Origin of the sequence: Aeromicrobium sp. UBA7512 (assembly GCF_002476985.1) — a bacterium.
In the GTDB taxonomy this organism is placed as follows: Bacteria; Actinomycetota; Actinomycetes; order Propionibacteriales; family Nocardioidaceae; genus Aeromicrobium; species Aeromicrobium phoceense.
Genome location: NZ_DLNK01000005.1, coordinates 8,372 through 64,794 on the forward strand (window position 1 = coordinate 8,372; position 56,423 = coordinate 64,794).

The window sequence follows — 56,423 nt, forward strand, 5'->3', positions numbered from 1 at the left end:
CTTCGCCGTTGCTGCGTCAGCTCACTTCCAGCGCTCGCTGGCCGGAACGAAGTCCAACTGGCGTCCGCCGGTGTAGATCTGCTTGGGGCGGGCGATCTTCTGCTCCGGGTCGTCCACCAGCTCGAGCCACTGCGCCAGCCAGCCCGACGTGCGGGGGATGGCGAACAGGACCGTGAACATCTCCGGCGGGAACTGCAGGGCCTCGTAGATCAGGCCCGAGTAGAAGTCGACGTTCGGGTAGAGCTTGCGCTTGACGAAGTACTCGTCCTCGAGCGCGATCTTCTCCAGCTCCTGGGCGACCTCGAGCAGCGGGTTGACCCCGGTGACCTCGAAGACGTCGTCGCAGGCCTTCTTGATGATCGTGGCGCGCGGGTCGTAGTTCTTGTAGACGCGGTGACCGAAGCCCATGAGGCGCTCGTCGCCGTTCTTGACGCCCTCGATGAAGGCCGGGACGTTCTCCTTGGTCTTGATGCGCTTCAGCATCTTGAGGACGGCCTCGTTGGCGCCACCGTGCAGCGGGCCGTAGAGGGCCGCGATGCCGGCGGTGACCGCCGAGTACGGGTCGACCTGGCTGGAGCCGACCGAGCGCACCGCGTTGGTGGAGGCGTTCTGCTCGTGATCGGCGTGCAGGATGAACAGCACCTCGAGGGCCTTGGCCAGGCGCGGGTCCGGGTCGTACTTCGGCTCGCTCATGCGGAACAGCATCGAGAGGAAGTTCTCGGTGTACGACAGGTCGTTGTCGGGGTAGACGTACGGCTTGCCCTGCGCGTGGCGGAAGGACCAGGCGCCGAGGGTCGGCATCTTCGCGATCATGCGCACGATCTGCTCGTGGCGGATCTGCGGGTCCTTGATGTTGCGGGCCTCGGGGTAGAACGTCGACAGGGCGCCGACGCTCGACAGCAGCATGCCCATGGGGTGCGCGTCGTAGCGGAAGCCCTGCAGCTGGCTCTTGAGGTTCTCGTGCACGAAGGTGTGGAAGGTGATCTCGTGCACCCACTGGTCGTGCTGCTCCTTCGTGGGCAGCTCGCCGTGGATGAGCAGGTAGGCGACCTCCAGGTAGGTGGAGGACTCGGCGAGCTGCTCGATGGGGTAGCCCCGGTACTCGAGGATGCCCTTGTCGCCGTCGATGTAGGTGACGGCGCTGCGCGTGGAGGCGGTGTTGGTGAAGCCCGGGTCGTAGACGGCCAGGCCCGGGTCGTCGTCGGACTTGCCGATCTTGCCCAGGTCCGCGGCGCGGATGCTGCCGTCGGTGATCTCGACCTCGTACTCCTCGCCGGAGCGGTTGTCACGAATGGTCAGCGTCTGCTTGTCGGTCACGATTCGGGTCTCCTGTGACGTCAGAGAAGTAACGGCCGCGGGGGTGAGCGACCCACTCCAACCTAGTGTCCCCCGCACTCTCGCGCGAGAGCAGGGTCACGTTGTGGTGACCCGTTTTGACCCGCGTGGGTGCGGGCAGGTAATCTGGGCAGTCGTTGTGTTGCGGCATGTCATGTGGATCGTGCCCGACCGACGCGAGAGTCCCGACTTCACAGATTTCGATTTGCAGCGAGAAGGTCACGCCGTGCGTACGTACAGCCCGAAGCCTGCTGACATCACCCGTCAGTGGCACGTCATCGATGCCCAGGACATTGTCCTGGGCCGTCTCTCGGTTGCTGCGGCGACCCTCCTGCGAGGCAAGCACAAGCCCACCTATGCGCCCCATGTCGACGGTGGTGACTTCGTCATCATCATCAACGCCGACAAGGTCGCACTGTCGGGCAACAAGCGCTCCGACAAGAACGTCTACCGCCACAGCGGTTACCCGGGCGGCCTGAAGCAGATCGCCTACGGCGACCTGCTCGACAAGGACGCCCGCAAGGCGATCGAGAAGTCGGTGCGCGGCATGCTCCCCAAGAACCGTCTCGGCCGTCAGCTCATCACGAAGCTGAAGGTCTACGCCGGCCCGGATCACCCGCATGCCGCCCAGAAGCCCCAGCCGTTCGAGATCACGCAGATCTCCCAGTAAGCGAGAAGCAGGTTCATCGTGGCTGAGACCACCACCGAAGAGACCGAGTACACCACCAACTCCGAGGGTGTCGCCTACACGTCGGAGTCCTCCGGCGCTGCCGCGACCGGCGAGATCAAGTCGATCATCGCTCCCGGCTCGGCGACCGGCCGTCGCAAGGAGGCCGTGGCCCGGGTTCGCATCGTTCCCGGCACCGGCGTCTGGACCGTCAACGGCAAGCCGCTCGAGGAGCACCTGCCGAACAAGCTGCACCAGCAGATCGCCAAGGAGGCGCTGGCCGTCACCGGCCTGGTGGACTCCTTCGACGTGATCGCTCGCGTCAGCGGCGGCGGCATGACCGGTCAGGCCGGCGCGCTGCGCCTCGGTGTGGCCCGTTCGCTCAACGCGATCGACGTCGAGGTCAACCGACCCACCTTGAAGAAGGCCGGCCTCCTGACCCGCGACTCGCGGATCAAGGAGCGCAAGAAGGCTGGACTCAAGAAGGCCCGCAAGGCGCCGCAGTACAGCAAGCGCTGATCTGCCGGCGCGCATGGGCCGGATCTTCGGTACCGATGGTGTTCGGGGTCTGGCCAATCGGGACCTGACCGCCGAGCTCGCGGTCGACCTCTCGGTCGCCGCGGCCCACGTCCTCGGCGAGGCCGGTGCCTTCGCCGACCAGCGCCCCACGGCAGTCGTCGCCCGCGACACCCGCGCCTCCGGAGAATTCCTGGAGGCCGCGGTGGTCGCGGGTTTGGCGTCTGCGGGGGTCGACGTGCACCGCCTCGGCGTGGTGCCCACCCCCGGTGCGGCCTACCTGACGGCGTTCCTCGAGGCCGACATGGGCGTCATGATCTCCGCCAGCCACAATCCGATGCCCGACAACGGCATCAAGTTCCTGGCGCGCGGCGGGGTCAAGCTCGACGACGCGATCGAGGCTGCCATCGAGCAGCGCCTCGAGGAGCCATGGGACCGGCCCACGGGTGCCGACGTGGGTCGCGTCGGTGACAGCCACGCCGGACTCGGCGCCTACGTGCGCCACCTGCTCGACACCCTGCCCACCCGCCTCGACGGGATGCGTGTCGTCCTCGACTGCGCGAACGGCGCCACCCACGAGGCGGCCCCCGACGCCTTCGCCCGGGCGGGCGCCGAGGTCATCGCGATCCACGCCGAGCCCGACGGCCTCAACATCAACGAGCGCTGCGGCTCCACCCACCTGGACGACCTGCGCCGCGTGGTCGTCGAGCGTCGGGCCGACGTCGGCTTCGCGTTCGACGGCGACGCCGACCGCTGCCTGGCGGTCGACCAGTTCGGCGAGGTCGTCGACGGCGACCAGATCCTGGCCATCCTGGCCCTGCGCGACAAGCGCGAGGGCCTGCTGGTCGACGACACGGTCGTGGCCACGGTGATGAGCAACGTCGGCTTCTCCCGCGCGATGGACGCCGCGGGCATCACCGTCCTGCGCACGGCGGTCGGCGACCGCTACGTGCTCGAGGAGATGCGCGCCGGGGGCTACACGCTGGGCGGCGAGCAGTCCGGCCACGTCATCATGGGCCGCCACGCCACCACCGGCGACGGCACCCTCACGGCGCTCCAGCTGGCCGCCGAGATGGCCACCACGGGCCGCACGATGTCCGAGCTGGCCTCGGTGATGCAGCGGCTGCCACAGGTGCTCGTCAACGTCGGCGGCGTCGACCGCGCCGGTGCCGCCAGCCACGAGGTGCTGCTGGCCGAGGTCGCGGCCGCCGAGGAGAAGCTCGGCGACTCCGGTCGCGTGCTGCTGCGTCCCTCGGGCACCGAGCCGCTCGTGCGCGTGATGGTCGAGGCGCCCACCGCCGACCAGGCGCAGGAGATCGCCGACCACCTCGCCGGCGTCGTCCGCACGACCCTCGCGCTCTGACCGTGGTCACCGTGGAGCCCGGAGGGCTCGAACGTGACGACGTCCGCGCGCTGCTGTCCGAGCACCTCACCGAGATGTTCGCCACCAGCCCCGCCGAGAGCGTGCACGCGCTCGACTTCGACGCCCTGCGGCACGAGGCGATCAGCTTCTGGACGGCTCGCGAGGACGGCCGGCTGCTGGGCTGCGGAGCGCTCAAGGACCTCGGATCGGGGCACGGTGAGATCAAGTCGATGCGCACGACGGCGCTCGCCCGCGGCCGCGGTGTGGCCACCACGCTGCTCGAGCACCTCGTCCGGAACGCGCGCGAACGCGGCTTCACCCGGCTGAGCCTCGAGACCGGCACCGAGCCGTACTTCGCTCCCGCCCGGCGCCTCTACGTCCGTCACGGGTTCGAGCCGTGCGAGCCGTTCGCCGACTACGTGCCCGACCCCCACAGCGTCTTCCTCACCCGCGCGATCTGACCCTGTCGGCGCCCGTGCTTCGGTGCGAGAATGCCCGGGTGAGCTTGACCATCGACGTGCTCGATCCCACCGACCACGGCAGTTTCGTGGAGTTCCACGACGTCTACCTGCGGTCCAACGAGCGCTACATCGACCAGCCGTGGTCCGCCGACGAGCTGCGCGTGCTGCTCATCGGCGACGCCTACACCCGCTGCGACTCCCTGCTGCTGCGCGACGGCGAGACCGTCGTCGCGGTGGCGCTGGCCGAGCTGCCCGAGCGAGACAACGCCACCACCGCGTTCGCGGAGGTGTGGGTGCCGCCGGAGCTGCGCCGGCGCGGCCACGGCACCGCCCTGCTCGAGCGCCTGGAGCTGCGCGTGGCCGAGGACGGCCGCGACCAGGTCCTCACCGAGACGCTGCGCCCGATCGAGGACGAGACCGGGTCCGGGCGTGAGTTCATGCTGGCCCGCGGCTACCGCTTCGACACGCAGTTGGTCCAACGCGAGCTCGCCCTGCCGGCCGACGTGCCGCCCGCCGAGCCACGGGACGGGTACACCCTGGCCGCGTGGCGGGGCGCCCCGCCGCAGCAGTGGCTCGAGCAGTACGCGCACCTGCGCGCGCTGCTCAACCAGGAGGCGCCGTCCGGGGAGACGCAGCTGGAGAACGAGTACTGGGACCCCGACCGGCTGCTGCACGAGGTCGACCAGTGGAAGCGCCAGCGCCGGGTAGCCCAGACCGTGGTGGCGGTCGCGCCCGACGGCACGCTCGCCGGCCACACGCAGCTGCTGTTCCCGCACGGGACGCCCGAGGTCTACCAGTGGGACACCCTCGTGCTGCCCGAACACCGCGGCCACGGGCTCGGCTTCTCGCTCAAGCAGCAGGCCATGCGCGAGTCCAGCGACCTGATGCCCGGCCGTCGCCGCGTCGTCACGTGGAACGACGCCCAGAACGACCACATGATCGCCGTCAACGAGGACCTCGGCTACCGCGCCAGCGCGTGGGCCGACCAGTGGGTCAAGCACCTCGCCTGACGGTGCCAGCGGTCAGAGCTTGCGCAGCCGGACCCACTCGACCGTGTGGTCGGCCGACTTGCGCAGCACGAGGTCGGCGCGGCCGCGGGTGGTGGCCACGTTCTCGCGCAGGTTCGGCCAGTTGATCGTGTCCCAGAGCTCCTCGGCGCGCATGACGGCCTCGGCGTCGGTCAGGGTGCTGTAGCGGTGGAAGTACGACGCGGGATCGGCGAAGGCGGTCTCGCGCAGCCGCAGGAACCGGCTGATGTACCAGCGGCGGATGTCGCGGCTGTTCGCGTCGACGTAGACCGAGAAGTCGAAGAAGTCGCTGATCGCCAGGCCCGGTGAGCCGTCGCCACGGGTGCGCGGGGGAGCGAGCACGTTGAGGCCCTCGACGATGAGGATGTCGGGACGCTTCAGCGAGACGGTCTCGTCGGTGCGGTCGTAGGTGAGGTGGTCGTAGACCGGGGCCTCGATGTGCTCGGCTCCGCTCTTGGCCTGCATGACGAAGCGCAGCAGCGCCTTGCGGTCGTACGACTCGGGGAACCCCTTGCGGTGCATGATGCCGCGCCGCTCGAGCTCGGCGTTCGGCAGCAGGAAGCCGTCGGTGGTCACCAGGGCGACGTGGGCGTGGTCGTCGTGCTGCGCCAGCAGGTCGCGCAGCAGGCGCGCGGTGGTGGACTTGCCCACCGCGACCGATCCGGCCAGGCCGATGATGAACGGCACACGGTCGGGCTGGGGGTCGCCGAGGAACCGCTCGGTGGCTCGGTAGAGCGCCTCGGCGAGCCGGACGCGCAGGCTGATGAGCTGCGTGAGGGGCACGTAGACCTGCTGCACCTCCTCGAGATCGAGCTCCTCTCCGAGGCCTCGGACGCGCTCGATCTCCTCGCCGGACATCGGTTGGACGGCATCGCGTGCGAGCTCGGCCCACGCGGAGCGCTCGAGCTCCACGTAGGGGGACGGGTCCCGTGACATACCGACCATTGTTGCCAGCGACCTCGCCCACCGCTCAGTCGGTACCCTGAACCCATGTGTGGAATCGTCGGATACGTGGGCCATCGCCAGGCGCTGGACGTCGTGATGGGCGGTCTGCGACGGCTGGAATACCGCGGCTACGACTCCACCGGAGTCGGCGTCGTCGACGGCGACCGGATCGCCTGGGCGAAGAAGGCCGGGAAGCTCGCGAACCTCGACGCCGAGCTGTCCGAGCACCCTCTGCCCGCGTCCACCACCGGCATCGGCCACACGCGCTGGGCCACCCACGGCGGCCCCACCGACGCGAACGCCCACCCCCACCTCGACCCGGGTGAGCGGGTCGCCGTCGTGCACAACGGCATCATCGAGAACTTCATGGTGCTGCGCGACGAGCTCGAGGCCGCGGGTTACGAGTTCGCTTCCGAGACCGACACCGAGGTCGTCGCCCACCTCCTGCACCGCGAGCTGCAGCAGACCGCCGACCTCCCCGACGCCGTGCGCGCGGTGTGCCGGCAGCTCCAAGGGGCGTTCACCCTCGTGTTCGCCGACGCCCTGAACCCCGGCGTCGTCGTGGGCGCCCGGCGCAACTCCCCGCTCGTGGTGGGACGGGGCGACGGCGAGAACTTCCTCGGCTCCGACGTGGCGGCGTTCATCGACTACACGGCCGAGGCCATCGAGCTGGGCCAGGACCAGGTCGTCACGATCACCGCCGACTCGATCGAGGTCACCGACTTCGACGGCCGCGAGGCGCCCACCACCGCCTACACGGTCGACTGGGACGTCACCGCCGCCGAGAAGGGCGGCTACGAGTGGTTCATGGCCAAGGAGATCGACGAGCAGCCCAAGGCCGTCGCCGACACCCTGCTCGGCCGCGTCGGGGCCGACGGCCGGCTCCAGCTCGACGAGATGCGCCTGTCCGACGACGAGCTGCGCGAGATCGACAAGATCATCGTCATCGCGTGCGGCACCGCCTCCTACGCCGGCCTCGTGGCCAAGTACGCGATCGAGCACTGGACCCGCATCCCCTGCGAGGTCGAGCTCGCGTCGGAGTTCCGCTACCGCGACCCGATCATCGACCGCTCCACGCTGGTCGTGGCGATCAGCCAGTCGGGCGAGACCATGGACACCCTCATGGCCATCCGCTACGCGCGCCAGCAGCGCGCCCGGGTGCTGTCGATCTGCAACACCAACGGCTCCACGATTCCGCGCGAGTCCGACGCGGTGATCTACACGCACGCCGGTCCCGAGATCGCGGTCGCGTCCACCAAGGGCTTCCTCTCGCAGATGGTCGCCTGCTACCTGCTCGGTCTCTACCTGGCCCAGGTCAAGGGCGCGAAGTACGGCGACGAGATCAGCCACGTCATCGACGAGCTGCACGCCATTCCCGCGAAGGTCCAGCGGATGCTCGACGAGGGTGACCAGGTGCGCAAGCTCGCGGCCGACCTCGTCGACCGGCGCTCGTTCCTCTTCCTGGGCCGCCACGTCGGCTTCCCCGTGGCGCTCGAGGGCGCGCTGAAGCTCAAGGAGCTGGCCTACGTCCACGCCGAGGGGTTCGCGGCCGGTGAGCTCAAGCACGGGCCCATCGCGCTGGTCGAGAAGGGCCTGCCGATGTTCGTCGTCGTGCCGCCCCGGGCGCGCGACCAGCTGCAGGAGAAGATCGTCAGCAACATCCAGGAGGTGCGGGCCCGCGGTGCCTACACGATCGTCCTGGTCGAGGACGGCGACGACTCGGTCGTGCCCTTCGCCGACGTCGTGATCCGGCTGCCGAGGACGCCCACCCTGCTGCAGCCCCTCGTGGCCACCGTGCCGCTGCAGATCTTCGCGGGCGAGCTGGCCGAGCTGCTGGGTCACGACGTCGACCAGCCGCGCAACTTGGCCAAGTCCGTCACGGTCGAGTGATCCGATGCTGACCGCCCACACCGTCGCGCAGGTGCGCGCGGCGGAGGAGGTCGCCGCCGCCGAGCGGGGCTGGGACGCCCTCATGCAGAGCGCCGCCACGGCGCTGGCGGACCGGGTCTCGCGGGTCGTGCCCGCCCACGAGGCGCTCGTGGTCCTCGTTGGTCCGGGCAACAACGGAGGCGACGCGCTGTTCGCCGCCGCGCACTGGTGCCGCGAGGGCCGTCGGGTCAACCTGTGCCTGCTCGACCCGTCGGCGGTGCACCCCGCCGGGCTGGAGGCCGCGCGCGAGGCCGGTGCCCGCGTGGTCGGGGGACCCGAGGGCCACCGCTTCGTCGTGGACGCGATCTTCGGCATCGGGGCGCGCCCCGGGCTCGAGGGCACGGCGGCCGCGTGGGCGCGGTGGATCGAGCGTGAGCGGCCCTTCGTGGTGGCCGTTGACGTGCCATCGGGCATCGGCGTCGACGACGGCCGGCTCGACGGGCCCGCGGTCCGAGCAGACCTGACCGTCACCTTCGCCACCGCCAAGTACGGCCTGCTGGCCGGTCCGGCGGCCGAGCTGGCCGGCGAGGTGGACGTCGTCGACATCGGACTCGACCTGGCCGCCGAGCCCGCCCTGGAGGCACTCGGACCGGGCGACGGGCCACGGTTCCGCGACGCGATCGTGCCGGGCCGTGACGCCCACAAGTACACGCGCGGCGTGCTGGGTGTCCGAGCCGGCTCCCCGCAGTACGCCGGTGCCGCCCACCTCTGCGTCGCGGGGGCCCAGGCCGGTCCGGCGGGCATGATCCGCTTCGTCGGCGCGCAGGAGCTGGCGCGCCGGGTCGTCGACCGCGCGCCCGAGATCGTCGCCCGCCGCGGGCGGGTCCAGGCGTGGGTCGTCGGGTCGGGCGGCGAGGACACGCCCGCGCCGCTCGCCGCCGCGCTCCGCGACGACGTGCCGGTGGTCGTGGACGCGACGGCGCTGCACCACCTGCCCGACACCTTCGAGGTCGACGCCCTCCTGACGCCGCACGCCGGCGAGCTCGCCGCGGTGCTGGACACCGACCGCGAAGCCGTCGAGGCCGACCCGCTGCGCCACGCCCGCGAGGCCGCCGCGCGGTGGGGCGCCACGGTGCTGCTCAAGGGACCGCGCACCGTCATCGCCGCCCCGGACGGCCGCCTGCGGGTGAACCTCACCGGTACCCCGTGGCTCGGCACGGCCGGCTCCGGTGACGTGCTGGCCGGCTTCATCGGCTCCCTGCTGGCCGCCGGCCTCGAATCCTTCGACGCCGGCTCGGTGGGCGCCCTGCTGCACGGGCTCGCCGCCGAGCGCCTCGGCGGCCCTCTCGTCGCCTCCGACGTCGCGCGCGAGCTGCGCCCCGTCCTCCACGACTTCTGTGACGACGTTCCCCGGGGTGGCCGTCCGTGAGCGCCAACGCGGAGCTCGTCATCGACCTCGACCAGTACCGCGCCAACCTCGCGGCGCTGCGGGCCCACGCGCCCGGAGCCCTGCAGATGGCCGTGGTGAAGGCGAACGCGTACGGGCACGGGATGGTCCCCGTCGCGCGCGCCGCCCGGCAGGCCTCGGTGGACTGGCTCGGGGTCGCCACGCCGGCCGAGGCGCTCGAGCTGCGCGCCGCCGGCGACCACGGGCCGCTGCTGTGCTGGCTCGCGGTGCCCGGCGCTCCCTTCACCGAGCTGATCGGCGCGGACGTCGAGGTGACCGCCTCCGGCGTCGATCAGCTCGAGGCCATCGCCGCCGCCGGCGACCGCCCGCGCGTCCAGCTCAAGGTCGACACGGGGCTGTCGCGCAACGGTGCCTTCGGGCCGCAGTGGGACGATCTCGTGGCGGCCGCCGCTCGCATGCAGGCCGCCGGCCGGATCGAGGTCACGGGCGTCTGGTCGCACTTCGCCAGCGCCGACGAGCCCGAGCACCCGGCGAACGACCACCAGGAGGCCGTGTTCCGGGCCGCGGTCGACCAGCTGGCCGCCGCGGGCGTCCACCCGGCGCTGCGCCACCTCGCGAACTCCGCCGCGGCGGTCACACGCCCGTCCTCGCACTTCGACCTGGTCCGCCTCGGCATCGCCACCTACGGCATCGCCCCCGACCCGGCGGTTCCCGTACCTGACGTGCGTCCGATCCTCACCGCGCGCACCGTGCTGGCGAACGTCAAACGGGTCCCGGCGGGCAGCTCCGTGTCCTACGGCTGGCGCTGGAGCGCCGACCGTGAGACCACCCTCGGCCTCGTCCCGGTGGGCTACGGCGAGGGCATCCACCGCACCGCCTCGAACCGGGCGCAGGTGGGGTTCGCGGGCGGCCGCGCGCCCGTCCGTGGGACGATCTGCATGGACCAGCTGGTCGTCGACCTGGGCGACCGGCCCGCCCGGATCGGCGATCCGGTCACGGTGTTCGGGCCCGGCGACGACGGCGAGCCCACCGCCCAGGACTGGGCGGACGCCGCCGGCACGATCGCCTACGAGATCGTCACGCGCCTCGCCGGACGGTGGTCCCGGACCTACCGAGGAGAGCGATGACATCGGTCGCAGGACGTGTCGCAGCCACCGCAGGCGCCTTCGCGGCGGCGGGGGTGGCCGGTGCCGCCGCGACGATCCTCAACAAGCGCAAGACCGAGCAGCGCCGCCTCCAGCGCGGCGAGGAGATCGCGTTCGGCACGGTCCGCGGCGACTCGTACTACGTCTCCGCCGCCGACGACGTCCCGATCCACGTCGAGGTCGACGAGGGCCCGGCGCCGACCGTCGTCTTCGTGCACGGCTGGATGTGCGACCTCGACACGTGGCACTTCCAGCGCCTCGCGCTGCGCGACCAGGCCCGTCTCGTGTTCATGGAGCAGCGATCGCACGGACGCTCCGGACGCAGCGGTCCGCGCAACTCCTCGCTCCACGACATGGCCGACGACCTGCGCCGCGTGCTGGACGCGCACGCCGCCGAGGGGCCCGTGGTCATCGTCGGGCACTCGATGGGCGGCATGGCCGTCATGCAGCTGGCCCAGCTCGATCCCGAGCTGTTCGACGACCGCGTGAAGGGCGTCGTGCTCATCAGCACGAGCGCCGGCCAGCTGATGCGACGCAGCCCCGGCCTGCGCTTCGTCGTGCCGCTGGTGAAGGCCGCCAGCCCGCTGCTCGACTGGGGCCGCGAGTTCAACAGCTACTCGATCATCCGTCGCTGGGCGTTCGGGGCGCACGCGCAGCCTGCGATCGTCGACATGGCCGACGAGATGATCCTGCGCGCCCCCACCGCGGTGGTGCTGAACTTCTACGACAACTTCGTCGAGCTCGACCTCGGGGCGGGACTGGGCGCCATCTCGCGCTGCCGCACCTCGGTGGTGTGCGGGACGAAGGACGTGATGACGCCGTTCAGCCACAGCCGCTGGCTCGCGCGCCACATCGCCGGAGCCGAGCTCGTGCCGGTCAACGACGCCGGCCACATGGTGATGCTGGAGGAGCACGAGCAGGTGACGGAGGCGATCGAGCGGGTCCTGAAGGACATCGCATGAGCGAGCGCCAGCGAGTGATCGAGAGTCCCCTCATGCCGGTGCCGACGTACTGTGCTTCTCCCACGGAGGTGGCGGCATGAGCAGTGAGCTCGACGTCACGCTGGTCGGCCCGGATCGCGCGGCCGAGGTCGTCGGAGTCATCCACCGTGCCTTCGCCGCGCGGCCGCGCCTCGATCCGCCCGCCACGGCCGGCGACGAGACCGTCGAGACGGTGGCCGCCTCGCTCGAGCGCGACGGCGGCCTGCTGGCCACCCGCCGCGGCCACCCGATGGGCGCGATCCTGTTCGACCGCTCCCGCCCGGGGATGCTGGGCCTGAAGCGCGTCAGCGTCGACCCGCTCGGCCGCGACCGCGGGGTCGCGTCCGTCATGGTCGGCGTCGCCGAGGACGTCGCCGAGGAGCAGGGCATGGACGGCATCTGGCTGACCGTGCGCGAGGAGCTTCCGGCCAACTACCGGTTCTGGAACCACCGGCTGTACCTGCCGGTGCGCCAGGACGGTCCCACGATCGAGATGGGCAAGACGCTGTGGCTGGCGCGCGAGGTGCCCGACGCCGACGCGATGCGCGACCTCGCCGCACGCGTCGCCGGGCTGCTGCGCCCCGGTGACCTGCTCGTGCTGACCGGTGGTCTCGGTGCCGGGAAGACCACGTTCACGCAGGGCCTCGGCGAGGCGCTCGGCGTCCGCGGGCCCGTGACGTCCCCGACCTTCGTGATCGCGCGCACCCACCCCAGCGAGGTGGGCGGCCCGCCGCTCGTGCACGTGGACGCCTACCGCCTCGGCGACGCGGCCGAGATCGACGACATCGACCTCGACGCCACGACGGACGAGTCCGTGACGGTCGTGGAATGGGGCGAGGGGATGGCCGAGCAGCTGTCCGACAGCTGGCTGTCGATCTCGATCGAGACCCGCGCGGCCAGTCCGGGCGATCCGCTCGGCACGGCCTGCGGCATCCCGTCGGACGAGATGCGCGTGGTCTCGATCCGGCCCCACGGCCGGCGCTGGCTCGAGGTCCCGCTGCGCACCGCCCTGCTCGGCTGAGCCCGGCACGCCGAGCGCGTTCGGACCCTGCGATGCCCCGCAACTAGGCTGGGCCCGTGCTGCTGCTCGCGTTCGACACCGCCACCCCGGCGATCTCCGTCGCCCTCCACGACGGCTCGTCCGTCGTCGCCGAGGCGACGGGGGAGGGCGCCATGGCTCACGGCGAGCTGCTGGCGCCCGCGATCCGCACGGCGCTCGCGCGGGCTGGGGCCACCGCCGCCGACCTCACCGACGTCGCGGTCGGCGTCGGTCCGGGCCCGTTCACCGGGCTGCGTGTCGGTGTCGTCACGGCACTCACGCTGGGCCAGACCCTCGGCCTGGCCATGCACGGCGTGTGCTCGCTGGACATCCTCGCCGCCGAGGCCGCGGGCCTGCTCGACACCGACTTCGTCGTGGCCACGGACGCGCGTCGCAAGGAGGTCTACTGGGGCCGCTTCCGCGCCGACGGGTCGCGCGTCACCGGCCCCGACGTTGACTACCCCGACACCGTCGCCGCGCTCGGACTGCCGGTGGTGGGCCGCGGGGGAGTGCTGTACGCCGACCGGCTCACGGCGGTCGAGGGCGCGCCGCTCGACCCGTCCGCCGCCGCCCTGGCCGGCCTCGTCGCCGCCGGGAGGGCCGCCGAGCTCCCGCTCGAGCCGCTGTACCTGCGCCGACCCGACGCGATGCCCCAGGTCGCGCCCAAGCTGGCATGATCCGGTCCGCGGGCCTGCGCGACCTCGACACGCTGGAGTCGATCGAGAACGCGAGCTTCGGCCGCGACGCGTGGTCGTCCGGCCAGGTCCGCGACGAGCTCGTGGGCGACCGGATCGTCCTGGCGCTCGTCGACGAGTTCGGCGTCCGCGGCTACGCCTCGCTGCGGATGTTCGCCCCCGACGCCGAGCTGATGCGCATCGCCGTGGGTCTGGGGTCGCGGCGCCAGGGTGTGGGCTCGGAGCTGCTCGAGGCTGTGCAGGACGCGGCCCGCGCTCGCGGCGCCGAGCGGCTCCTGCTCGAGGTCGCCGACGACAACGAGGCTGCGCTCGCGCTCTACCGCCGTGCCGGGTACCGCGAGACCGGCCGCCGCCGCGGCTACTACCGCTCGGGCTCGGACGCCGTGCTCATGGAGCTGGGCTTGGCATGACCGAGCTGCTCGACTCCATCCGCGCGTGGCCGTGGTTCTGGGCGTGGCTGACGTTCTTCGTCATCGTGCTCCTGCGCGCCGGCGCCACCTACGGGATCGGGCGCGCGATCGCCGCCGGCCTGCTGCGCGAGCGCGAGCCCGGTCCGCGCGTCCGGGCCGCCATGCGACAGGTCGACCGGTGGGGTCCTCCGGCCGTCACCGTGAGCTTCTTCACGGTCGGTGCGCAGACCGCGGTGAACCTGGGCGCGGGCCTCGCGCGCATGTCGTTCCCGCGCTACCTGACCGGTCTCGTGCCGGGCGCGGTGATCTGGGCGACCATCTGGTCCACCATCGGGATGAGTGCGTTCCTGGCCGTCTTCACGGGCGGATCCGAGCGTCTCGCCTGGCTCTTCGTGCTGATGGTCGTGGTCGTCGTGGCGGTCCTGCTGAAGCGCTCGGCCAGCCAGGCCGACCCCGCGCGCGAGCCCGGCCCGGACTGATCCGCACGACCGGCGCCTGCTCCGGGTGCGTGGCAAGGTGGAGGCATGACTGATCCGCGCAACCAGCCCCCGGCCCCTTCCCAGTACCTGAGCCAGGACCAGGACCAGGACACGCTGCTCGGTCGCGAGACCCATGACCCGCTCGACGAGGGGCTGACCGCTCCCGAGCGCTGGTCGGCCGGCGAGGGATTCGGCACGACGGTCGACGAGCAGATCCAGGGCGAGTCGTTCGAGCAGCGCCTCTCGCAGGAGGAGCCTGACGTCGACCCCGACTCCGAGTGGAGCGAGGAGGACCTCGACGACGGTGAGGTCGGAGGTCGTCGCTCGGGCCGCCTCGTCGACCCCGAGGGCGGCAACGGCGTCGACCACGTGTCCGAGCTCGTCGGCGACGATGTCGGCATCGACGGTGCCGGTGCGAGTGCCGAGGAGGCCGCGGTCCACGTCGTCGAGGACGAGTGACGAGAAGCCTCATCGGTGAACGCGCGTGCACTAGGGTTCACGCATGCGCGACGTGACGTACCCGCCGATCATCGGCACGGCCAAGACGCTGTTCCGGGTGCTGGGCATCAGCTTCCAGACGTCCGGCACCGAGCACATCCCGCGTGAGGGCGGGGCCATCCTGGCCTCCAACCACGTCAGTTACGTCGACTTCATCTTCAACGGTCTCGCGGCCCAGCCCGCCGGTCGGCTCGTGCGCTTCATGGCGAAGAAGGAGGCGTTCGAGCACAAGGTCTCCGGACCGATCATGCGCTCGATGCACCACATCCCGGTCGACCGGGCCCAGGGCGAGGCGTCGCTGCACGAGGCCGCCGAGTACGCCCGTCGCGGCGAGATCGTCGGCATCTTCCCCGAGGCCACCATCAGCCGGTCGATGGAGGTCAAGGAGATCAAGACCGGTGCCGTGCGCGCCGCGGCCGAGGGCGGCGTGCCGCTGATCCCGATGGTCGTCTGGGGCACGCAGCTGCTCAAGACCAAGGACCACGACGCCGACCTGTGGGGCCGGGGCAAGACGATCGCGCTCCACGTCGGCGAGCCGATCCCCGTGACGGGTGAGGACCCGGTGGCCGAGACGGCGCTGCTGCACGACTCGCTGACGGCCCTGCTCGACAAGGCGATCCACGAGTACCCCGTCTCGCCCGAGGGCCAGTGGTGGGCCCCGGCCCGCTACGGCGGCACGGCTCCCACGCCCGAGGAGGCCCGACGCCTCGACCTCGAGGAGAAGGCGGCCCGCGACGCCAGGCGCGCCGAGCGGGGCTGAGCCTGCGCACCGACGGCACGGCGCTTCCTGCTCCACGGCACAATGGACCGGTGAGCGAACCGCTGGTGCTGGGCATCGAGTCCTCCTGCGACGAGACCGGTGTCGGCATCGTGCGAGGCACCACCCTGCTGGCGCACGCGGTCGCGTCCAGCGTCGAGGAGCACGTGCGCTTCGGTGGCGTCGTCCCCGAGGTCGCGAGCCGGGCGCACCTCGAGGCGATGGTCCCCACGCTCGAGCAGGCCTACGAGCAGGCCGGCGTCGACGTGCGTGACGTCGACGCGATCGCGGTCACGAGCGGCCCGGGCCTCACCGGCGCCCTGCTCGTCGGGGTCGCCGCGGCGAAGGCCCTCGCCCTGGCCCACGACAAGCCGCTCTACGGGGTCAACCACCTGGCGGCGCACGTCGCGGTCGACCAGCTGGAGCACGGCCGGTACACCGAGCCCTCGATCGCGCTGCTGGTCAGCGGCGGGCACACCGAGCTGCTGCTCGTCAACGACATCGCCACCGACATCACGTTGCTCGGCGGCACGATCGACGACGCCGCCGGCGAGGCCTTCGACAAGGTCGCCCGGCTGCTGGGCCTGCCGTACCCCGGCGGCCCGGAGATCGACAAGGTGGCGCGTGACGGCGATCCCACCGCGATCGCCTTCCCGCGCGGCCTCACCACGGGGCGCGACCTCGAGCGGTACCGCTGGGACTTCTCCTTCTCCGGGCTCAAGAGCGCGGTGGCCCGCCACGTGCAGCACGAGCAGCGGATGCAGCGCCCGGTCGCCGTGGCCGACGTCGCGGCCTCGTTCCAGGACGCGGTCTGCGACGTGCTGAGCCGCAAGGCGATCAAGGCGTGCCTCGAGCACGACGTCCCCCGGCTGATCCTGGGCGGGGGCGTGGCCGCGAACGGCCGCCTGCGCCACCTCGTCCTCGAGCGCGCCGAGAAGGCCGGCGTCGAGGTCCGCATCCCGCAGATCTCGCTGTGCACCGACAACGGCGCGATGGTCGCGGCGCTCGGCGCCGAGGTCGTCCGCCGCGGCATCGCCCCGTCGTCGCTCGATCTCGCCGTCGACTCCAGCCTGCCCGTCACGCGCATCGTCGCCGCCTGACCCAGCCCGCCCCGCCACTCGCGACCCCGGTTTGCGCCACTCGGCGTTTGTGGGTCGGAGCGGGCGATCCCGCGTCAGGCGCGGTGGCGGCGGAACCGCAGCGTGTCGCCGGGCCGCAGCTGGGCGAGCACGTCGGTGTCGGCGTCGAGGACCACGCCGATCACGGGGTAGCCGCCGGTGACGGGATGGTCCGGACCCAGCACCACCGGACGACCCGAGGTCGTCACCTGGATGCTGCCGCGCACCACGGGCTCGCTCTCCAGCTCACCCTCGCGTGCCCGGTCGAGCGCTGGTCCGTCCAGCCTGACGCCGATGCGGTCCGAGACGGGGTCGACGCCCCAGCCGGTCGAGAGCAGCGTCGCGACGGCCGCCGGGGTGAACCAGTCGTCGCGCGGGCCCAGCACGACCCGGACCGCCACCTCGCCCGTGGGAAGCAGGGGCGGCAGTCCTTCGAGCGAGACCGGTCCGACGGGAGGACCCACCGCGAGCTCGTCGCCGGCCGCCAGGGCATCGGGGCCGAGGGAGGCGAGCGTGTCGCGGGAGCGGCTGCCCAGGACCGGGGGCACCGCGATCCCGCCCGCGACGGCGACCGTCCAGCGCAGCCCGGCGACCGGCGCCCCGAGCCGCAGCACGTCGCCACGCCGCAGCGCGAGGGGGCGGCCGGAGTCGACCGGCCGGCCATCGACGGTCAGCGGCCCCGCCGCCCCCGTGACGGCCACGACGTGCGGCAGGGTCGCCACCAGCGCGAGACCGCCGCCGAGCGCCTCCACGACGGCCGCGTCGCCCGGATTGCCGACGAGGTGGTTCGCGGTGCGCAGGGCGCGGCGGTCGAACGCGCCCGACGGCCCTACGCCAAGATCGCCCAGCCCGGGACGCCCGAGGTCCTGCACCAGGCTCAGGGCGCCTGCCTCCAGCACGCGCAGGGTCATCGCGTCACCTCGACGAACCGGACGGTGTCACCCGGGTGCAGTAGTGCAGGGTCGTCGCGATCGAGGTCCCAGAGCGGCGCGTCGGTACGGCCGATGAGCCGCCAGCCGCCGGGGGAGGCGCGGGGGTAGACGCCGCTGAACCGGCCGGCGAGTCCGACCGAGCCCGGCTCCACGCGTGGCCGCGGACGGTCGAGCCGCGGGACCTCGAGGCGGGGATCGCCCCCGGACAGGTAGGCGAAGCCGGGCGCGAAGCCGGCGAACGCCACCGTCCACGGCGTCGCCCCGTGGAGGCGCACGACCTCGTCCGGGTCGAGTCCGCAGTGTCGCGCCACGGCCTCGAGATCAGGTCCGTCGTACACGACCGGGATCTCCACCTCGGCCCCGGCGACGGCAGCCAGATCAGCAGGGGTGGTCGCGCCCACCAGCGAGCGCAGCTCCTCGGGCCGCCCGCGCAGCAGCACGGTGGTCGCCCCGAGCGTTGCACCGCGATCGCGCAGCGCGGCATGCCAGCGACGGGCCTCGTCGGCGTCCGCGCAGTCGAGCAGCACGGCGCGATCGCCGCAGGGCAGGATCCTCATCTCAGTGGAATGGCTCGATCTCGACGCGGTGCTCCACGAGGACGCCGCGCACGTGGCGAAGCAGGCGCTCGGCGCCAGGGCTGTCGCCGTGCACGCACAGCGAGTCCACCGATCCCACCAGCTCGAGGGCCTGGGCGGCGGCCTCGGCCGGATCGGTCAGCACGGCACCCGGCTGGTCGCGGGGCACGAGGCCACCCTCGGAGGTGTACGCGCGGTCGGCGAAGCCCTCGAGCACGACACGGATCCCGGAGTCCTGCGCCATCTCGAGCGCGACAGAACCGGGCATGCCCACGAGGGGCAGCGGCGTCCCGTCGGCCAGCAGCGCCTCGACGACGGCCTCCGCCTGGTGGGGATCGTGGCCGATGCGGTGGTAGAGCGCACCGTGAGGCTTGAGGTAGGTGACCAGGCCGCCGACGCGGTCCGCGAGCTCGCGCAGGTGGTCGAGCTGGCGCCGCACCTCGTCCACGAGGTCACGGGGCGGCAGGTCCACGAACCGGCGGCCGAATCCCTCGCGGTCGCGGTAGCCCACCTGCGCCCCGATCGCGACGCCGTGCTCGACCGCGGCCTCGCACGTCGCGCGGATCAGGTCGTCGTCGCCGGCGTACGCGCCGCAGCAGACGTTCGCACTGGTCACGAGGGGGAGCAGGCGCTCGTCCTCGCCGGACGCCCACCGCTCGGGCGACTCGCCGAGATCGACGTTGAGGTCCACGCGGCCGGCCATGGACCGACGCTACCGCGCGCCAGGTCATCGCTGGCGGTGACGTTCCGGGGGTCCGCACCGGCGTGTCGACCCCGCGAACGTCACGCTCAGCGCTCCCGTTCCACCAGGAAGGCGCGCGCCTCGTCGGCCACGCGGGTCAGCACGACCGTCGCGGTGCGGGTCCCGGTGAGCTTGAGGCGAGCGACGAGCCGTTCGGGTACGACGTCGACGCCGCGCTTCTTGATCGTGAGGGTGCCGATGTCGCGTTCGCGCAGGGCGGCGCGGAGCTGCTTCTCCCGGAAGGGCAGCTCCTCGACCACCCGGAACGCCCGTCCGAACGGCTCGGCCCCGGGGGAGTCCGTGGTGATCCAGGCGATGCGGGGGTCGAGGAGGTGGCCGCCGAGGTCCTCGGCGAGCTCGGCCACGAGCCCCGCCCGGATCACGGCGTCGTCCGGCTCGACGAGGTGCGACAGGGCGTCCCCGACGTGGGCCCGGGCGCCGCGACCCACGAGCGTGGCGCCGCTCGGCAGCACGGTGGCGCGACGGGCCGGGTCCTGGCCGAAACCGGCCCCCCAGAGGCTCGCCTCGACGAGGTCGCCGCCGTGCGAGACCCACTCGGCCTGCACGCCCGGCGGGACGGCGTCGTGGGCGATGCCTGGCATCAGCTTGGCCACGGCGCGGCCCTCGAGCAGGCCTGTGACGAAGTCCCACGAGGGCACGAGCGCGTCGAGACGGAACGTGCGGCCGGCGCCGTCGCGGCGCGCAGGGTCGACGAAGGCGACCTCGTCGGCGCCGATCGCGGTCGTCGTGGCGTCACCGACCTCGACCGTCCCGGCGAGGCCGAGGGCGGCGAGGTTGGCTCGCGCGATCGCGGCGCGCACGGGGTCGAGCTCGACGCCGCGCACCTCGAGGCCCGCCCGGGCGGCGGCGATCAGGTCGCCGCCGATGCCGCAGCCGAGGTCGACCAGGCGCGTGGCGCCGAGCGCTGCCAGCCGGCTCGCTCGGTGCGCCGCGACCGGGGCCCGCGTGGACTGCTCGAGGGCGTCGGGGGTGAAGTAGAGGAGCTCGGCGTCGGCCCCGAACTTCGTGACCGCGCGCCGCCGCAGGTGGTGCTGGGTGACCGCCGCCGCGACGAGCTCGGCGGGGTGGTCGCGTCGCAGTCGCGTGCCCAGTGCGAGGTCGGACTCGCTCCCCGCGCCGCGGGCCACCTCGGCCAGCAGAGCCTGCCCCGCGGGGGCCGTGAGCTCGGCGAAGGTGTGCGCATCCACGCGCCAGAGTCTGCCACCGGGCGCCGTCCCGCCCTCGGCTCTGGCACTCCGTTTGGTCGAGTGCCAGCCGGTGCTAGGCTGACTTCTGGCACTCCCACCGAGTGAGTGCCAACCGAACGTTACTCATCCGAAAGGGGAGGTCGACCAGTGTCGGTCACCATCAAGCCGCTCGAAGATCGCATCGTCATCAAGGCCGGAGAGGCCGAGCAGACCACCGCGTCGGGTCTCGTCATCCCCGACACCGCCAAGGAGAAGCCGCAGGAGGGCGAGGTCGTGGCCGTCGGCCCCGGTCGCGTCAGCGACAGCGGCGAGCGCATCCCCGTCGACGTGGCCGTCGGCGACAAGGTGCTCTTCAGCAAGTACGGCGGCACCGAGGTCAAGCACGGCGGCGAGGAGTTCCTCATCCTCAACGCCCGCGACGTCCTCGCCGTCATCGCCTGAGTCCACCCAGCCAACCGTTAGGGAGCACTCGTGCCCAAGATTCTGGAATTCGACGAGGACGCACGCCGCGCCCTCGAACGCGGTGTCGACAAGCTCGCCGACACCGTCAAGGTCACCCTCGGCCCCAAGGGCCGTTACGTCGTCCTGGACAAGAAGTGGGGCGCCCCCACGATCACGAACGACGGCGTGTCCGTCGCGCGTGAGATCGAGCTGGACGACCCGTTCGAGAACCTCGGCGCCCAGCTGGCCAAGGAAGTCGCCACCAAGACGAACGACGTCGCCGGTGACGGCACGACGACGGCCACGGTGCTGGCCCAGGCCATGGTCCACGAGGGCCTGCGCGCCGTCGCGGCCGGCGCCAACCCGGTCGGCCTGAAGAAGGGCATCGAGGCTGCCGTCGAGGCGGTCACGAACGAGCTGCACTCGCGCGCCCGCGCCGTCGACTCGGTCAAGGACATGTCGGCCGTCGCCACGGTCTCCAGCCGTGACTCGGTCATCGGCGAGCTCATCGCCGAGGCGTTCGACAAGGTCGGCAAGGACGGTGTCATCACGGTCGAGGAGTCCAACACCATGGGCACCGACCTCGAGTTCACCGAGGGCATGCAGTTCGACAAGGGCTACCTGTCGCCGTACATGGTCACCGACACCGAGCGCATGGAGGCCGTCCTCGACGATCCCTACATCCTCGTCAACCAGGGCAAGATCTCGGCCGTGTCCGACCTCCTGCCGCTGCTGGAGAAGGTCGTCCAGTCGGGCAAGAGCCTGTTCATCATCGCCGAGGACATCGAGGGCGAGGCCCTGTCCACGATCGTGGTGAACAAGATCCGCGGCACGTTCACGTCCGTCGCGGTCAAGGCGCCGGCCTTCGGCGATCGCCGCAAGGCGATGCTGCAGGACATCGCGACCCTCACGGGCGCGACGGTCGTCACCCCCGACGTCGGCCTCAAGCTGGACCAGGTCGGCCTCGAGGTGCTCGGCACCGCGCGTCGCGTCGTCATCACGAAGGACGACACGACGATCATCGACGGTGGCGGCGACCAGGCCGAGGTCGAGGGCCGCGTGGCCCAGATCAAGGCCGAGTTCGAGCAGACCGACTCCGAGTGGGACCGCGAGAAGCTGCAGGAGCGGCTGGCCAAGCTGGCCGGTGGCGTCTGCGTCATCCGCGTCGGCGCGGCCACCGAGGTCGAGCTCAAGGAGAAGAAGCACCGCATCGAGGACGCCGTCTCGGCGACCCGCGCGGCCATCGAGGAGGGCATCGTCCCCGGCGGTGGCTCGGCGCTGGTCCACGCGGTTGGCGTGCTGGACCAGGACCTGAACCTGTCCGGCGACGAGGCCCTCGGCGTGCGCATCGTCCGCAAGGGCGCCGACGCCCCGCTGGAGTGGATCGCCCGCAACGGCGGCGTCTCCGGCGAGGTCGTGGTGGCCAAGGTCCGCGAGTCCGGTGAGGGCTACAACGCGGCCTCGAACGAGTACGGCGACCTGCTCGCGCAGGGCATCCTCGACCCGGTCAAGGTCACGCGTTCGGCGCTCGCCAACGCCGCCTCGATCGCGGCCATGCTGCTCACCACCGAGACCCTCGTGGTGGACAAGCCGGCCGACGAGGCCGACGATCACGCTGGTCACAACCACTGATCGGTCCCTGCTGACGATCTCGTCACGTACGAAGGCCCCGGGCACCCGCCCGGGGCCTTCGTCGTGTCCGGAGACGCCGCGACGCGTGGGTGAGACACCGGGACGACAAGGCGCGCCGGGCCCAATAACCTAGGGGTCGACCCGGTGTCCGCACCCGTTGATAGGACTGCCCCATGACGACGCCATCGACCACCTGCCCGTGGTGGTGCACCGACCACCGCTCCGGCGAGACGGCTGAGGACGAACAGCACGCGCGCGTGTTCCCGGTGCCCGGGGGCGCTTGGGTGGCGATCCTGCACGGCACCCTGCCCGGCGACCGGATCGAGCTGGCCTACGGCGCCGAGGCCTACGCCGCGTCCGCGGGCGAGGGCCGGGCCTTCGCGGCCGCCCTGCAGCACGCGGCCGACGTGTTCGACCGGATCGTCGCCGACGTCGAACGGGCCGCCGGGCTGGCCGGCGACCGCAGGAGGGTCAGCGCCCGGCGGAGTCCATGAACTCGCGGACCTCGACCAGCAGGTCGCCCAGCGACAGCCCGAAGGCCGCCTCGAGGGCCAGCAGGGTGTCCAGGCTCGGGTTGGCCGACGACCGTCCGGTGGCGTTGTTGTTGCGGTTGTTCTCCAGGTTCTGCACCTGGTTGCGGCTCAGGCCCGCGCGGTGCGCGAGGTCCTCCTGGGTCATGCCCGCGCCCTCGCGCCGTTGGCGCAACCAGGAGGCGAAGGCGCTGGCGACCTCGGCGGTGTGGGCCGTCGGTGTGCGTTTGGGCATGCACAACAGCATGGGCCCAATGGGCAGTCGGTGCAGCCCAATACGGTAGGGCTGAAGTCCGGTGCCCGGAAGTCTGGTGACACGCCTCACATCTATGTTACATTCACAATGTCACATACCGCTGACCGAGGAGATCGCATGACCGTCACCGACGATCGCGCCGCCGTCGAGTTCCGCCAGTCCATCGACATGGACACCGAGCTGGAGCGACTGCTGGAGTCCGCTGCCGTCCTGTCGTACGACCCCGACCAGGAGATCGACTGGGCCAAGCCCCTCGACCCCACCAAGTACGGCCTCAACCCCGAGTGGTCCACGCTCTACGGCACGCCGCTGTGGGACTCCATGACCGAGCAGCAGCGGATCGACCTCACGCGCCACGAGGTCGGCTCCATCATGAGCACGGGCATCTGGTTCGAGACGATGCTGCAGTCGATGGTGCTGCGCTCGCAGTACTCCGCCGACTACGGCGACCCGGAGTTCCGCTTCGCCCTCACCGAGATCGCCGACGAGTGCCGGCACTCGCTCATGTTCAGCAAGACGTGCAGCAAGATGGGCGTCCCGCACTACCGCCCGCGCCGGCTCTTTCACGAGCTCGCCCGCGTCTTCCGCAGCACCGCCAACGGCGAGCAGTCCTACGCGTCGATCCTGGTCGCCGAGGAGGTCCTCGACGTCATGCAGCGCGACTGGATGCGCGGCGAGAACGTGCTCGAGGAGGTGCGCACCACGAGCAAGATCCACGTGGTCGAGGAGGCGCGCCACATGAAGTTCGCGCGCATGGAGGTCAAGGAGTACCTCGAGGGGGTCTCCAAGCCTCGGCGTCACCTCGCGGCCTTCGTCATCTCGGTCGTCGCGGCGATCATCGTGGACTCCCTGGTCAACGACGACGTCTATGCCAACGTGGGTCTGGACCCCGAGGTGGCCAAGGCGGCCGTGAAGGCCAACACCCACCACCAGAACCTCATGCGGATGAGCTGCGTGCACCTCATGGACTTCCTGTCCGAGGTCGGCCTGCTCACCCCGGCCGCGATGCGGATGTACCGCACCGTCCACATGCTCTGACCCGGCCCGGCCGACCCTCGAACCCGAAAGCACCCGCCGTGGCCTACGCGATCACCCAGTCCTGCTGCAAGGACGCCTCGTGCGTCTCGGTCTGCCCCGTGGACTGCATCCACCCCACTCCCGACGAGCCCGACTTCGGCACCACCGACATCCTCTACGTCGACCCGAAGGCCTGCATCGACTGCGGGGCCTGCGCCGACGCGTGCCCCGTGGCGGCGCCCAAGGCGATCGATCTGCTGCGCGGTGCCGAGGCGGTGTTCGCCGACCTCAACGCCGAGTTCTTCGAGCGGCGCCCGCCGCGGGAGAAGCCCAAGACCCACACGTGGGACGAGATGGGCGGCGACCTCGAGCGCTCGCTGTCGATCGCGATCGTGGGCACCGGCCCGGCGGCCGCGTACACGGCGCGGCAGCTGCTGCTGTCCACCGATGCGAAGATCACGATGATCGACAAGCTGCCCGTGCCGGGCGGCCTGGTGCGCGGCGGGGTGGCGCCCGACCACACGGACACGAAGAAGTTCGCCGACCTCTTCCACTGGGCCTACCGCCACCCCCGCACGAAGATGGTGATGAACGTCGAGGTGGGCCGAGACATCTCCCACGCGGAGGTGCTGCAGCACCACGACGTCGTGATCTACGGCGTCGGCGCCCGCCGCGACCGCGAGCTGGGGGTGCCGGGGGAGGACCTGCCCGGCGTGTACCCGGCGCCCGAGGTGGTCGGCTGGTACAACGGCGCGCTCGACGTGGCTCCCGACGGCGTCGTGCTGTCCGGCGACCGCGTGGTCGTGGTGGGCAACGGCAACGTGGCCCTCGACCTCGCCCGCCTGCTGCTGCACGACCCCGAGGTGCTGGCCCGCACCGACATGCCCGATCACGCCGTCGCCGCCTTCCGCGGTCTCGACGTGCGCGAGGTCGTCCTGCTCGGTCGCCGGGGTCCTTCGGCCGCGGCGTTCACCCGTCCCGAGCTGCTGATGATGCCCCCGGGCATCGACGTGGTCGTGGCACGCGACGAGTTCACCGAGGCCGAGCTGGCCGACGCCGAGCCCGAGTCGAACGCCGCCGTCCTGGCGGCGCTGCCCCTGGTCGACGTCGACCTCACCGCACCGCCCGGCGACCGTCGCCGGCTGGTGTTCTCGTTCGGCCGTCAGGTCGTCTCGGTGGAGGGTGACGAGCGCGTCGAGGCCGTGCAGGTGGCCCCGTCCGGAGTGCCCGAGCAGGCCCAGAAGGTCCCGTGCGGCACCCTGATCCGCGCCACGGGTCACCGCGGCACTCCCGTCGCGGGCCTGCCCTTCGACGAGGCCACCGCCACCGTGCCCAACGAGCACGGGCGCGTGGTCGACCCGGCCACGGGCGAGGCGGTCCCCGGCACCTACGTCGTCGGCTGGATCAAGCGCGGCGCCACCGGCGGCATCGGCACCAACCGCACCTGCGCCCACGAGACGATCGCCACGATGGTCGCCGATGCGAACGCCGGTCTCATCCCGCCGGCACCGAAGCGCAGGCTCACGTTCGGGCCGTTCGTGCGCACCCGGGTCGACCGCGTCGTCGGCCGCCGCCGGATGCTCGCGATCGAGAAGGCCGAGGAGACGCGGGGCCACCGCGAGGGACGCCCGCGCGTGAAGTTCGAGTCGGTCGACGAGATGCTCCGGGTCAGTCCCGCCACGAGCCTGCACTGACGGCTCAGATCACATCCCGCGCGTGTGGGAGCGCGGTCGCGCGCGGGTAGACTCGGCCCATGGTGGGCATCCCCGACAAGTTCTCCTCCCTCGGCCTCACGTACGACGACGTCCTGCTGCTTCCCGGCGAGACCGACGTCATCCCCAGTGAGGTCGACACCACGACCCGGCTGACGCGCGAGATCTCGTTGCGGATCCCGCTGCTGTCCAGTGCGATGGACACGGTCACCGAGTCGCGCATGGCCATCGCGATGGCGCGCGAGGGTGGCATCGGCATCCTGCACCGCAACCTCTCGATCGACGACCAGGCGTACCAGGTCGACCTCGTGAAGCGCACGCAGACGGGCATGATCCCCAACCCCGTCACGATCGGCCCGAAGGCCACGCTCGAGGAGCTCGACGAGCGCTGCGGCGAGTACCGCGTCTCCGGCCTCCCGGTCGTCGACGAGGACAACACGCTGCTGGGCATCGTCACCAACCGCGACCTGCGCTTCACGCCCGTCGCCGAGTGGGCCACCACGCTCGTCCACGACGTCATGACCCACATGCCGCTCATCACCGGCCCGGTCGGCATCAGCCGTGAGGACGCCTCCGCCCTGCTGCGCCAGCACAAGCGCGAGCGCCTGCCGATCGTCGACGACCAGGGCAAGCTCGCCGGCCTCATCACCGTCAAGGACTTCGTGAAGTCCGAGCAGTTCCCGATGGCCAGCAAGGACGCCGAGGGCCGCCTGCTCGTCGGTGCGGCCGTCGGCTTCTTCGGCGACTCCTACGAGCGCGCCACGCGCCTCATGGAGGCCGGCGTCGACGTGCTCGTGGTCGACACGGCCCACGGCCACGCCCGCGCCCTGCTCGACATGGTGCGCAAGCTCAAGGCCGACTCCGCGTTCGACGGCGTGCAGATCATCGGCGGCAACGTCGCCACGCGTGAGGGCGCCCAGGCGCTGGTCGACGCAGGCGTCGACGCCGTGAAGGTCGGCGTCGGGCCGGGCTCCATCTGCACCACGCGCGTCGTCGCGGGTGTCGGCGTGCCCCAGATCTCCGCGGTCTACGAGGCGTCGCTGGCGGCCGAGCCCGCGGGCATCCCCGTGATCGCCGACGGCGGCCTGCAGTACTCCGGCGACATCGCCAAGGCGCTCGTCGCCGGCGCCGAGAGCGTCATGGTGGGCTCGCTGCTGGCCGGCTGCGAGGAGAGTCCCGGCGAGCTGATCTTCGTCGCGGGCAAGCAGTACAAGACCTACCGCGGCATGGGCTCGGTGGGCGCGATGGCCTCCCGCGGCAAGAAGTCCTACTCCAAGGACCGCTACTTCCAGGCCGACGTCACGAACGACGAGAAGATCGTCCCCGAGGGCATCGAGGGCAGGGTCGCCTACCGGGGTCCGCTCTCCTCGGTCGCGCACCAGTTGGTCGGCGGCCTGCACCAGTCGATGTTCTACGTGGGCTCGCGGTCGATCCCCGAGCTGCGTGAGCGCGGACGCTTCGTGCGGATCACGTCGGCGGGGCTCAAGGAGAGCCACCCGCACGACATCCAGATGACCGTCGAGGCGCCGAACTACACGATCCTCTGACGCGATCGGCGCCCGATAGGCTGGGCGGGTGAGCATCGACATCGGACTGGCCAAGCGAGGCCGGCAGGGTTACCACTTCGACGACATCGCCATCGTGCCCAGCCGTCGCACGCGCGACCCGCAGGAGGTGTCGACGCACTGGCAGATCGACGCCTACCGCTTCGACCTGCCGGTGATCGCCGCGCCGATGGACTCGGTGATGAGCCCCGAGACCGCGATCGCGCTCGGCAAGTTCGGCGGCCTCGGCGTGCTCAACCTCGAGGGCCTGTGGACCCGGTACGAGGATCCCCGCCCGCAGCTGGAGGAGATCGCCCGGATCGAGCCCGCGCAGGTCACCCGGCGCCTGCAGCAGATCTACAGCGAGCCGATCAAGGCCGAGCTGATCACCGCCCGCCTGCAGGAGATCCGCGACGCCGGCGTCACGGTCGCCGGCTCCCTGTCCCCGGGCCACACCAAGCAGTTCGCCGACGCGGTCGTGAAGGCCGGCGTCGACCTGTTCGTCATCCGCGGCACCACGGTCTCGGCCGAGCACGTCTCGGGCAACGCCGAGCCGCTGAACCTCAAGGAGTTCATCTACGAGCTCGACGTGCCGGTGATCGTGGGCGGCTGCGCCACGCACCAGGCCGCGCTGCACCTGATGCGCACGGGCGCCGCGGGCGTGCTGGTCGGCTTCGGCGGCGGCGCCACCCACACCACGCGCAGCGTGCTGGGCGTCGCGGTGCCGATGGCCTCCGCCGTCTCCGACGTCGCCGCGGCACGCCGCGACTACCTCGACGAGTCCGGCGGTCGCTACGTGCACGTCATCGCCGACGGCTCGATCGGCCGCAGCGGTGACCTCGCCAAGGCGTTCGCCTGCGGTGCCGACGCCGTCATGATCGGCTCGCCGTTCGCGCGCGCCACCGATGCGCCGGGCCAGGGCTTCCACTGGGGTGCCGAGGCCTGGCACGACGACCTGCCGCGCGGCGAGCGCGTGGAGATCGGCACGGTCGGCTCGCTCGAGCAGGTGCTGTTCGGCCCGTCGCACGTGCCCGACGGCACGATGAACCTCGTCGGGGCGCTGCGCCGCGCGATGGCCACCACCGGCTACACCGACCTCAAGGAGTTCCAGCGCATCGAGGTCGTCCTCGGGTGACGCTGCGCGTCGCAGCCGGCCAGTACGCCTCGGCCGGCGACGTCGAGGCCGACATCGCCACGGTGGTCCGGGCGATCGAAACGGCGCGCGCCGACCTGCTGGTGATGCCCGAACTCTTCCTGGGCGGCTACCGGATGCCCCCGATCGTCGTGGGGGAGACCGACCCGCGGCTCCAGCCGATCGCCGACGCGGCCGCGGCGGCCGGCACGGTGGCGCTCGTCGGCGCCTGCCTCGACGGCCCCGACGGCTTCACGATCTCCACGCTGGCGTTCGGCCTGGGCGACGACCCGGCCGGCCGGCGGATCTACGACAAGCAGAACCCCTGCGGCGACGAGAATGACCACGTCGCGCCAGGTGCCCACAGCGTCGTCATCGACGTGAAGGGCTGGGCCGTGGGCCTCTCGATCTGCTACGACGGCTGCTTCCCCGAGCACGCCCGCGCCGTGGCGCTCGCCGGCGCCGAGGTCTACGCAGCCTCGGTGGCCTACTTCGCCGGCAGTGCCCATCGCCGCGAGGTCTACTACCGGGCCCGTGCGGTCGAGAACGGGATGTTCGTGGTGGTCAGCGGACTCAGCGGCTCGGTGGCCGGTGCGGAGTTCGACGGCGGCAGCGCCGTGTACGACCCCGAGGGACGCGTCCTCGCCGAGGTCAGTGAGGTCGAGGGGCTCGCCGTGGCCACACTCGACCGGCCGCTGCTGAAGGCGACCCGCGCCACCCACACGATGCTGGCCGACGTCCGCGACCCCGGTCCGGTGGTCCGGCGGTGACTGCGGAGATCGTCGAGGTCGACTTCCTCGACCCGCGGGCCGCTGCGCTGCGCAGCCGCATGGCGACGGAGATGGCCGAGCTCTACGGCGAGGCCCGCCACGGCACGGGCGCCGAGGGGATCGACCCCGACTCGGTGCTGGCCTGCCTGCTCGTCCTCGATGGCGACGAGCCCGTGGGCACCGTGAGCCTGCGCCGGCTGCGCGACCTCGTCGAGATCAAGCGGATGTACCTCCTGCCGTCCACCCGCGGCACGGGCATCGCGGCGCGCCTGCTGGCCGCGATCGAGGCGCGCGCCGCCGAGATCACCGACCGTGTCGTGCTGCACACGGGGGAGCGGCAGCGCGCCGCGATCGCCCTCTACGCGCGGTTCGGTTACGAGCCCATCGAGGTCTACCCGCCGTACGACCAGGTGCCGGAGTCGGTCTGCTTCGCCAAGCGCCTCGACAGCACCGGCGCGGTGTAACCGTCGTTGACATGATGTGACAGACGCGGTGTCACATCAGGCCGTTCCGGGGTATCGTCCTCTTCATGTCTGATGTCGCCCAGATCACAGTCGCGCCCGCGCGCATCGCCGAGCTCACCGCCCTGATCCGGGCCACGGGCACGGAGACCCGCACGACCGTCTCGCCGCTGGACGGCGCCGACGTCGCCACCGTCCCGGTCTCCACCGACCAGGACGTGCTCGACGCCTTCGCCGCGGCCCGCGTGGCCCAGCTCGACTGGGCGCGCACGCCGCTGCGCCGCCGCAAGAAGGCGCTGCTGCGCCTCCACGACCTCGTGCTGAAGCACCAGGGCGAGCTGCTCGACCTGATCCAGCTGGAGTCGGGCAAGGCCCGCTCCCACGCGTTCGACGAGGTGCTGCACACGGCCCTGACCGGCCGCTACTACGGGCGCAGGCTGTCGCGGATCCTCGGCCCGCACCGGCGCAACGGGGTCTACCCGGTCATCACGGGCGTCCGCGAGCACCACCAGCCGAAGGGCGTCGTCGGGCTGATCACGCCATGGAACTACCCGCTCTCGATGGCGCTCGTCGACGGCCTCGCCGCGGTCGCCGCGGGCAACGCGGTGGTGCACAAGCCCGACAGCCAGTCGCCCCTCACTGCTCTGGCGATCATCGAGCTCATGCACCGCGCCGGCTTCCCGAAGGACCTCTGGCAGGTCGTCAGCGGGGCCGGCTCGGTCATCGGCTCGGTGATCATCGACCACGCCGACTACATCTGCTTCACGGGCTCCACGGCCACCGGCAAGCGCGTCGCCGCGCAGTGCTCGCAGCGGCTCATCGGCTGCTCGCTCGAGCTGGGCGGCAAGAACCCGATGATCGTCCTGCCCGGCGCCGACGTCGAGAAGGCCGTCGAGGGCACGGTGACCGCGGCGTTCAGCTCGGCGGGTCAGCTGTGCGTCTCCATCGAGCGCGTCTACGTGCACGACTCGATCTACGACCGCTACCGCGACGGGCTGGCCGAGCGCCTCTCCCACCTGGCCTACGGCGCGAACGCCGACTGGGAGGTCGAGATGGGCACCCTCGTCTCGCCGTCGCAGCTGGCCACCACCCAGAAGCACGTCGCCGACGCGCTCGACCACGGGGCAACCCTCGTCTCGGGCGGTCACGCCCGCCCCGACATCGCGCCGTGGTTCCACGAGCCCACCGTGCTGGAGGACGTGCCCGAGTCGGCGCTGTGCTTCGCCGAGGAGACCTTCGGCCCGCTCGTCTCGCTCCACCGGTACCGCAGCATCGGCGAGGCCGTGCAGGCGGCGAACGACACCCCCTACGGACTGAACGCCAGCGTCTGGGGTCCGGCGCGCCGGGCCCGCAAGGTCGCCACCCGCATCAAGGCCGGCACGGTCAACGTCAACGAGGGCTTCGCCGCCACCTTCGGCAGCATCGGTGCGCCCATGGGCGGGATGAAGGAGTCGGGCACCGGCCGCCGCCAGGGCGCCGAGGGCCTGCTGCGCTTCACCGAGACCCAGTCGATCGGCGTCCAGCGGGTGATCCCCGTGGGGGGCCCGTCGTTCCTGTCCAAGCGCACCTTCGGTGCCCTCCTGACCATGGGCCTCATCGGCCTGCGTCGCTTCACCCGCCGGGCCTGAGAGGAAGACGAGCATGAGTGAGTTCGACTACGACGTCGTCATCGTGGGATCGGGGTTCGGCGGCAGCGTCTCGGCGCTGCGGCTGACCGAGAAGGGCTACAAGGTCCTCGTCGTGGAGGCGGGCCGACGCTTCGCCGACCACGAGTTCGCCAAGAACTCCTGGCACCTGCGCGAGTACCTGTGGGCGCCGAAGCTGGGGTGCTACGGCATCCAGCGGATCAACCTGCTGCGCAACTCCCTCGTGCTGGCCGGCGCGGGCGTCGGCGGCGGGTCGCTGGTCTACGCCAACACCCTCTACGAGCCGCTCGACCCGTTCTACGAGGATCCGGCCTGGAGCCACATCACCGACTGGAAGAGCGAGCTCGCGCCCTACTACGACCAGGCGAAGCGCATGCTCGGCGTCAACCCGGTCACGCAGATGAGCCCGGCCGACACGGTCGTGAAGAACACCGCGGAGCGCCTGGGCTACGGAGACAGCTTCCACTTCGCGCCCGTCGGCGTGCTGTTCGGTGACGACGAGGGACGCGACGTGGGCGACCCCTACTTCGGCGGCGTCGGTCCGGCCCGCCGCACCTGCATCAACTGCGGTGAGTGCATGTCGGGCTGCCGCCACAACGCGAAGAACACCCTCGTGAAGAACTACCTGTACCTCGCCGAGCAGGCCGGAGCCGAGGTCCGCGACCTCACCACCGTGGTCGACGTCCGCCCGGCGGGTGGCGGCTACGAGGTGCACACGCGCTCGACGAGGAAGTGGCGCGGCAGGCAGCCGGTCATCCGCGCCGAGCAGGTCATCTTCGCCGCCGCCTCGCTGGGCACCCAGCGGCTGCTGCACCAGTTGCGCGACTCGGGCAGCCTGCCGAACATCTCCGACCGGCTCGGACTGCTCACCCGCACCAACTCCGAAGCCCTCATGGGGTCGGTGGCGATGCACCGCGACGTCGACTACACCCGCGGTGTCGCGATCACGTCCTCCATCCACCCGAACGACACGACCCACATCGAGCCCGTCCGCTACGGCAAGGGCTCCAACGTGATGATGTTCGTGCAGATGGTGCTGTCCACCGACGGCAGTGGGAACGGCAAGCCGAGCGTGTTCACGGTGCTCAAGAACATCGTCAAGATCGCGCCGCGGCTGCCCAAGCTCTACGACGCGTTCCACTGGTCCGAGCGCACCGTGATCGCCCTGGTGATGCAGGCCCGCGACAACTCGATCACCACCTACACGAAGCGCCGGCTGTTCGGTGGTCGCAAGATGACCACGAAGCAGGGGTCGGGGGAGCCGAACCCCACCTACATCCCGGAGGCGCACCGCGCGGTGTCGGAGATGGCCGACTACATGGACGGCGTCGCCGGCGGCATCGTCACCGAGCCCATCGGCATCCCGATGACGGCGCACTTCCTGGGCGGCTGCGCGATCGGAGACTCGCCCGAGACCGGCGTGATCGACCCGTACCAGCGGCTCTACGGCCACGAGGGACTCCACGTCATCGACGGCTCGGCGATCAGCGCGAACCTGGGCGTGAACCCGTCGCTCACGATCACCGCGCAGGCCGAGCGGGCGGTGGCGCTGTGGCCCAACCGCGGCGAGCGCGACGAGCGACCCCCGCTCGGCCGCGCCTACCGCCGGCTCGAGCCGGTGATGCCGAAGAACCCGGTCGTCCCCGAGTCCGCGCCGGCCGCCTACCGCCTGCCGATCGTCCAGGTGTCCTGAGGCGCGCCGGCCGTTAGGGCTGTCAGTCCCGTTCGGGGCGGAACGTGCCCGAGGGAGTGAGGACGAGGTCCACGGGCCGGTCGTGCGGCTCGCGGGGCACGTGCGGCAGCAGCTCGTCCTCGAACACGACGGCGCAGGTGACGCCGGTGAAGTCCGCCAGGGCGCGGTCGTAGTATCCCGCGCCCCGGCCGAGCCGGTTCCCGGCGTGGTCCACGGCCAGTCCCGGCACCAGGGCCACGTCGCACATGGCGAGGGCCTCGGGGCCCAGCGTGGGGCCCGTGGGCGCGGGCACGCCCAGCGCGCCGGCGACCACCGCCCCCGGCTCGTACGCCGCCCAGTCCAGCGTGCGGTCGGGCCGGCTCACGGGCACCAGCACCTCGACGCCCCGTCCCACCAGCATCTCGAGCAACGGGGCGGTGCCGGGCTCGCTCGGCAGCGACAGGTAGGCCGCGACGCGACGCGCCCGCACCAGCGCGGGGAGCGCGGCGGCATGCAGGGCGATCGCCTCGGCCGCGAGGACCCGATCCCCGGCCGGCCTGGCCCGTCGACGTGAGGCGACCGCTTCGCGCAGGTTGGACTTCTCACCCGTCACGGAAGTCGACATGGCGCTAGCCTAGGGCCGATGAATGCACTGGCAGCCGCACAGGAGAAGATGCGCTCGGACGGACTGCCCGAGCAGGCCATCGACGTCTTCACGGCGTTCTACCACCAGCTCCACGAGGGCGCGTCCGGCCTGATCCCGGAGTCCGAGGTCGAGCCGCTGAAGGACGTCGCGAGCATCGAGTCGCTCGACTTCGACGCCGAGACCCTGCGTCGCGCCGCCGCCGAGACCGTGGTCATCAAGCTCAACGGCGGGCTCGGCACCACGATGGGGATGACGCAGGCGAAGTCCCTGCTGCCGATCAAGCACCGGCTCAGCTTCCTGGACCTCATCGTCGACCAGGTCTGGCACGTGCGCTCCACCCTGGGCGTCGACCTGCCGCTGCTGTTCATGAACAGCTTCCGCACCCGTGACGACACCCTCGCGACGCTGGCGCGATACCCGGAGCTCCGGGTCGGTGACCTGCCGCTGGACTTCCTGCAGAACCGCGAGCCGCGCCTGGACGCCGAGACGCTCGAGCCCGTCGACTGGCCCGACGACCCGTCGCTCGAGTGGTGCCCGCCCGGACACGCCGACCTCTACACGGCGCTCGACGCCTCGGGCGTCCTGGACCAGCTGATCGAGGCCGGCTACCGCTACGCCTCGATCTCCAACGCCGACAACCTCGGCGCCGTGCCCGACCCCGCGATGATGGCCTGGTTCGCCCAGACCGGGGCGCCGTACGCCGCCGAGGTGTGCCGCCGGACCCCCGCCGACGTGAAGGGCGGCCACCTCGTCGTGCGCCGCTCGGACGGCCGGCTCATCCTGCGCGAGACCGCCCAGATCGCCAAGGACGACCGCGACGCCGCCGCCGACCTGTCGGTCCACCGGTACTTCCACACGAACAACCTGTGGTTCGACCTGCCGTCCCTGCGCGCCGAGCTCGACCGGGCGAACGGCGTGCTCGACCTGCCGCTGATCCGCAACCAGAAGAATGTCGACCCCACCGACCCCGACAGCCCGCAGGTCATCCAGATCGAGTCCGCGATGGGTGCGGCCATCTCGGTGTTCGAGGGCGCCACGGCGATCGAGGTCGACCGGGCCCGGTTCCTGCCGGTGAAGACCACCGACGACCTGATGCTGCTGCGGTCCGACGTCTACGACGTGGGCCCCGACTACCAGATGCGGGCGCGCGTGGACGAGGTTCCCTCGGTCTCCCTCGACAAGCGCTACTTCGGCGCGATCAGCGAGTTCGACAAGCGGGTGCCGTTCTCGGTGGGTCTGCTGTACGCCTCGTCCCTCACCGTGCGCGGTGACTGGAGCTTCGGCGAGGGCGTGGTCGTGCGCGGCGACGTGGTCCTCGAGGACGAGGGCCGACCGCGCCACGTGGCCTCCGGAACGGTGCTGTCCGGGATCTGAGGCGGAACGGCCGTTAGGCTGGCACGCATGTCGTCAGGTCAGCTGCCTCCGCGGACGCGTCCCGTCAGCGTCGCCCCCGGGCGCCTGACGGTCGAGGACCATCTCGAGACGATCCTGCGGGGCGTCGGACCGCTCGCGGCCTACGACCAGCCCGTCGTGGAGTCCCTCGGTCTGACCCTGCACGAGGACGTCATCAGCAACGAGGACCTGCCGCGCTTCTCCTCCGCCGCGGTCGACGGCTACGCCGTCAACGCCACCGACGTGGTCGGGGCCCGACCCGGTGACCCCGTCGAGCTTCCCGTCGTCGCCGAGATCGTCCCCGGCCTGGGCAAGCCCTTCGCCATCAGCGGCGGCTCGTGCGTGCGGATCATGGCCGGCGCGCCGCTCCCGCGCGGCGCCGACGCCGTGGTGGCGGCCGACTCCACCGACGGTGGTCGCACCCGCGTCGCCATCAGCCGCGCCGTGCTGGCCGGCTCGGGCGTGCGGCACGCGGCCGGTGACCTGTCCCGCGGCGGCATCGCGCTGCCCGAGGGCGCGGTCCTCGGTCCTCGCGAGATCGGCCTGCTGGCGGCGATCGGACGCGACCGCGTGCGCGCCCGGCCCCGCCCGCGCGTGGTGGTCATGTCCACGGGCCGCGAGCTGCGCGAGCCTGGGGCCCACCTCGACGCCGACTCGGTGCACGACGCCAACTCCTCGATGCTCGCGGCCGCCGTGCGTGACCTCGGCGCGATCGCCTACCGCGTGGGCGTCGTCGACGACGACCCGGCGCACTTCAAGCGCGTCCTGTCCGACCAGCTGGTGCGCGCCGACCTGGTGATCACCACCGGCGGCATCACCGGCGACGAGCGCGCGCTGGTGAAGCGCACGCTCTCCGAGATCGGCGAGGTCACCTTCTCCGACATCGCGATCAGCCCGGGGCGCACCCACGGCTTCGGTCGCGTCTTCGACGAGCAGACCCCGGTCATCACGCTGCCGGGGGATCCCGTCTCGGCCTACGTCGGCTTCGAGGTCTTCGTCGTGCCGGCGATCCGCCGCATGCTCGGCCGCACGCCCTACCGGCGTCCGCAGGTGCACGCGGTGCTCGCGGAGGACCTCACCTCCGACACCGGCGTCCGCGAGTACCGCCCCGCGTTCTTCGAGGTCACGCACCGCGGGGCGAAGGTCACGCCGTTGCCGCACACCGGGCCCCACCTCGTGGGCGCGCTCGCCAAGGCCAATGCCCTGATCGTGGTCGGTGAGGACGAGAGCGCGCTGCACCTCGGCGACACCGTCCGCACCCTCGTGCTGGACCGCAACTTCTGATGGCGCGCGGCTGGCCGGCGACCCTCTCGGACGGCTTGATCGGCGTGCGACCCCTCACACGTCGCGACGCCTCCACCTGGGCCCGGCTGCGTGCGGAGAACCTCGAGTGGCTGTCTCCCTGGGAGGCCACGCTGCCGCGCGGCGAGGGAACCGCCCCCGACTCCTACGGTGCCACGATCGCGGCGCTGCGACGCAAGGCCCGCGAGGGCCTTGCGATGCCGTTCGCCGCCACGTGGGCCGGCGACATGGTCGGGCAGGTCACCGTCACGGGAATCACACGCGGCTCGGCCCTGTGGGCGAGCATCGGCTACTGGGTGGCCCGCAGCCATGCCGGCAAGGGCGTCACGCCCACCGCCGTGGCGCTCGTGTGCGACCACCTGTTCGCCAAGGCGGGCCTGCACCGGATCGAGATCTCCATCCGTCCGGAGAACGCGGCGAGCCTGCGGGTCGTGGAGAAACTGGGCTTCACCGAGTTCGGTCTGGCCCCGCGCTACCTGCACATCGCAGGGGACTGGCGCGACCACCGCGTCTTCCAGCTGCTCAAGGAGGACGTGCCCCACGGGGTGCTCGAGCGGCTGCGTCAGGAGCGTCCCCCGGCCTGAGCCGGACGGGGCCGGCGTGAACTCTGGTGCGACACACCCCGCTCGCTCCCACGGATCGAGCGCTGCACGACCTACGGTTTCAAGCGTGGGTTCCAGCGGATTGATCGTCGCGTTCGTCGTCGCACTGTGGGCGGCGTACTTCGTGCCGCTCGTCCTGCGTCGCTACGACGAGGCGAGCAAGAACTCCTCGTTGGACCAGGACGGTCCGACCCGCCGCGTCGTCGAGCCCCGCCGGGTCTCCGTCGCCGCCGAGGAGCGCCCCGTGGACGCCCTTCCCGTGCAGAACGGCCCCGTGGTGAAGAGCCCCGCGGCCCCGCAGCGCGCCGAGGCCGCCCCCACCCCTTCGACTTCCCCTCGTGTCGACCGGACTTCTCCGGCGGTCGACACGCAGCGTCCGCGCGTCACGCGCGACGCCGCCCGGATCGCGGCCCGACGCCGTCGCAACGTGTTGCTGACGCTCGTGGCCGTGCTGGCGGCGCTCTCCGGCCTGGCCGTCGGCCGGGTCGTGCCGGTCTGGACCCCGGCCATCGGCGTCGGCCTGATCGTCGGCTGGCTGGTCCTGTGCCGGGTCATGGTGCGCCAGGAACGTGGCATCGCCCGCCGCTCCTCGCAGGGCCGTGTGCTGCGTGGGCTGCGCGCCGTGCCCGCCGCCACGGGCCGGGTCCTCGGCTGGGCCGCCGGCCGGGTGGGCGACCGCAGCTCCACCTCCGTGGGTGGCTCCGCGGCCGACGAGGAGATGACCGTCGTCGTCTCCGACCAGGTCGAGGACCTCGACCCCGACCGTCGCAACGTCATGGAGATGGACGCGCCCCTGGGTGCCGACGCCCTCGACGAGCAGCTGCAGATCGCCGTGCCCAGCGTCTCGGCCAACAGCGGCGAGCCGCTGTGGGACCCGCTGCCGATCACGGTGCCCACCTACGTCAGCAAGCCGCGCGCGGGCCGCACGGTCCGCACCATCGAGTTCGGCCAGCCGGGCGCGTGGACCTCCGGTCACGTCGAGGGTGAGCAGACCGAGCTGCCCGGCGTGGACGAGGGCGATGCCGGCACCGACCAGCACGCCGTCGGGCACTGACCCGACTCACCGACCCTCGGGAGCGACTGGCTCGACGGTCTTGCTATCCTGAATCACGACCTTGGGGCATTGGCGCAGTTGGTAGCGCGCTTCGTTCGCATCGAAGAGGTCAGGAGTTCGAATCTCCTATGCTCCACGTCTGATCGACGCCCCCGGACCAGCTCCGGGGGCGTCGTCGTCTGTCCGGGGGGTGCGAGCCGTGGCCGTTGCTACATCGAGTGGTTCTTTGGCACCACCTTGGGACGAAAGTCCTCCCAGCAGTCACATGCGCCCCTAGGCTCACGCGCATGATCCCCCCGAAGAACCAGTCCCGAGTCCTGTCCGGACTCCTCACCGGCGCCCTCGCGGCCGGTGCTCTCGCGTTCGCCGCGCCCGCCGCGACGGCAGCCCCCGAGCCGGAGACGCCCGGCGCCAAGATCGCCCTGCTCAACGACCCGAGCTTCGTCGACACGACCGACCTCGAGAACGTGAGCACGGACCCGGGCCACGAGGCCGCCAACATGATCGTGGGCCTGCGCGCCGACGGCCACACGGTGACGCCGTTCACCGGCACGACCGCCGAGGCCGTCACCACGGCACTCGAGGGCCAGGACACGCTCGTGGTGCCCGAGCTCGAGCGCGGCGAGTGGGTGCCCGCCTTGGAGCCGGCCGCGAAGTCCGCCATCGTCTCGTGGGTCAACGCCGGTGGCACCATCGTCGTCGCCCTGGACCACCTGGGAACCCTCAACGGACTGTTCGGGTACGAGGTCGCGGCCACCAGTGACGACCAGTGGCTCAACGTGGCACCCACCGGGAGCCCGTTCCACGGTGGCCCGGCGACGCTGCCGAGCAACAACGGCTCGATGTCCTACCAGATCTCCACGCTGCCTGCGGGCGCCGTGAGCCAGTACGCCGACGCCGACAACGACAATGCCGGCGTGTATTCGACACGTGAGGGCAAGGGCACCACGGTGTCGCTGGCCTGGGACTGGTTCTACGCGAGCCCCGCGCAGGCCGAGGGCCAGGACGGCGGCTGGCGCACCGTCCTGGACACCGCGGTGCGCACGGGCATCAAGGCCCCGGTGGTCGTCCCCGAGCCTGACCCCGACCCCGTCCCCGTCCCCGTCCCGGCCGCGCCGAGCAACGCGTTCACGCTGCCCAAGGCCTCGGCCTACTCCCGTGCCGCCGCGGTGAAGCTGAAGATCCAGCTGCCCGGCGCCGGCCGGTTGACCGTCGGCCCGTCCCGGAAGGGCGCGCTGAAGACCGTCTCGAAGCGGGTCGGCACCTCCGGCAAGGCCGCGGTGTGGGTCAAGCCGTCACGCGCGACGATCAACAGGCTCAAGAAGGAGCTGAAGAAGAAGGGCGCCGCCTCGACGAAGATCCGTGTCAAGGCCACGTACACGCCGACGGGCGGCAAGCCCCGCACCGTCACGAAGGTCTACGTCTTCAGGATGAAGCGGTAGTCCCTTCGACTCACGCGCGGTGGATCGTGGCTCCGGCCACGGTCCACCGCGCTGTCGTTCCCGGGAGCGTAGGCTCGGCGCGCACCCGTGCCGTCACCACCGAGAGGACTCCCGTGCGCGCTGACGACGCCACCGCGCGGCCGCTGTTCCTGCAGCCCGCCGTGCTCGCCCTCGTCCTGGCCGGCGGCGCGATCGGCACGGCCGCGCGTGCCCTGCTCACCGACGCCCTCCCCGTGGCCCACGGGGACTGGCCGTGGGCGACCTTCGGGGTGAACGTGGCCGGCTCGTTCCTGCTCGGGCTGCTCGTGGCGCTGCTCGCGGTGCGTGGTGGTCGTTCGGGCTCGTGGCGGTTCGTTCGGCCCGCGTTGGGCGCCGGGGTGCTCGGCGGCTTCACGACCTACAGCACGTTCGCGGTCGAGGTGGACCGGCTGCTGGGCGGCGGCTCGGTGGGGCTGGGGCTTGCGTACGCCTCGGTGAGCGTCGTCGCGGGAGTCCTCGCGGCGGCGCTCGGAGTGCTTGCGGGCGGCGGCGTCCCGGCGCAGCGGTCCGGGGAGGCCGGCCGATGATCGCGCTGGTCGCCCTCGCCGGAGGGCTCGGCGCCGCGCTCCGCTTCATCGTCGACGGCGTGGTCGCCCGGTGGGTCCGCGGATCGGTCCCGCTGGGCACGTTCGCCGTGAACGTCACCGGGTCCTTCGTGCTCGGTCTCGTGGTGGCATCGACGACGGCCGGCTCCGACGTGCGCGCCGTCGTCGGCACGGGCCTGCTCGGCGGCTACACCACCTTCTCGGCCGCCAGCGTCGAGTCCGTGCTGCTGGCCCGCGCCGGCGGGACCCGCGCGCTCACCGCGGCCGCGCTCCACGCCGCCGCGATGCTTGCCCTCAGCCTCGTCGCCGCGGCGCTGGGGCTATGGGCGGGTGACAGTTTCCCCGGTTAAGCGGGGAAACTGTCACTTCACGAGGTTCGCAACCCTCGTGAAGTGACAGGAAACCCACTTAACCGGGGAAACCGACAGCCTCAGAGGACCAGCTCGGCCATCATCCGCAGGGTGTCGGCGTCGCCGCCGACCATGAGGGTCGTGACGACGGACTCCTTCCAGGCGGCGAGATCGTCGCGGATCTTCTCCTTCGGGCCGATCAGGGCGATCTTCTCGACGAGGTCGAGCGGGACCGCCGCGGTGGCCTCGTCCTTGCGGCCCTCGAGGTAGAGGTCCTGGATCTTCGCGCAGACCTCCTCGTAGCCCAGGCGCGCGACGGCGTCGAAGTGGAAGTTCGCGCCCTTCGCGCCCATGCCGCCCACGTAGAGGGCGATGAACGGGCGGATCCAGTCGGCCGCGGCCTCGAGGTCGTCCGAGACGATCACCTGCACGGGGCAGGCGATCTCGAACTGGTCGCGGGGGAGGCGCTCGGGCGCGCGCCGGGCGAAGCCCTCCTCGAGCGCGGTGTGCGCGAAGTCGGCGTCCCAGGGCGAGTAGAAGAACGGCAGCCAGCCGTCGGCGATCTCGGCCGACAGGGCGATGTTCTTCGGGCCCTCGGCGGCGAGCAGCAGTGGGATCTGGTCGCGGACCGGGTGCAGGGTCGAGCGCAGCGCCTTGCCCAGGCCCGTCGACTTCATCCCGTACTTGTCGACGTAGGGGATCTGGATCTGTGCGCCGTCGTGCTCGACCCGCTCGCGGGCGATGGTCTGGCGCAGCACCTCGAAGTACTCACGGGTGCGGGCGAGCGGGCGCGGGTACGGCTGGCCGTACCAGCCCTCGACGACCTGCGGGCCGGAGACGCCCAGGCCCAGCAGCACGCGGCCGCCCGAGAGGTGGTCGAGGGTCATCGCGGCCATGGCGGTGGCGGTGGGCGTGCGGGCCGACATCTGGACGATGCCGGTGCCCAGCTTGATGCGCGAGGTGGAGGCGCCGAGCCACGCGAGCGGGGTCAGCGCGTCCGAGCCGTAGGCCTCCGCGGTCCACACCGAGTCGTAGCCGAGCTCCTCGGCCAGCGCCAGCTGTTCGGCCTGGCCCGGCGGCTGTCCCTTGCCCCAGTAGCCGAGGCTGAGTCCGAGCTTCATGTGCACCTCCGTGGTCCGGGCGGCCCTCGCCCGCGTCGAGGCTCACGCTGCCACATCGAGGGGCGACCCGTCCCGGGGCCCGGTCAGACGAACGATGAGGCGTTCGGGTACCGGCGTGGGGCGGAGTGCATCAGCGTTCGTCGCGCCGTGCCCGCCACCGTCGGAACGCCAGCGCGACGGCGGCCACGAGCCCCAGCGGGAGCAGCCACGGCACGGCCACGCCCACGGCGGTGACGAGCGCGTCGACGGTGTCGACCAGCGCGTTCCAGCCGCGGGTGAGCCCGCCGACGAAGCCGTCGCCGGGATCGACCGACCGTGCGGCGTCCCGCGCCACGACCGACACGTCGATCGTGGCCAGCGAGGTCTCGTCGCGCAGGGCCCGGCGCTGCGCCTGCAGCGACTCCAGCTCGCCCTGGCGCTGGGTCAGCTGCGCCTCCGCGTCCAGGAGGTCGCGCGTGGAGGAGGAGTTCGCGATGATCGCCCGCAGGCGCCGGATGGAGGTCTCCAACGACTCGATCCGCGCGTCGACGTCGGCGATGACCGTGGCCTGGTCGGAGCGCTCGATGAAGACCCCGGAGAGGTCGCCGAGCTCGTCGAGCTCGCGGCGCAGCGGCTCCACGTCGCGGGCCGGGACCCGCACCACGAGGCTCGCGCTGGATCGCTCGAGGCTCTCGGAGTCGATCCGACCGCCCGTGCCGCCGACGAAGTCACGGATCGAGGCGACCGCGTCGTCGACCGCGTCGACCTCGACCGACATCGACCCGCGGGTGACGACCGTGGTTTCGAACGGCGCCTCCGCGTCGTCGGCCTCGGCACTGTCCTGGACCCCTCCGGCGTCCTCACGGGCGGCCGGTGCCTCGAGGTCGCTCACCTCACTGGTGCCCGAGTCCGAGCCGCCGGTGGTCCCCACGAGACCACCGCTCAGCCCGATCCCCACGCCGCCCACGACGAACACGGCAGCCGCGGCCGCGCCGGCCAGAACGCCGCGCACCCGCCGGCGCTGGCGTCGCGACTGCGCCTCGTGCTCGGTGACGGCGTCCATGACGCCCGCCCTCATCCGCTCGATCCGCTCCGGCTCCAGCACCGGCAGTTCCGTCCCGGTCATCACGCACGCTCCTCACGCAGGTCGCCGCGCAGGCGGGTCCGCAGCCGCGACACGCGGTTGCGGACGGCGCCGTGGGTCACGCCCAGCTCGGCGGCCGCCTGCTCGTAGGTCAGGTCGCCGTCGACGCACAGCTCGAAGAGCCGGCGGTCGACGGCCGAGAGGCGGGACACGGCCGCCTCGATGGCCGCCGCGACGGCGGCCTCCTCCACGCGGCCGGCCGGGTCGGCGGCCGCGTCGGCCGGCTCGTGCTCCAGCGTCACGGCGCGCAGCCGCGCCCGCTTGCGGCCGGCGTTGAGCGCCGTGTAGCGGGCCGTGACCATGAGCCACGGCAGGATCGAGCGGTCGACGATCGTGATGTCGTCGACCCGCCGCCACGCCGTGACGAAGGTGTCCTGGCAGACGTCCTCTGCCTCGTCGGCGTCGCCGACCACGCGGTGCGCCTGCCAGTAGACGGCACCGACGTGCCGGTCGAACAGTGCGCCGAACGCCCACGTGTCGCCGCGCTGGGCGCGGGCCAGCAGCGCGGCGTCGCTCACCGGCGCGTCGGTCGACGCGGGCTCGGCCGGTCCGGCCATCGTCTCGATCCTTGCCTCCACGACCTCACATGTCGCGGATGCGGTGATCGTCTCAGATCCAGCGGTCCCACCACATGCGTTCGCGCCACTGGTCGTACGTGATGATCCGGTTGGCCAGGATCGGGTAGAAGTACCAGAACGCGACGACGACGACTCCGAGGTAGGCCCCCACGGCCGGCCACCACAGCCGGTCGGGGACGCGGCGCCGGATGGCGTTGAGCACGAGGCACAGCGCGATGATCATGAACGGCACGATCGCGACGGCGTAGAAGGTGAAGATGGGGCGGCCCGACGTGATCCACCACGGGGCCCACGTGGCGAGCACGCCCACGAGCGGCAGGCTCCAGCGCCACGTGGGATTGCGGATCCAGGCCACCAGCGCGGTGACGAGGCCGAGCGTGCCGACCCACCACAGCGCGGGGTTGCCCAGCGTCAGCACCTGGCGGACGCACTTGGAGTCGGCCGCCGCTCCACAGACGTCGGCGGCGATGTCGAAGTTCGACGAGACGTTCGTGGGCCGCCACTGGATGAGCCAGCCGAAGGCGTTCGACTGGTAGGGGTGGGTCTTGGTGGCGAGGTAGTCGCCGGTGTGGAAGTCCAGGGTCATCACGTGGAACGCCCACAGCGAGCGGAACGCGTCGATCACGCCGCCCAGCGGGCCACGCGTGGGATCGGAGACGCTGCCCCACACGGGCTCCTCGCCGTACCCGTGGCCGAACCGGGCCTCGAAGACGTCGTGGTGCAGCAGCCAGCCCGTCCAGGTCAGCAGGTAGACGACGAGGGCCACGCCGACGAGCCAGCCGAACGCAGGCAGCCCGACGCGCAGGACGCGGGTGGCGGCCTCCTGCCAGGTGGTGACCCGGCCGCGGGCCCAGACCTCCCAGATCACGACGGTGACGCCGAACGCCGCCAGGACGGTCAGGCCGCTCCACTTGGTGGCCACGGCCATGCCGAAGCAGGCGCCGGCGGCCAGCTGCCACGGCCGCCACGCGTAGTAGCGCCGGTCGACGGCCAGCCGCTCGCCGAGCCAGTCGCGGTCGACCGCGAGGCAGGCGACGGCGCACAGGATCCAGAACGCCAGGAAGATGTCCAGCAGCGCGATCCTCGACATCGTGAAGTGCAGCCCGTCGAGCGCCAGCAGCAGCCCCGCGATGCACCCGAGCGCGAGCGAGCCCGTGAGGCGCAGCACGAGCCGGGCCAGCACGAGCACCATGAGCGAGCCGACGACGACCGCCGCGAACCGCCAGCCCAGGGGCGTCAGGCCGTAGATCTTCTCGCCGATCGCGATCAGCCACTTGCCGCCGTCGGGGTGGACGATCCACGTCGGGTCCTGCGTGAAGACGTCGGTCTCGCCGTTGATGATGCGGCCGTTGGCGTCGTCCGTGGCGTCCCGTGCGTAGCCGCCGTGGATCAGCCCCCAGGCGTCCTTGGCGTAGTAGGTCTCGTCGAAGGTGAGCGAGTTGGGGCTGCCCACCTTCCAGATCCGCAGCGCGAACGCCACGAGGGCGATGGCGATCGGTCCGATCCATTCCCACGCGCGCAGGCTGATCCTGTCCAGCAGAGTCACTCGCACACCCTAGCCAGACGCGGCGCTCCGTGGGAGAGGCTGGCGAACTCCGAGTTACATTCTTCGTCCGCCGCCGGACCTGCGGCGCAGGGCCGCCGTGGCAGTATCGAGGGGTGCTGATCCTCGCCGCGACGCCCATCGGAACCGTGGCGGACGCGTCCGGGCGACTCGCCGTCGCGCTGGCCGAGGCCGACGTGGTGGCCGCGGAGGACACGCGGCGCTTCCGCCGGCTCGCCTCCGACCTGGGGGTCGAGGTGCCCGGGAAGGTGGTCTCGTACTTCGAGGGGAACGAGCAGCAGCGCACCGTCGAGCTCCTCGAGCACCTGCGTGACGGCGCCACGGTGGTGCTGGTCACCGACGCCGGGATGCCCAGCGTCTCCGACCCCGGCTACCGGATCGTGGCCGCCGCGGTGGCCGAGGACCTGCCGGTCACGGCGATTCCCGGTCCGTCGGCCGTCCTCACCGCCCTGGCGGTGTCGGGGCTGCCGGTCGACCGGTTCTGCTTCGAGGGATTCCCGCCGCGCAAGCCGGGAGAGCGGGCCCGCGTCCTGGGCGCCCTCGCCGCCGACGAGCGCACGATGGTGTTCTTCGAGTCCCCGCACCGCACGGCCCCCACGCTCGAGGCGATGGCCGAGGCCTTCGGTTCCGACCGCCGTGCCGCCGTGTGCCGCGAGCTGACCAAGACCCACGAGGAGGTCAGGCGCGGCCCGCTGTCGGAGCTGGCCGCCTGGGCCGCCGACGGCGAGCGCGTGCGCGGCGAGATCACGATCGTGGTCTCCGGTGCCGAGCCGCAGGCGCCGGCCGACCTCGCCGAGACCGACCTCGCCGCGATGGTGGCCGAGGTCCGCGCCGAGGGTCTCAGCACGAAGGATGCGATCGCCGACGTCGCGCGGCGCACCGGAATCTCCCGCAAGGTGGTCTATGCCGCCGCCCACGCCCCGAAGGAGTCGTCATGAACGAACGCCAGCCGCTGAAGCTGGGATACAAGGCCTCGGCCGAGCAGTTCGGTCCGCGCGACCTGGTGGAGTTCGCCGTCTCCGCCGAGGCGCACGGGATGGAGTCGGTCTGGACGAGCGACCACTTCCAGCCATGGCGCCACGTCGGCGGGCACGCCCCGTTCTCGCTCGCGTGGATGACCGCGGTGGGGGAGCGGACCGAGTCGGTCGTCATCGGCACCTCGGTGATGACGCCGACCTTCCGCTACAACCCCGCCGTGATCGCGCAGGCGTTCGCGACGATGGGCTGCCTGTACCCGGGTCGGATCGTCCTGGGCGTCGGCACCGGCGAGGCCCTCAACGAGATCGCCACCGGATTCCGCGGCGCGGGCGAGCAGGACTGGCCCGAGTTCAAGGAGCGCTTCGCCCGCCTGCGCGAGTCGGTGCGGCTCATGCGCGAGCTCTGGTCGAACGAGCGCGTGTCGTTCGAGGGCGAGTACTACTCGACCCACGACGCCTCGATCTACGACCGGCCCGACGAGCCCATCCCCGTGTACATCGCGGCGGGCGGGCCCATGGTGGCCCGCTACGCCGGCCGCGTCGGTGACGGCTCGATCTGCACGTCCGGCAAGGGCGCTGAGCTCTACACCGAGAAGCTGCTGCCGGCGTTCCGCGAGGGCGCCGAGAAGGCCGACCGCGACCCCGACGCCGCCGACCGGATGATCGAGATCAAGCTCTCGTACGACACCGATCCCGAGCTGGCGCTGGAGAACACGCGGTTCTGGTCGCCGCTGTCGCTCACGCCAGAGCAGAAGCACTCGATCACCGACCCGGTCGAGATGGAGAAGGCCGCCGACGCGCTGCCCATCGAGCAGATCGCGAAGCGCTGGATCGTGGGCTCGGATCCCGACGAGGTCGCCGCGATGATCGGCCAGTACGTCGACTGGGGCTTCAACCACCTCGTGTTCCACGCCCCCGGCCACGACCAGGAGCGCTTCCTCGAGCTGTTCGAGCGCGACCTCGCCCCGCGCCTGCGCGACCGCTGAGCCGGGTCAGAGCGCGATCTCGGGCTTGATCTGCGAGACGCGCCAGATCCGGCGGCGGTAGGCGGCGCCCGCGGAGATGGCGACGCCTCCGACGACGTAGGCGGCCAGCACCGCGATGTCGCGCGGCAGCGAGTCGAGGTTCGCGCCGTACATCAGGTGCCGGATCCCGTCGATCGCGTAGGTCATCGGCAGGACGTGGTGGATCGACTGCAGCGTGGGTGGCAGGGTCTGCCACGGGAACGTGCCGCCCGCACTGGCCAGCTGGAGCACCAGCAGCACGAGCCCGAGCAGCTGTCCCACGGGACCGAGCCAGGCGTTCAGGGCGTGCACGATCGCCACGAAGGCCGCTCCCACGAGCAGCAGGAAGAACGCCACCTGCGTCGCGCGCAGGACGTCGATGCCGACGACCGACATCACCACCGCGAGCATGATCAGCACCTGTGCCGCGGCGAGTGCGGCAGGCGTGAGCCAGCCACCCAGCGCCGTGCGCCACGGCGACTGCCGCGCCGCGATCGCGCGGTTCGACAGCGGGCGCACCAGCAGGAACATGACGTAGCCGCCCACCCACGCGCCGATCGCGAGGAAGAACGGCGCCAGTCCGGCACCGTAGCTGTCGGCGGAGGCCTGGGCGACGTCCTCGGTCCGGATGGGCGAGGCGATCGTGCGCGCCGTCTCGTCGCGGCGTTGCTCGGAGAGGTCGGGGATCGACCGCACGCCGTCGGCGAGCCCGTCGGCCAGCTCGCGGGAGCCGTCGCGGGCGCTCTCGAGCCCGGAGGCGAGGGTGCCCGCGCCGTCGGCCAGCTGGGCGGCGCCGTCCTGGGCGTCGGTCTGTCCCGCGAGGAGCTCGGCGTTGCCGTCGCGCGCAGTCTGCAGGCCGTCACGCAGCGTCCCGGCGCCGTCGGAGAGCCGGGTGGCTCCCGCGCGGAGCTCGCCCGCACCCGAGGCCACGCGGTCCGCCCCGTCGGCCAGCTCGTCGATCTGGCCGGTGGTGGTCTGCACCCGCTCGTCCAGGTCGTCCAAGGGCTGGCGCAGGTCATCGAGCGAGGCGAGGATCGCCTCCTGCTCGGCCGGGTCCAGGCCGGAGGCGGCCAGCCGCTCGGCGATGTCGGCACGTGCCGTGTCGAGATCGCCGTTGGCCTGCGCGGACGCCTCGGCGATGCGGTCGGCGACTGTGGCCAATTCGGCGTTGCCGTCGGCGACGCGCCGCGCGCCCGAGGCGAGCTCGCCGGCGCCGTCGGACAGCGTGTCGGCCCCAGAGGCCAGCGTGCCGGCTCCGGTCGCGGCGTCGTCCAGGCCGGCGCCGAGGGCGCGCTGGCCCTCCACCAACCTGGCCTCGCCCGCGGACAGCTCGGTGGCGCCCGCGCTGAGCCGCTGGGCGCCGTCGAGTGCGTCGACGAGGCCGTCGGCGAGCGTCTCGGCGCCCTCGCCGGCCTCCTTCAGCTGGTCGTGCAGCGTCGAGAAGCCGAGCAGGAAGGAGGAGGCGGCCCGCTCGCTGACGTTCTCGGCGATGGAGGAGCTGACCTTCGTCAGCACCTGCTCGGCGATGGTCGAGGAGAGGTAGTTGTTCGCCTCGTTGGTCGTGAGGATCAGCGTGCCCTGCGCCGGGTCGAAGTCCGCCGTCGACGCGAGGGCGGTGGAGAAGCCGCGGGGGATCGTGAGGGCGAACAGGTAGGTGCCGTCCTCGACCCCGGCCGCGGCCTCGTCGGACCCGACCTGCTGCCAGTCGAACGAGCCGTCCTCGACGAGGTCGCGGGCCACGTCCCGCCCGGCGTGCACGGTGCCGCTCTGGGCGCTGTCGGCGGGCACGTCCTCGACGACGAGCGCCGCCTGCACGGAGGCGAGCTTGCCGTAGGGGTCGTGGTTGGCCCACAGGTAGAGGGAGGCGTACATGGTCGGGATCAGCACGATCGCCAGCACGGCCAGCCGCGGCATCCGTCCGGCGGTGAGGCGGCGCAGCTCGCTCAGGGCGAGCCTCAGTGCGGTCACCGGGCACCTCCGAGGGTCGCGTGCGAGGTCCTGACGTTCCGCAGCGAGTTGGTGGTCAGCTGCAGGCACACCGCAAGGCCTCGGTCGGCCAGCTCATGGGCCACGCCGAGCGCGGCGTGGGGATCGGCGCCGTACCGGTCGGGGCAGCACAGCACGAGCGCCGTGACACCGGGCCGCCGGGCCGCGATGTCGGCCAGCAGCGCGAGCCGCACGTCGGGTGGGACGTCCTCCACGCGGGTGCGCCGCCACTCCTGCGCGTCGCGCTCCTCGAGCCAGTCGCGGACGTCGCGTCGACCCGCGGGCCTTCGCGCCATCGCCAGCTCCTCGCCCATCGTGGTGGCCAGCGAGACGACGTCGTCGGGCTCGGAGACGTCGGGAACGTCCACCAGCGCCACCTCGTCGCGCAACCGCTGCCCGTCGGCCTCACCGTCGATGAGCACCCGTCCCGAGGACGGGACCAGCCGGCCGCCGAGCAGCAGGCTGAACGCGGTGTGACCGGTGCCGGGCGGGCCGTCGACGACGGTCACCCCTCCGGACTCGATGGTGGCCGAGGTCGGCTCCAGCACCGCAGAGTGCGGGCCGTCCACCGACGTGGCGATCGCTTCGATTCTCATGATTCTCGCTCCCGGGGCCGGGGAGGTGGCCCGACCTTCCAGTCTCCAGCGTCACCCGCGGTTGCCCCAGAGGCGAGGCGGGTGATTCTCGTTACGCGCGCCGGGCGGTCCGGACCCTGTCGGCGCGATCACTAGACTCGGACTCGTGCCCGAACCCACCTTCTACGCCACGACGCCGATCTACTACGTCAACGACGCTCCCCACATCGGTCACGGCTACACGACCACGATCGGCGACGTCATCACGCGGTGGCACCGCCAGCGCGGCGAGCGGGTCCACTACCTGACCGGCGTCGACGAGCACGGCCAGAAGGTGCTGCGCAAGGCCGACGCCAACGGCGTCTCGCCGCAGGAGTGGGTGGACCGCCTCGTGGAGAACGAGTGGCTGCCGATGCTGCGCACGATCGACGCGGCCAACGACGACTTCATCCGCACCACCGAGCCGCGCCACGAGAAGGGCGCCCAGGCGTTCTGGCAGGACCTCAATGACCGCGGCGAGGTCTACCGGGGCGAGTTCTCCGGCTGGTACAGCGTCGGCTCCGAGGAGTTCGTGGCCGACGAGTACGTCGCCGACGGCGAGGGGGAGGACGAGGGCTTCAAGGTCTCCACCCTCGACGGCAGCCGGCTCGAGCACGTCACCGAGGAGAACTACTTCTTCCCGCTGAGCAAGTACGCCGAGCGGCTGCTCGCGCTCTACGAGGAGCGCCCCGACTTCGTCCAGCCCGAGTCCGCCCGCAACGAGGTCATCGCGTTCGTGCGCGGCGGCCTCAAGGACCTGTCGATCTCGCGCTCCACGTTCGACTGGGGCATCCCGCTGCCGTGGGACGACTCGCACGTCATGTACGTGTGGATCGAGGCGTTGCTCAACTACGTCACGGCCGCCGGGTACGGCGTCGACGACGAGCGCTTCGAGGACCTGTGGCCCGCGAACGTGCACTTCGTCGGCAAGGACATCGTCCGCTTCCACGCGGTGATCTGGCCCGCGCTGCTGATGGCCGCCGGACTGCCCGTGCCGCACCGCGTCTTCGCGCACGGCTGGCTGCTGGTCGGCGGCCAGAAGATGAGCAAAAGCAAGGCCAACGGCATCCACCCCACCGAGATCGTCGGCACGTTCGGCTCGGACGCCTACCGCTACTACTTCACGCGCGCCCTCACGTTCGGCAGCGACGGCTCGATCTCGTGGGAGGACATCGGCGCGCGCTACCACGCCGAGCTCGCCAACGGCTTCGGCAACCTCGCCTCGCGCGTGGCCGCGATGATCGGCAAGTACTTCGACGGCGAGCTGCCGCCGGCGGGCCCGCTGAGCGACGCCGAGCAGCACATCGTCGACACGGTCGCGGCCGCGGTGACCGAGGCCGACGAGGCGATGGAGCGCATCGCGCCGCAGGACGCGCTCGCCGCGATCTGGCGCATCGTCGACGCGCTGAACCTCTACATCACCGAGTCCGAGCCGTGGGCCGTCGCGAAGGACGAGTCCCAGCGCGAGCGCCTCGGCACGATCCTCAACACCGCCGCCGAGGGCCTGCGGGTCCTGGCCGTCACGCTGCACCCGGTGATGCCGAAGGCGACCGCCTCGCTGTGGGAGTCGCTCGGTGCCGAGCCCGGCCTGGGCGCGCTGGCCGACCAGCGCATCGACGAGGCCGCGCAGTGGGGCCGCCTCCGGCCCGGGGCCACCATCACGAAGGTGCCGTCGCTGTTCCCGCGCATCGACCTCGCCGAGGCCTGAGCCGGTGACGCTCACCGAGGGCTGGCCGGCCGCGCCCGAGGCGCTGCCGCGCCCGGTCGTGGACAACCACTGCCACCTCGACACCCGCATCCGCGGGGGCGCGCTCATCCCCGTCGACGAAGCGCTCGACCGTGCCGCCGCGGTCGGGGTCACCCGCACCGTGCAGGTCGGCTGCGACCTGGCCGGCTCGCGCTGGGCGGTCGAGGTCGCCCGCACGCAGCCGAGCGTGGTGGCGGCGGTCGCGATGCACCCCAACGACGCGGCCCGCAGCGACACCCTCGAGGCCGACCTCGCCGAGATCGACCGGCTCGCCGCCGACCCCGTGGTGCGCGCCGTGGGGGAGACGGGTCTGGACTACTTCCGCACCGGTCCCGAGCTGCGTCCGCTCCAGCACCACAGCTTCCGCCAGCACATCCGCATCGCGAAGCGCCACGACCGCTCGCTGGTGATCCACGACCGTGACGCCCACGACGACGTGCTCGCGATCCTCGACGGCGAGGGCGTCCCGGAGCGCGTGATCATGCACTGCTTCAGCGGCGACGCCGAGTTCGCGCAGCGGTGCGTCGACCGGGGCGCGTACCTCTCGTTCGCCGGCACCGTCACGTTCAAGAACGCCGAGAACCTGCGTGAGGCACTGCGCATCGCGCCCCGCGACCGCATCCTCGTGGAGACCGACGCGCCCTTCCTCACGCCCATGCCGCACCGGGGCGAGCCGAACGCCTCCTTCCTCATCCCGCACACCGTGCGCTTCATGGCCGAGGTGCTCCAGACCGACGTGGCCGAGCTGTGCGAGGCCATCGACGAGAACACCGATCGGGCGTTCGGCGGACACTGGCCGGAGCGAGTCGCTACAGTCACATGAGTCACAGGATTTGAAATTGCCGCCACCAACACGCATGGTGGAAAGGTTGTATCTCCAACCCCTGAGGTAGTTTGTGCCCCGTTTGTTGCCTGAAGTCACCCCCCGGAACACCGTCACGATGGCCCTGGTGGCCGTCGGTCTGGCCGTAGCCGTCGGCGGCGTCGTCCACGCCTCGACCTACGACGACCTCGTCCGCTTCGACGTCGACGGCGTCGTCACCGAGGTCCGCACCGAGAGCGAGACCGTCAGCGAGCTCCTCGCAGAGAAGAACGTCACGCTCGACCCCGCCGACCAGGTCAGCCCCGCGCCGGCCACCGACCTCGACGACGGCGACGTCGTGAAGGTCCGCCGCGCGAAGGCCGTCACCCTCGTGGTCGACGGCAAGATCAGTCAGCGCACCGTGAACGACGTCGACGTCGCCGGCGCGCTGGAGACCCTCAACGTCCAGCCGAAGGAGGGCGCCTCGTTCTCGATGGCTCCCGACGAGCGGCTCGGCCTCGAGGGCAACAGCGTCGTCGTGAGCAACCCCAAGCCCGTCATCCTCAAGGTGGACGGCAAGAGGCAGAAGCTCGTCACCGCCGCCCCCACGGTCCAGTCGCTGCTCCAGCAGCGCGGCGTGAAGGTCGGCGAGATGGACGAGGTCAAGCCCGGACTCGGGTCGTACCTCAAGCCGCGCCAGTCGCTGCGCGTCGTGCGGATCGAGAAGGTCACCCGCACCGAGAAGATCGAGGTCGACCACGAGGTCGAGTTCACCGACGACTCCTCGCTGTACGAGGGCGACACCGAGGTCCTCAAGGAGGGCCGCGACGGTCTCGTCCGCGCGAAGGTCGAGCTGATCCTCGCCGACGGCGAGGTACGCAAGCGCCGCGTCATCTCGCGCAGCACGGTCCGCCCGCCGATCGCCGAGGTGCAGAAGCGCGGCACGAAGAACCCCGACACCGTCGACGGCGGCGTCTGGGACCGCATCGCGAAGTGCGAGTCGGGTGGCAACTGGAGCATCAACACCGGCAACGGCTACTACGGCGGGCTGCAGTTCTCGGCCGCCACGTGGCACAGCGTCGGCGGCCCCGGGCTCCCGCACCAGCACAGCAAGGCCACCCAGATCAAGTACGCCAAGATCCTGCAGGCGCGCTCCGGGTGGGGCCAGTGGTCCTGCGCGGCGAAGGTCGGCGTCAACTGAGCGAGTCCGGAGCCGACCGCTCCGTCCGCCTCCTCGGCGCCGCCGACATCCGTCGGCTGGCGGCCGAGGCCGGCGTGCGCCCCACGAAGCAGAAGGGGCAGAACTTCGTCATCGACGGCAACACGGTGCGCCGCATCGTCGACGTCTCCGGTGTCGGCCCCGACGACGTCGTGGTCGAGATCGGGCCCGGTCTCGGCTCGCTGACGCTGGCCCTGCTCGATCGCTCCAGCCACGTCACGGCCGTCGAGATCGACGACGTGCTGGCGGGTCTGCTGCCGGCCACGGTGGAGGAGTTCGCGCCCGGTACGGCCGACCGCTTCGACCTCGTGGTCGCCGACGCGATGCACGTCCGCGAGCTGCCGGGCCCGCCGCCCACGGCTCTCGTGGCGAACCTGCCGTACAACGTGTCGGTGCCGGTGCTGCTGCACTTCCTCGAGACGTTCCCGTCGCTGCGCACCGTACTCGTGATGGTGCAGGCCGAGGTCGCGCACCGGCTGGCCGCCGGGCCCGGCTCCAGGACGTACGGCATCCCCAGCGTGAAGGCCGCCTGGTACGCCGACGTACGCCTGGCCGGCAACATCGGCCGCAACGTGTTCTGGCCGGCGCCCAACGTGGACTCCGCGCTCGTCGCCCTCACCCGGCGCGAACCCCCGGCGGGCGACCGCAAGACGGTATTCGGCGTCGTCGACGCCGCGTTCGCTCAGCGCCGCAAGACACTCCGCGCCGCGCTGTCGGGCTACGCCGGTGGCGGCGACGTCGCCGAGCGCGCCCTCCTGGCGGCGGGCATCGACCCGCGCACCCGCGGCGAGCAGCTCACCGTCGAGCAGTTCGCTGCCGTCGCCGACGCCCTGCCCCCGCGCTGAGCCGACTTTCCGTCGCCGCTGTCGCGATCGCGCGGTTTCGGCTCCGGCTGGGACACGATCGGCTTGAATGAGACCTCACACCGCCTGAGATCGAGGTTGCCGCGTGGCCAGACTCCTGCCGCTGATTTGGATCACCTTGGTCCTCGCCCTGGGCGTCTTTATGCCCGTGACGGCCGATCTCTCGGAGTTCGGAGCGCCGTCGTTCGACTGCGGTCCCGTCTGGAGCGCCGGAACGGCAGCCGACGATCTCTCCCCGGTCGTCGACGAGATCTGCGAGCGCAATGTCCGCAGCCGTCCGTGGATCGTGCTCGGCGCGATGGCGCTCGGGCTGCTGGTCGGCTTCGTCGTCCGACGTGCGACCTCGTCCAGGCCGAGCGTGCCGCCCAGGTCGGATGTCTCGCAGAAGTCGTCCGAGGTGACCCTCGTCGTCCTCGCGTTCGCAGCGCCGCTGTTGAGCCTCGGGATCCTCCTTCCCTTCGTCCTGTACTGGGCGACGCGACGGAACCCACGGCTCGCGGTGCCGGTCGCCCGAGCATTCGACTGCCAGCTCGCCGGCCTGGTCGTGGGTGTCGTGACGGCCGGCCTGGTGCTCTCGTCCACTCCGTCATCCGCGCCGGGAGCGGTGGTCCTGGTTCCCGTCCTCCTCGGGTCGGTCACTGCCATGCTCGTGATCGCGTGGCGAACCATCCGGCGCAGTCTGACCGGCGAGGCATGGACGTCGTCGTGGCGCCCGCTGCTCGTGCCGCCAGCGGTCACGGACTCGAAGTCGACCTCGGCGGGCCGCGCAGTAAAGCCGCGATCGGTACGCCAGCAGCGAGGCTGAAGGCTCACCGCCCGGGCGCGTCCGACCGGCGTGATCACGGCGCGAGGCGTACCCGCAGGCACGCCCGTTAGGTTGGTGCCCGTGGTGACGAGGGTGACCGTGCGCGTGCCGGCCAAGATCAATCTGTGCTTGGGCGTCGGACGCGTGCGCCCTGACGGGTTCCACCCGCTGGCCACCGTCTACCAGGCCGTGGACCTCCACGACGAGCTGCGCATCACCGCGCGCGAGGACGGCGAGCTGAGCGTCGCCGTGCACACCGAGTTCGACCTGCCCGAGGGCATGAGCGTGCCGGAGGGCCCCGACAACATCGCCGTCCGCGCGGCGCAGTTGCTGCGCGAGCGGCTCGGCGACCCGAACCTCGGCGCGGACATCGCGATCCGCAAGGTGATCCCGGTGGCCGGTGGCATGGCCGGCGGGTCCGCCGACGCGGCCGCGGCCCTCGTGGGCTGCAACGAGCTCTGGGGCGGTGGGCTGGGCCGGGCCGACCTCGAGCCGCTGGCCGCCGAGCTGGGCAGCGACGTCCCGTTCCTGCTGCACGGCGGCAACGCGATCGGCGGTGGTCGCGGCGAGACCGTCAGCCCCGTCCTGGCTCGCGGCGGCTACCACTGGGTGTTCGCCACGTCGTCCGAAGGACTCTCGACCGCTGCGGTCTACGCCGAGTTCGACCGGCTCAACCCGGACGCGCCCGAGGTGCCCGAGGTGCCCGACGAGCTGATCAACGCGCTGCGCGCCGGTGATGCCCACGCGCTCGGGCGGGCGCTGTCCAACGACCTCACCGATGCCTCGCTCTCGCTGCGTCCCGAGCTGGCCGACACCCTCGAGGTCGGCCTCGAGGCCGGCGCACTCGGTGCCGTGATCTCGGGCTCCGGTCCCACCACGGCCTTCCTGGCCGCCTCCGAGGAGCACGCGCTCGACCTCGCGATGGCGCTCGCCAGCACGGGGTCGGCCGCCGACGTCATCCAGTCCCGCGGACCCGTGTCCGGGGCGCGGCTCGTCTGATGCCGCCCCTCGTCGTCGGCGAGCGCATCGCGCAGTCCTTCCCGTCCGGCACCGTCCTGTCCGACGTCACGATCGGCGTCGGCGACGGCGACCGGATCGGCGTCGTCGGCCGCAACGGCGACGGCAAGTCCACCCTCCTGCGCATCCTGGCCAAGCGGCTCGAGCCCGACTCCGGCCGCGTCACGTGGCGCCGCGACCTGCGCGTGGGCGTCGTCGAGCAGGACGACGTCCTCGACCCGAGCCTCACCGCGATCGGCTCCGTCGTGGGCGACCGGCCCGAGCACGAGTGGGCGTCCGACCCGGCGGTCCGCGATGTGCTCGCGGGGCTGATGGGCGACGTCGACCACCACGCCGAGGTCGGCACCCTCAGCGGTGGGCAGCGGCGCCGCGTCGCGCTGGCGCGCACGCTGGTGCGGCGCTGGGACCTGCTGATCCTCGATGAGCCCACCAACCACCTCGACCTCGAGGGCGTCACGTGGCTCGCCGACCACGTGCGGCGGCGCACCGAGGCGCTCCTCGTGGTCACCCACGACCGCTGGTTCCTCGACGAGGTATGCACGCTGACGTGGGAGGTCCACGACGCGCGCGTGGACGCCTACGAGGGCGGCTACGCGGCCTACGTGCTGCAGCGCGTCGAGCGCGACCGGCAGGCCGCCGCCAGCGAGG

Annotated in this window: 57 protein-coding genes and 1 tRNA gene (1 of these 58 cut by a window edge); 44 read left to right on the top strand and 14 right to left on the bottom strand. The window is 71.8% G+C overall.

Features of this window, described 5'->3' with window-relative positions:
- Positions 1–21: 21 nt before the first annotated feature.
- Positions 22–1,317 carry a citrate synthase gene (locus tag B2363_RS06350; protein WP_181754596.1) on the bottom strand — a complete coding sequence of 432 codons (1,296 nt, stop codon included), beginning with the start codon at positions 1,315–1,317 and terminating at the stop codon, positions 22–24.
- 244 nt (positions 1,318–1,561) lie between these two features.
- Between B2363_RS06350 and rplM the strand changes: the two genes are divergently transcribed.
- Genes rplM through B2363_RS06375 form a run of 5 tightly spaced genes read left to right on the top strand, consistent with a single transcriptional unit; the run spans position 1,562 to position 5,352 of the window.
- Positions 1,562–2,005 (top strand): 50S ribosomal protein L13, encoded by a 444-nt coding sequence (rplM, locus tag B2363_RS06355; protein ID WP_181754598.1) that lies wholly within the window; start codon positions 1,562–1,564, stop codon positions 2,003–2,005.
- Between the two features lie 18 nt (positions 2,006–2,023).
- Positions 2,024–2,521, top strand: coding sequence for a 30S ribosomal protein S9 (rpsI, locus tag B2363_RS06360; protein WP_181754600.1), 498 nt, complete (start codon positions 2,024–2,026; stop codon positions 2,519–2,521).
- A 13-nt stretch (positions 2,522–2,534) separates the two neighbouring features.
- Positions 2,535–3,881, top strand: a complete 1,347-nt coding sequence (gene glmM / locus B2363_RS06365) for a phosphoglucosamine mutase (RefSeq protein WP_286929218.1) — start codon at positions 2,535–2,537, stop codon at positions 3,879–3,881.
- Between the two features lie 2 nt (positions 3,882–3,883).
- Positions 3,884–4,342 (top strand): GNAT family N-acetyltransferase, encoded by a 459-nt coding sequence (locus B2363_RS06370; protein ID WP_286929220.1) that lies wholly within the window; start codon positions 3,884–3,886, stop codon positions 4,340–4,342.
- 38 nt (positions 4,343–4,380) lie between these two features.
- The gene (locus B2363_RS06375; protein WP_286929222.1) at positions 4,381–5,352 is read left to right on the top strand and encodes a GNAT family N-acetyltransferase; all 972 of its coding nucleotides are present in this window, start codon (positions 4,381–4,383) and stop codon (positions 5,350–5,352) included.
- Between the two features lie 12 nt (positions 5,353–5,364).
- Here the strand turns inward: B2363_RS06375 and coaA are convergent, their stop codons facing one another.
- Entirely contained in the window at positions 5,365–6,315 is a 951-nt protein-coding gene (gene coaA, locus B2363_RS06380; protein WP_181754606.1) for a type I pantothenate kinase, read from the bottom strand.
- A 45-nt stretch (positions 6,316–6,360) separates the two neighbouring features.
- Between coaA and glmS the strand changes: the two genes are divergently transcribed.
- The 11 genes from glmS to tsaD all read left to right on the top strand — a co-directional run bounded on the left by glmS (position 6,361) and on the right by tsaD (position 16,695).
- Entirely contained in the window at positions 6,361–8,205 is a 1,845-nt protein-coding gene (gene glmS, locus B2363_RS06385; RefSeq protein WP_286929225.1) for a glutamine--fructose-6-phosphate transaminase (isomerizing), read from the top strand.
- A 4-nt stretch (positions 8,206–8,209) separates the two neighbouring features.
- Entirely contained in the window at positions 8,210–9,613 is a 1,404-nt protein-coding gene (locus B2363_RS06390) for an NAD(P)H-hydrate epimerase (protein WP_286929227.1), read from the top strand.
- Positions 9,610–10,719, top strand: a complete 1,110-nt coding sequence (alr, locus tag B2363_RS06395; RefSeq protein WP_286929229.1) for an alanine racemase — start codon at positions 9,610–9,612, stop codon at positions 10,717–10,719. Before B2363_RS06390 ends, alr begins: the two co-directional genes overlap by 4 nt.
- Positions 10,716–11,699, top strand: coding sequence for an alpha/beta fold hydrolase (locus B2363_RS06400; protein WP_286929231.1), 984 nt, complete (start codon positions 10,716–10,718; stop codon positions 11,697–11,699). The genes alr and B2363_RS06400 overlap by 4 nt, the downstream gene beginning before the upstream one ends.
- Before the next feature lie 76 nt (positions 11,700–11,775).
- Entirely contained in the window at positions 11,776–12,738 is a 963-nt protein-coding gene (gene tsaE / locus B2363_RS06405) for a tRNA (adenosine(37)-N6)-threonylcarbamoyltransferase complex ATPase subunit type 1 TsaE (protein WP_286929233.1), read from the top strand.
- 56 nt (positions 12,739–12,794) lie between these two features.
- A complete protein-coding gene (tsaB, locus tag B2363_RS06410; RefSeq protein WP_286929235.1) occupies positions 12,795–13,433 on the top strand; it encodes a tRNA (adenosine(37)-N6)-threonylcarbamoyltransferase complex dimerization subunit type 1 TsaB in 639 nt (212 codons plus the stop codon).
- The gene (gene rimI, locus B2363_RS06415) at positions 13,430–13,861 is read left to right on the top strand and encodes a ribosomal protein S18-alanine N-acetyltransferase (protein ID WP_181754625.1); all 432 of its coding nucleotides are present in this window, start codon (positions 13,430–13,432) and stop codon (positions 13,859–13,861) included. The genes tsaB and rimI overlap by 4 nt, the downstream gene beginning before the upstream one ends.
- Positions 13,858–14,340 (top strand): DedA family protein, encoded by a 483-nt coding sequence (locus tag B2363_RS06420; RefSeq protein WP_181754627.1) that lies wholly within the window; start codon positions 13,858–13,860, stop codon positions 14,338–14,340. The genes rimI and B2363_RS06420 overlap by 4 nt, the downstream gene beginning before the upstream one ends.
- A 45-nt stretch (positions 14,341–14,385) precedes the next feature.
- Positions 14,386–14,799 (top strand): DUF5709 domain-containing protein, encoded by a 414-nt coding sequence (locus tag B2363_RS06425; RefSeq protein WP_181754629.1) that lies wholly within the window; start codon positions 14,386–14,388, stop codon positions 14,797–14,799.
- Positions 14,800–14,842: 43 nt separating this feature from the next.
- Positions 14,843–15,598 carry a lysophospholipid acyltransferase family protein gene (locus B2363_RS06430; protein WP_286929240.1) on the top strand — a complete coding sequence of 252 codons (756 nt, stop codon included), beginning with the start codon at positions 14,843–14,845 and terminating at the stop codon, positions 15,596–15,598.
- A gap of 50 nt (positions 15,599–15,648) precedes the next feature.
- A complete protein-coding gene (gene tsaD / locus B2363_RS06435) occupies positions 15,649–16,695 on the top strand; it encodes a tRNA (adenosine(37)-N6)-threonylcarbamoyltransferase complex transferase subunit TsaD (RefSeq protein WP_286929242.1) in 1,047 nt (348 codons plus the stop codon).
- A 74-nt stretch (positions 16,696–16,769) separates the two neighbouring features.
- Here tsaD and B2363_RS06440 read toward each other — a convergent pair whose 3' ends face one another.
- From B2363_RS06440 to B2363_RS06455, 4 genes are all read right to left on the bottom strand, one after another.
- Entirely contained in the window at positions 16,770–17,624 is an 855-nt protein-coding gene (locus B2363_RS06440) for a biotin-dependent carboxyltransferase family protein (RefSeq protein ID WP_286929244.1), read from the bottom strand.
- Positions 17,621–18,202: a 5-oxoprolinase subunit B family protein gene (locus B2363_RS06445; RefSeq protein WP_286929246.1), complete on the bottom strand. Its 582-nt coding sequence runs from the start codon at positions 18,200–18,202 to the stop codon at positions 17,621–17,623. The genes B2363_RS06440 and B2363_RS06445 overlap by 4 nt, the downstream gene beginning before the upstream one ends.
- 1 nt (position 18,203) lies before the next feature.
- Entirely contained in the window at positions 18,204–18,923 is a 720-nt protein-coding gene (locus tag B2363_RS06450) for a LamB/YcsF family protein (protein ID WP_181754635.1), read from the bottom strand.
- Between the two features lie 86 nt (positions 18,924–19,009).
- On the bottom strand, positions 19,010–20,170 hold the full coding sequence (locus tag B2363_RS06455) for a class I SAM-dependent methyltransferase (protein WP_286929249.1): 1,161 nt from the start codon (positions 20,168–20,170) through the stop codon (positions 19,010–19,012).
- A gap of 147 nt (positions 20,171–20,317) precedes the next feature.
- Here B2363_RS06455 and groES point away from each other — a divergent pair, with 147 nt between their 5' ends.
- The 3 genes from groES (at position 20,318) to B2363_RS06470 (ending at position 22,737) form a co-directional block, all read left to right on the top strand.
- Complete coding sequence (gene groES, locus B2363_RS06460; protein WP_078698994.1) at positions 20,318–20,611, top strand: co-chaperone GroES; 294 nt, start codon at positions 20,318–20,320, stop codon at positions 20,609–20,611.
- Positions 20,612–20,641: 30 nt separating this feature from the next.
- Entirely contained in the window at positions 20,642–22,243 is a 1,602-nt protein-coding gene (gene groL / locus B2363_RS06465) for a chaperonin GroEL (RefSeq protein ID WP_181754637.1), read from the top strand.
- A 173-nt stretch (positions 22,244–22,416) separates the two neighbouring features.
- Positions 22,417–22,737 (top strand): hypothetical protein, encoded by a 321-nt coding sequence (locus tag B2363_RS06470; RefSeq protein WP_286929253.1) that lies wholly within the window; start codon positions 22,417–22,419, stop codon positions 22,735–22,737.
- Here the strand turns inward: B2363_RS06470 and B2363_RS06475 are convergent.
- Positions 22,715–23,008: a helix-turn-helix transcriptional regulator gene (locus tag B2363_RS06475; RefSeq protein WP_206679976.1), complete on the bottom strand. Its 294-nt coding sequence runs from the start codon at positions 23,006–23,008 to the stop codon at positions 22,715–22,717. The two genes, B2363_RS06470 and B2363_RS06475, sit on opposite strands and share 23 nt — an antisense overlap.
- Positions 23,009–23,146: 138 nt before the next feature.
- Here B2363_RS06475 and B2363_RS06480 point away from each other — a divergent pair, with 138 nt between their 5' ends.
- The 8 genes from B2363_RS06480 to B2363_RS06515 all read left to right on the top strand — a co-directional run bounded on the left by B2363_RS06480 (position 23,147) and on the right by B2363_RS06515 (position 33,004).
- Positions 23,147–24,067 carry an AurF N-oxygenase family protein gene (locus B2363_RS06480; RefSeq protein ID WP_181754640.1) on the top strand — a complete coding sequence of 307 codons (921 nt, stop codon included), beginning with the start codon at positions 23,147–23,149 and terminating at the stop codon, positions 24,065–24,067.
- 38 nt (positions 24,068–24,105) lie between these two features.
- A complete protein-coding gene (locus tag B2363_RS06485; protein ID WP_286929255.1) occupies positions 24,106–25,740 on the top strand; it encodes a 4Fe-4S binding protein in 1,635 nt (544 codons plus the stop codon).
- Positions 25,741–25,799: 59 nt separating this feature from the next.
- The gene (gene guaB, locus B2363_RS06490; protein WP_181754643.1) at positions 25,800–27,305 is read left to right on the top strand and encodes an IMP dehydrogenase; all 1,506 of its coding nucleotides are present in this window, start codon (positions 25,800–25,802) and stop codon (positions 27,303–27,305) included.
- 34 nt (positions 27,306–27,339) lie between these two features.
- Positions 27,340–28,437, top strand: coding sequence for a GuaB3 family IMP dehydrogenase-related protein (locus B2363_RS06495; RefSeq protein WP_286929763.1), 1,098 nt, complete (start codon positions 27,340–27,342; stop codon positions 28,435–28,437).
- On the top strand, positions 28,434–29,204 hold the full coding sequence (locus B2363_RS06500; RefSeq protein ID WP_286929258.1) for a carbon-nitrogen hydrolase family protein: 771 nt from the start codon (positions 28,434–28,436) through the stop codon (positions 29,202–29,204). Before B2363_RS06495 ends, B2363_RS06500 begins: the two co-directional genes overlap by 4 nt.
- Positions 29,201–29,668, top strand: a complete 468-nt coding sequence (locus tag B2363_RS06505; RefSeq protein ID WP_286929260.1) for a GNAT family N-acetyltransferase — start codon at positions 29,201–29,203, stop codon at positions 29,666–29,668. Before B2363_RS06500 ends, B2363_RS06505 begins: the two co-directional genes overlap by 4 nt.
- A gap of 65 nt (positions 29,669–29,733) precedes the next feature.
- A complete protein-coding gene (locus tag B2363_RS06510; RefSeq protein ID WP_286929262.1) occupies positions 29,734–31,293 on the top strand; it encodes a succinic semialdehyde dehydrogenase in 1,560 nt (519 codons plus the stop codon).
- Between the two features lie 13 nt (positions 31,294–31,306).
- Positions 31,307–33,004 (top strand): GMC family oxidoreductase, encoded by a 1,698-nt coding sequence (locus B2363_RS06515; protein ID WP_286929264.1) that lies wholly within the window; start codon positions 31,307–31,309, stop codon positions 33,002–33,004.
- A 22-nt stretch (positions 33,005–33,026) separates the two neighbouring features.
- Here the strand turns inward: B2363_RS06515 and B2363_RS06520 are convergent, their stop codons facing one another.
- The gene (locus B2363_RS06520; RefSeq protein WP_286929266.1) at positions 33,027–33,608 is read right to left on the bottom strand and encodes a 5-formyltetrahydrofolate cyclo-ligase; all 582 of its coding nucleotides are present in this window, start codon (positions 33,606–33,608) and stop codon (positions 33,027–33,029) included.
- Positions 33,609–33,626: 18 nt separating this feature from the next.
- Between B2363_RS06520 and B2363_RS06525 the strand changes: the two genes are divergently transcribed.
- The 8 genes from B2363_RS06525 to B2363_RS06560 all read left to right on the top strand — a co-directional run bounded on the left by B2363_RS06525 (position 33,627) and on the right by B2363_RS06560 (position 40,355).
- The gene (locus B2363_RS06525; protein ID WP_286929268.1) at positions 33,627–35,003 is read left to right on the top strand and encodes a UTP--glucose-1-phosphate uridylyltransferase; all 1,377 of its coding nucleotides are present in this window, start codon (positions 33,627–33,629) and stop codon (positions 35,001–35,003) included.
- A gap of 27 nt (positions 35,004–35,030) precedes the next feature.
- Positions 35,031–36,305 carry a gephyrin-like molybdotransferase Glp gene (gene glp, locus B2363_RS06530; protein WP_181754659.1) on the top strand — a complete coding sequence of 425 codons (1,275 nt, stop codon included), beginning with the start codon at positions 35,031–35,033 and terminating at the stop codon, positions 36,303–36,305.
- Complete coding sequence (locus tag B2363_RS06535; RefSeq protein WP_286929270.1) at positions 36,305–36,907, top strand: GNAT family N-acetyltransferase; 603 nt, start codon at positions 36,305–36,307, stop codon at positions 36,905–36,907. The genes glp and B2363_RS06535 overlap by 1 nt, the downstream gene beginning before the upstream one ends.
- An 85-nt stretch (positions 36,908–36,992) precedes the next feature.
- Entirely contained in the window at positions 36,993–37,979 is a 987-nt protein-coding gene (locus B2363_RS06540; protein WP_286929271.1) for a hypothetical protein, read from the top strand.
- A 63-nt stretch (positions 37,980–38,042) separates the two neighbouring features.
- Positions 38,043–38,115: transfer RNA gene (locus tag B2363_RS06545), tRNA-Ala, on the top strand.
- 151 nt (positions 38,116–38,266) lie between these two features.
- On the top strand, positions 38,267–39,421 hold the full coding sequence (locus tag B2363_RS06550) for a hypothetical protein (RefSeq protein WP_286929273.1): 1,155 nt from the start codon (positions 38,267–38,269) through the stop codon (positions 39,419–39,421).
- 113 nt (positions 39,422–39,534) lie between these two features.
- Positions 39,535–39,987 carry a fluoride efflux transporter FluC gene (locus tag B2363_RS06555; RefSeq protein ID WP_286929274.1) on the top strand — a complete coding sequence of 151 codons (453 nt, stop codon included), beginning with the start codon at positions 39,535–39,537 and terminating at the stop codon, positions 39,985–39,987.
- Positions 39,984–40,355 carry a fluoride efflux transporter FluC gene (locus tag B2363_RS06560; RefSeq protein ID WP_286929275.1) on the top strand — a complete coding sequence of 124 codons (372 nt, stop codon included), beginning with the start codon at positions 39,984–39,986 and terminating at the stop codon, positions 40,353–40,355. Before B2363_RS06555 ends, B2363_RS06560 begins: the two co-directional genes overlap by 4 nt.
- 80 nt (positions 40,356–40,435) lie before the next feature.
- On the opposite strand, the gene B2363_RS06565 is transcribed toward B2363_RS06560, so the two are convergent.
- From B2363_RS06565 to B2363_RS06580, 4 genes are all read right to left on the bottom strand, one after another.
- Complete coding sequence (locus B2363_RS06565; RefSeq protein WP_286929277.1) at positions 40,436–41,476, bottom strand: LLM class F420-dependent oxidoreductase; 1,041 nt, start codon at positions 41,474–41,476, stop codon at positions 40,436–40,438.
- Positions 41,477–41,606: 130 nt separating this feature from the next.
- Entirely contained in the window at positions 41,607–42,581 is a 975-nt protein-coding gene (locus tag B2363_RS06570) for a DUF4349 domain-containing protein (protein WP_286929278.1), read from the bottom strand.
- Positions 42,581–43,156, bottom strand: a complete 576-nt coding sequence (locus B2363_RS06575) for an RNA polymerase sigma factor (RefSeq protein WP_286929280.1) — start codon at positions 43,154–43,156, stop codon at positions 42,581–42,583. Before B2363_RS06575 ends, B2363_RS06570 begins: the two co-directional genes overlap by 1 nt.
- A 52-nt stretch (positions 43,157–43,208) precedes the next feature.
- Positions 43,209–44,723: a dolichyl-phosphate-mannose--protein mannosyltransferase gene (locus tag B2363_RS06580; protein ID WP_286929281.1), complete on the bottom strand. Its 1,515-nt coding sequence runs from the start codon at positions 44,721–44,723 to the stop codon at positions 43,209–43,211.
- A 113-nt stretch (positions 44,724–44,836) separates the two neighbouring features.
- Here B2363_RS06580 and rsmI point away from each other — a divergent pair, with 113 nt between their 5' ends.
- Positions 44,837–45,679, top strand: a complete 843-nt coding sequence (gene rsmI, locus B2363_RS06585) for a 16S rRNA (cytidine(1402)-2'-O)-methyltransferase (protein WP_286929283.1) — start codon at positions 44,837–44,839, stop codon at positions 45,677–45,679.
- Positions 45,676–46,704, top strand: a complete 1,029-nt coding sequence (gene fgd / locus B2363_RS06590; protein WP_286929284.1) for a glucose-6-phosphate dehydrogenase (coenzyme-F420) — start codon at positions 45,676–45,678, stop codon at positions 46,702–46,704. The genes rsmI and fgd overlap by 4 nt, the downstream gene beginning before the upstream one ends.
- Positions 46,705–46,710: 6 nt before the next feature.
- On the opposite strand, the gene B2363_RS06595 is transcribed toward fgd, so the two are convergent.
- Positions 46,711–48,690: a YhgE/Pip domain-containing protein gene (locus B2363_RS06595; RefSeq protein ID WP_286929285.1), complete on the bottom strand. Its 1,980-nt coding sequence runs from the start codon at positions 48,688–48,690 to the stop codon at positions 46,711–46,713.
- Entirely contained in the window at positions 48,687–49,304 is a 618-nt protein-coding gene (locus tag B2363_RS06600; RefSeq protein ID WP_286929286.1) for a hypothetical protein, read from the bottom strand. Before B2363_RS06600 ends, B2363_RS06595 begins: the two co-directional genes overlap by 4 nt.
- Positions 49,305–49,449: 145 nt before the next feature.
- On the opposite strand from B2363_RS06600, the gene metG reads away from it, so the two are divergent.
- The 7 genes from metG to B2363_RS06635 form a co-directional block, all read left to right on the top strand.
- Positions 49,450–51,030: a methionine--tRNA ligase gene (gene metG, locus B2363_RS06605; protein ID WP_286929287.1), complete on the top strand. Its 1,581-nt coding sequence runs from the start codon at positions 49,450–49,452 to the stop codon at positions 51,028–51,030.
- Positions 51,031–51,034: 4 nt separating this feature from the next.
- Positions 51,035–51,892 (top strand): TatD family hydrolase, encoded by an 858-nt coding sequence (locus B2363_RS06610; RefSeq protein WP_286929288.1) that lies wholly within the window; start codon positions 51,035–51,037, stop codon positions 51,890–51,892.
- A 127-nt stretch (positions 51,893–52,019) separates the two neighbouring features.
- Positions 52,020–53,072 carry a resuscitation-promoting factor gene (locus tag B2363_RS06615; RefSeq protein ID WP_286929289.1) on the top strand — a complete coding sequence of 351 codons (1,053 nt, stop codon included), beginning with the start codon at positions 52,020–52,022 and terminating at the stop codon, positions 53,070–53,072.
- Positions 53,039–53,935 carry a 16S rRNA (adenine(1518)-N(6)/adenine(1519)-N(6))-dimethyltransferase RsmA gene (gene rsmA / locus B2363_RS06620; RefSeq protein ID WP_286929764.1) on the top strand — a complete coding sequence of 299 codons (897 nt, stop codon included), beginning with the start codon at positions 53,039–53,041 and terminating at the stop codon, positions 53,933–53,935. The genes B2363_RS06615 and rsmA overlap by 34 nt, the downstream gene beginning before the upstream one ends.
- 103 nt (positions 53,936–54,038) lie before the next feature.
- Entirely contained in the window at positions 54,039–54,758 is a 720-nt protein-coding gene (locus tag B2363_RS06625; RefSeq protein WP_286929291.1) for a hypothetical protein, read from the top strand.
- A gap of 81 nt (positions 54,759–54,839) precedes the next feature.
- On the top strand, positions 54,840–55,757 hold the full coding sequence (locus tag B2363_RS06630; RefSeq protein ID WP_313600944.1) for a 4-(cytidine 5'-diphospho)-2-C-methyl-D-erythritol kinase: 918 nt from the start codon (positions 54,840–54,842) through the stop codon (positions 55,755–55,757).
- Positions 55,757–56,423, top strand: the 5' end (the start) of a protein-coding gene (locus B2363_RS06635; RefSeq protein ID WP_286929293.1) for an ABC-F family ATP-binding cassette domain-containing protein. It continues 1,106 nt past the right edge of the window; only the first 667 of its 1,773 coding nucleotides appear in the window; its start codon is at positions 55,757–55,759; the stop codon falls past the right edge of the window. The genes B2363_RS06630 and B2363_RS06635 overlap by 1 nt, the downstream gene beginning before the upstream one ends.

Coding starts and splice junctions, on each gene's coding strand:
- fgd (WP_286929284.1), top strand. CDS start 45,676: ATGAACGAACGCCAGCCGCTGAAGCTGGGATACAAGGCCTCGGCCGAG.
- rimI (WP_181754625.1), top strand. CDS start 13,430: ATGATCCGGTCCGCGGGCCTGCGCGACCTCGACACGCTGGAGTCGATC.
- B2363_RS06425 (WP_181754629.1), top strand. CDS start 14,386: ATGACTGATCCGCGCAACCAGCCCCCGGCCCCTTCCCAGTACCTGAGC.
- B2363_RS06600 (WP_286929286.1), bottom strand. CDS start 49,304: ATGAGAATCGAAGCGATCGCCACGTCGGTGGACGGCCCGCACTCTGCG.
- B2363_RS06515 (WP_286929264.1), top strand. CDS start 31,307: ATGAGTGAGTTCGACTACGACGTCGTCATCGTGGGATCGGGGTTCGGC.
- B2363_RS06535 (WP_286929270.1), top strand. CDS start 36,305: ATGGCGCGCGGCTGGCCGGCGACCCTCTCGGACGGCTTGATCGGCGTG.
- B2363_RS06550 (WP_286929273.1), top strand. CDS start 38,267: ATGATCCCCCCGAAGAACCAGTCCCGAGTCCTGTCCGGACTCCTCACC.
- B2363_RS06525 (WP_286929268.1), top strand. CDS start 33,627: ATGAATGCACTGGCAGCCGCACAGGAGAAGATGCGCTCGGACGGACTG.
- B2363_RS06445 (WP_286929246.1), bottom strand. CDS start 18,202: ATGAGGATCCTGCCCTGCGGCGATCGCGCCGTGCTGCTCGACTGCGCG.
- B2363_RS06520 (WP_286929266.1), bottom strand. CDS start 33,608: ATGTCGACTTCCGTGACGGGTGAGAAGTCCAACCTGCGCGAAGCGGTC.
- B2363_RS06560 (WP_286929275.1), top strand. CDS start 39,984: ATGATCGCGCTGGTCGCCCTCGCCGGAGGGCTCGGCGCCGCGCTCCGC.
- glmS (WP_286929225.1), top strand. CDS start 6,361: ATGTGTGGAATCGTCGGATACGTGGGCCATCGCCAGGCGCTGGACGTC.
- tsaE (WP_286929233.1), top strand. CDS start 11,776: ATGAGCAGTGAGCTCGACGTCACGCTGGTCGGCCCGGATCGCGCGGCC.
- glp (WP_181754659.1), top strand. CDS start 35,031: ATGTCGTCAGGTCAGCTGCCTCCGCGGACGCGTCCCGTCAGCGTCGCC.
- B2363_RS06510 (WP_286929262.1), top strand. CDS start 29,734: ATGTCTGATGTCGCCCAGATCACAGTCGCGCCCGCGCGCATCGCCGAG.
- B2363_RS06400 (WP_286929231.1), top strand. CDS start 10,716: ATGACATCGGTCGCAGGACGTGTCGCAGCCACCGCAGGCGCCTTCGCG.
- B2363_RS06440 (WP_286929244.1), bottom strand. CDS start 17,624: ATGACCCTGCGCGTGCTGGAGGCAGGCGCCCTGAGCCTGGTGCAGGAC.
- B2363_RS06575 (WP_286929280.1), bottom strand. CDS start 43,156: ATGGCCGGACCGGCCGAGCCCGCGTCGACCGACGCGCCGGTGAGCGAC.
- B2363_RS06430 (WP_286929240.1), top strand. CDS start 14,843: ATGCGCGACGTGACGTACCCGCCGATCATCGGCACGGCCAAGACGCTG.
- B2363_RS06565 (WP_286929277.1), bottom strand. CDS start 41,476: ATGAAGCTCGGACTCAGCCTCGGCTACTGGGGCAAGGGACAGCCGCCG.
- B2363_RS06475 (WP_206679976.1), bottom strand. CDS start 23,008: ATGCCCAAACGCACACCGACGGCCCACACCGCCGAGGTCGCCAGCGCC.
- B2363_RS06390 (WP_286929227.1), top strand. CDS start 8,210: ATGCTGACCGCCCACACCGTCGCGCAGGTGCGCGCGGCGGAGGAGGTC.
- B2363_RS06470 (WP_286929253.1), top strand. CDS start 22,417: ATGACGACGCCATCGACCACCTGCCCGTGGTGGTGCACCGACCACCGC.
- B2363_RS06420 (WP_181754627.1), top strand. CDS start 13,858: ATGACCGAGCTGCTCGACTCCATCCGCGCGTGGCCGTGGTTCTGGGCG.
- guaB (WP_181754643.1), top strand. CDS start 25,800: ATGGTGGGCATCCCCGACAAGTTCTCCTCCCTCGGCCTCACGTACGAC.
- glmM (WP_286929218.1), top strand. CDS start 2,535: ATGGGCCGGATCTTCGGTACCGATGGTGTTCGGGGTCTGGCCAATCGG.
- B2363_RS06480 (WP_181754640.1), top strand. CDS start 23,147: ATGACCGTCACCGACGATCGCGCCGCCGTCGAGTTCCGCCAGTCCATC.
- coaA (WP_181754606.1), bottom strand. CDS start 6,315: ATGGTCGGTATGTCACGGGACCCGTCCCCCTACGTGGAGCTCGAGCGC.
- B2363_RS06450 (WP_181754635.1), bottom strand. CDS start 18,923: ATGGCCGGCCGCGTGGACCTCAACGTCGATCTCGGCGAGTCGCCCGAG.
- B2363_RS06570 (WP_286929278.1), bottom strand. CDS start 42,581: ATGACCGGGACGGAACTGCCGGTGCTGGAGCCGGAGCGGATCGAGCGG.